This is a genomic window from Psychromarinibacter sp. S121 (assembly GCF_049801035.1).
Classification (GTDB): Bacteria; Pseudomonadota; Alphaproteobacteria; order Rhodobacterales; family Rhodobacteraceae; genus Psychromarinibacter.
In genome coordinates, this window is the sequence record NZ_JBNAGE010000002.1 from 929997 (window position 1) to 985926 (window position 55930).

The 55930-nt window shown below is 66.5% G+C and carries 55 protein-coding genes and 1 riboswitch (2 of these 56 only partly in view); of the genes, 38 read left to right on the forward strand and 17 right to left on the reverse strand.

Annotated features, from left to right (window positions below; translation table 11 throughout):
- The 6 genes in view from ACP156_RS12990 to ACP156_RS13015 are tightly spaced (at most 4 nt apart) and all read left to right on the forward strand, a layout consistent with a single transcriptional unit that may run on beyond the window.
- Window positions 1-661 carry the 3' portion of an ABC transporter permease gene (locus ACP156_RS12990; protein WP_425051755.1) on the forward strand. 308 nt of this gene lie to the left of the window's left edge, so only the last 661 of its 969 coding nucleotides appear in the window; its start codon lies beyond the left edge, outside the window; it ends in the stop codon at window positions 659-661.
- Window positions 658-3114 (forward strand): ATP-binding cassette domain-containing protein, encoded by a 2457-nt coding sequence (locus ACP156_RS12995; protein WP_425051756.1) that lies wholly within the window; start codon window positions 658-660, stop codon window positions 3112-3114. The genes ACP156_RS12990 and ACP156_RS12995 overlap by 4 nt, the downstream gene beginning before the upstream one ends.
- The gene (locus tag ACP156_RS13000) at window positions 3111-4331 is read left to right on the forward strand and encodes a HupE/UreJ family protein (protein WP_425051757.1); all 1221 of its coding nucleotides are present in this window, start codon (window positions 3111-3113) and stop codon (window positions 4329-4331) included. Before ACP156_RS12995 ends, ACP156_RS13000 begins: the two co-directional genes overlap by 4 nt.
- Window positions 4331-4933: a hypothetical protein gene (locus ACP156_RS13005; RefSeq protein ID WP_425051758.1), complete on the forward strand. Its 603-nt coding sequence runs from the start codon at window positions 4331-4333 to the stop codon at window positions 4931-4933. Before ACP156_RS13000 ends, ACP156_RS13005 begins: the two co-directional genes overlap by 1 nt.
- Window positions 4930-5535, forward strand: a complete 606-nt coding sequence (locus ACP156_RS13010; protein WP_425051759.1) for a hypothetical protein — start codon at window positions 4930-4932, stop codon at window positions 5533-5535. Before ACP156_RS13005 ends, ACP156_RS13010 begins: the two co-directional genes overlap by 4 nt.
- Before the next feature lie 4 nt (window positions 5536-5539).
- Window positions 5540-6052, forward strand: a complete 513-nt coding sequence (locus ACP156_RS13015) for a hypothetical protein (RefSeq protein WP_425051760.1) — start codon at window positions 5540-5542, stop codon at window positions 6050-6052.
- Between the two features lie 25 nt (window positions 6053-6077).
- On the opposite strand, the gene ACP156_RS13020 is transcribed toward ACP156_RS13015, so the two are convergent.
- The 3 genes from ACP156_RS13020 to ACP156_RS13030 all read right to left on the reverse strand — a co-directional run bounded on the left by ACP156_RS13020 (window position 6078) and on the right by ACP156_RS13030 (window position 8290).
- Window positions 6078-6806 carry an anti-sigma factor gene (locus ACP156_RS13020; RefSeq protein ID WP_425051761.1) on the reverse strand — a complete coding sequence of 243 codons (729 nt, stop codon included), beginning with the start codon at window positions 6804-6806 and terminating at the stop codon, window positions 6078-6080.
- Window positions 6803-7330 carry a sigma-70 family RNA polymerase sigma factor gene (locus ACP156_RS13025; protein WP_425051762.1) on the reverse strand — a complete coding sequence of 176 codons (528 nt, stop codon included), beginning with the start codon at window positions 7328-7330 and terminating at the stop codon, window positions 6803-6805. The genes ACP156_RS13020 and ACP156_RS13025 overlap by 4 nt, the downstream gene beginning before the upstream one ends.
- A 195-nt stretch (window positions 7331-7525) precedes the next feature.
- Window positions 7526-8290, reverse strand: a complete 765-nt coding sequence (locus tag ACP156_RS13030; RefSeq protein ID WP_425051909.1) for a DUF4394 domain-containing protein — start codon at window positions 8288-8290, stop codon at window positions 7526-7528.
- 208 nt (window positions 8291-8498) lie between these two features.
- Window positions 8499-8713: riboswitch (cobalamin riboswitch) on the forward strand.
- Between the two features lie 104 nt (window positions 8714-8817).
- On the opposite strand from ACP156_RS13030, the gene ACP156_RS13035 reads away from it, so the two are divergent.
- From ACP156_RS13035 to ACP156_RS13090, 12 genes are all read left to right on the forward strand, one after another.
- Window positions 8818-9624, forward strand: a complete 807-nt coding sequence (locus ACP156_RS13035; protein WP_425051763.1) for a (2Fe-2S) ferredoxin domain-containing protein — start codon at window positions 8818-8820, stop codon at window positions 9622-9624.
- A 13-nt stretch (window positions 9625-9637) separates the two neighbouring features.
- Window positions 9638-11176: an ABC transporter substrate-binding protein gene (locus tag ACP156_RS13040; protein ID WP_425051764.1), complete on the forward strand. Its 1539-nt coding sequence runs from the start codon at window positions 9638-9640 to the stop codon at window positions 11174-11176.
- Window positions 11177-11180: 4 nt separating this feature from the next.
- Entirely contained in the window at window positions 11181-12122 is a 942-nt protein-coding gene (locus ACP156_RS13045) for an ABC transporter permease (protein WP_425051765.1), read from the forward strand.
- Window positions 12119-13009 (forward strand): ABC transporter permease, encoded by an 891-nt coding sequence (locus ACP156_RS13050; RefSeq protein WP_425051766.1) that lies wholly within the window; start codon window positions 12119-12121, stop codon window positions 13007-13009. Before ACP156_RS13045 ends, ACP156_RS13050 begins: the two co-directional genes overlap by 4 nt.
- Window positions 13006-14436 (forward strand): ABC transporter ATP-binding protein, encoded by a 1431-nt coding sequence (locus ACP156_RS13055; RefSeq protein WP_425051767.1) that lies wholly within the window; start codon window positions 13006-13008, stop codon window positions 14434-14436. The genes ACP156_RS13050 and ACP156_RS13055 overlap by 4 nt, the downstream gene beginning before the upstream one ends.
- A 111-nt stretch (window positions 14437-14547) precedes the next feature.
- Window positions 14548-16071, forward strand: a complete 1524-nt coding sequence (locus ACP156_RS13060; RefSeq protein WP_425051768.1) for an ABC transporter substrate-binding protein — start codon at window positions 14548-14550, stop codon at window positions 16069-16071.
- A gap of 2 nt (window positions 16072-16073) precedes the next feature.
- Window positions 16074-16757: an ATP-binding cassette domain-containing protein gene (locus tag ACP156_RS13065; RefSeq protein ID WP_425051769.1), complete on the forward strand. Its 684-nt coding sequence runs from the start codon at window positions 16074-16076 to the stop codon at window positions 16755-16757.
- Entirely contained in the window at window positions 16751-17482 is a 732-nt protein-coding gene (locus tag ACP156_RS13070) for an ABC transporter ATP-binding protein (RefSeq protein WP_425051770.1), read from the forward strand. Before ACP156_RS13065 ends, ACP156_RS13070 begins: the two co-directional genes overlap by 7 nt.
- A complete protein-coding gene (locus ACP156_RS13075; protein WP_425051771.1) occupies window positions 17479-18414 on the forward strand; it encodes an ABC transporter permease in 936 nt (311 codons plus the stop codon). Before ACP156_RS13070 ends, ACP156_RS13075 begins: the two co-directional genes overlap by 4 nt.
- Window positions 18407-19210, forward strand: coding sequence for an ABC transporter permease (locus ACP156_RS13080; RefSeq protein ID WP_425051772.1), 804 nt, complete (start codon window positions 18407-18409; stop codon window positions 19208-19210). The genes ACP156_RS13075 and ACP156_RS13080 overlap by 8 nt, the downstream gene beginning before the upstream one ends.
- Window positions 19207-20118 (forward strand): DMT family transporter, encoded by a 912-nt coding sequence (locus tag ACP156_RS13085; RefSeq protein WP_425051773.1) that lies wholly within the window; start codon window positions 19207-19209, stop codon window positions 20116-20118. Before ACP156_RS13080 ends, ACP156_RS13085 begins: the two co-directional genes overlap by 4 nt.
- Window positions 20115-20876: a class I SAM-dependent methyltransferase gene (locus ACP156_RS13090; RefSeq protein ID WP_425051774.1), complete on the forward strand. Its 762-nt coding sequence runs from the start codon at window positions 20115-20117 to the stop codon at window positions 20874-20876. The genes ACP156_RS13085 and ACP156_RS13090 overlap by 4 nt, the downstream gene beginning before the upstream one ends.
- 43 nt (window positions 20877-20919) lie before the next feature.
- On the opposite strand, the gene ACP156_RS13095 is transcribed toward ACP156_RS13090, so the two are convergent.
- Both ACP156_RS13095 and ACP156_RS13100 read right to left on the reverse strand, forming a co-directional pair.
- Window positions 20920-21429 carry a DUF3299 domain-containing protein gene (locus ACP156_RS13095; protein WP_425051775.1) on the reverse strand — a complete coding sequence of 170 codons (510 nt, stop codon included), beginning with the start codon at window positions 21427-21429 and terminating at the stop codon, window positions 20920-20922.
- 34 nt (window positions 21430-21463) lie between these two features.
- Entirely contained in the window at window positions 21464-22510 is a 1047-nt protein-coding gene (locus ACP156_RS13100; protein ID WP_425051776.1) for a hypothetical protein, read from the reverse strand.
- 260 nt (window positions 22511-22770) lie between these two features.
- Here ACP156_RS13100 and ACP156_RS13105 point away from each other — a divergent pair, with 260 nt between their 5' ends.
- The 10 genes from ACP156_RS13105 (at window position 22771) to metH (ending at window position 33576) form a co-directional block, all read left to right on the forward strand.
- Window positions 22771-23172 (forward strand): Fur family transcriptional regulator, encoded by a 402-nt coding sequence (locus ACP156_RS13105; protein ID WP_425051777.1) that lies wholly within the window; start codon window positions 22771-22773, stop codon window positions 23170-23172.
- Window positions 23173-23299: 127 nt separating this feature from the next.
- Window positions 23300-24040 (forward strand): zinc ABC transporter ATP-binding protein AztA, encoded by a 741-nt coding sequence (aztA, locus tag ACP156_RS13110; protein WP_425051778.1) that lies wholly within the window; start codon window positions 23300-23302, stop codon window positions 24038-24040.
- Window positions 24037-24906 (forward strand): metal ABC transporter permease, encoded by an 870-nt coding sequence (locus ACP156_RS13115; RefSeq protein ID WP_425051779.1) that lies wholly within the window; start codon window positions 24037-24039, stop codon window positions 24904-24906. Before aztA ends, ACP156_RS13115 begins: the two co-directional genes overlap by 4 nt.
- An 11-nt stretch (window positions 24907-24917) precedes the next feature.
- Window positions 24918-26063, forward strand: coding sequence for a metal ABC transporter solute-binding protein, Zn/Mn family (locus ACP156_RS13120; protein ID WP_425051780.1), 1146 nt, complete (start codon window positions 24918-24920; stop codon window positions 26061-26063).
- 36 nt (window positions 26064-26099) lie between these two features.
- On the forward strand, window positions 26100-27200 hold the full coding sequence (locus ACP156_RS13125) for a CobW family GTP-binding protein (protein WP_425051781.1): 1101 nt from the start codon (window positions 26100-26102) through the stop codon (window positions 27198-27200).
- Window positions 27197-27838, forward strand: a complete 642-nt coding sequence (locus ACP156_RS13130) for a DUF1826 domain-containing protein (protein ID WP_425051782.1) — start codon at window positions 27197-27199, stop codon at window positions 27836-27838. The genes ACP156_RS13125 and ACP156_RS13130 overlap by 4 nt, the downstream gene beginning before the upstream one ends.
- A gap of 41 nt (window positions 27839-27879) precedes the next feature.
- Window positions 27880-28500, forward strand: coding sequence for a DUF1007 family protein (locus tag ACP156_RS13135; RefSeq protein ID WP_425051783.1), 621 nt, complete (start codon window positions 27880-27882; stop codon window positions 28498-28500).
- Entirely contained in the window at window positions 28491-29420 is a 930-nt protein-coding gene (locus ACP156_RS13140; protein WP_425051784.1) for a nickel/cobalt transporter, read from the forward strand. Before ACP156_RS13135 ends, ACP156_RS13140 begins: the two co-directional genes overlap by 10 nt.
- A gap of 384 nt (window positions 29421-29804) precedes the next feature.
- A complete protein-coding gene (locus ACP156_RS13145; protein WP_425051785.1) occupies window positions 29805-30866 on the forward strand; it encodes a homocysteine S-methyltransferase family protein in 1062 nt (353 codons plus the stop codon).
- The gene (gene metH / locus ACP156_RS13150; protein ID WP_425051786.1) at window positions 30859-33576 is read left to right on the forward strand and encodes a methionine synthase; all 2718 of its coding nucleotides are present in this window, start codon (window positions 30859-30861) and stop codon (window positions 33574-33576) included. Before ACP156_RS13145 ends, metH begins: the two co-directional genes overlap by 8 nt.
- Before the next feature lie 79 nt (window positions 33577-33655).
- Here the strand turns inward: metH and ACP156_RS13155 are convergent, their stop codons facing one another.
- The 4 genes from ACP156_RS13155 to ACP156_RS13170 form a co-directional block, all read right to left on the reverse strand.
- On the reverse strand, window positions 33656-34840 hold the full coding sequence (locus ACP156_RS13155; RefSeq protein WP_425051787.1) for a PQQ-dependent sugar dehydrogenase: 1185 nt from the start codon (window positions 34838-34840) through the stop codon (window positions 33656-33658).
- A 123-nt stretch (window positions 34841-34963) separates the two neighbouring features.
- On the reverse strand, window positions 34964-36661 hold the full coding sequence (locus tag ACP156_RS13160) for an alpha/beta hydrolase (protein WP_425051788.1): 1698 nt from the start codon (window positions 36659-36661) through the stop codon (window positions 34964-34966).
- Window positions 36658-39762 carry an efflux RND transporter permease subunit gene (locus tag ACP156_RS13165; protein WP_425051789.1) on the reverse strand — a complete coding sequence of 1035 codons (3105 nt, stop codon included), beginning with the start codon at window positions 39760-39762 and terminating at the stop codon, window positions 36658-36660. Before ACP156_RS13165 ends, ACP156_RS13160 begins: the two co-directional genes overlap by 4 nt.
- Entirely contained in the window at window positions 39759-40883 is a 1125-nt protein-coding gene (locus ACP156_RS13170; protein ID WP_425051790.1) for an efflux RND transporter periplasmic adaptor subunit, read from the reverse strand. Before ACP156_RS13170 ends, ACP156_RS13165 begins: the two co-directional genes overlap by 4 nt.
- Window positions 40884-41374: 491 nt before the next feature.
- Here ACP156_RS13170 and ACP156_RS13175 point away from each other — a divergent pair, with 491 nt between their 5' ends.
- The 6 genes from ACP156_RS13175 to ACP156_RS13200 all read left to right on the forward strand — a co-directional run bounded on the left by ACP156_RS13175 (window position 41375) and on the right by ACP156_RS13200 (window position 48546).
- On the forward strand, window positions 41375-42865 hold the full coding sequence (locus ACP156_RS13175; protein ID WP_425051791.1) for a glucan biosynthesis protein: 1491 nt from the start codon (window positions 41375-41377) through the stop codon (window positions 42863-42865).
- On the forward strand, window positions 42862-43020 hold the full coding sequence (locus ACP156_RS13180; protein ID WP_425051792.1) for a hypothetical protein: 159 nt from the start codon (window positions 42862-42864) through the stop codon (window positions 43018-43020). The genes ACP156_RS13175 and ACP156_RS13180 overlap by 4 nt, the downstream gene beginning before the upstream one ends.
- A 5-nt stretch (window positions 43021-43025) precedes the next feature.
- Window positions 43026-44867, forward strand: coding sequence for a glucans biosynthesis glucosyltransferase MdoH (gene mdoH, locus ACP156_RS13185; RefSeq protein ID WP_425051793.1), 1842 nt, complete (start codon window positions 43026-43028; stop codon window positions 44865-44867).
- Window positions 44854-46113 carry an OpgC family protein gene (locus ACP156_RS13190; RefSeq protein ID WP_425051794.1) on the forward strand — a complete coding sequence of 420 codons (1260 nt, stop codon included), beginning with the start codon at window positions 44854-44856 and terminating at the stop codon, window positions 46111-46113. The genes mdoH and ACP156_RS13190 overlap by 14 nt, the downstream gene beginning before the upstream one ends.
- Window positions 46114-46172: 59 nt before the next feature.
- Window positions 46173-47195 carry an AraC family transcriptional regulator ligand-binding domain-containing protein gene (locus ACP156_RS13195; RefSeq protein ID WP_425051795.1) on the forward strand — a complete coding sequence of 341 codons (1023 nt, stop codon included), beginning with the start codon at window positions 46173-46175 and terminating at the stop codon, window positions 47193-47195.
- 199 nt (window positions 47196-47394) lie between these two features.
- A complete protein-coding gene (locus ACP156_RS13200; protein WP_425051796.1) occupies window positions 47395-48546 on the forward strand; it encodes an SH3 domain-containing protein in 1152 nt (383 codons plus the stop codon).
- A 19-nt stretch (window positions 48547-48565) separates the two neighbouring features.
- On the opposite strand, the gene ACP156_RS13205 is transcribed toward ACP156_RS13200, so the two are convergent.
- The 6 genes from ACP156_RS13205 to ACP156_RS13230 form a co-directional block, all read right to left on the reverse strand.
- Complete coding sequence (locus tag ACP156_RS13205) at window positions 48566-49408, reverse strand: amidohydrolase family protein (RefSeq protein ID WP_425051797.1); 843 nt, start codon at window positions 49406-49408, stop codon at window positions 48566-48568.
- Between the two features lies 1 nt (window position 49409).
- Window positions 49410-50447, reverse strand: a complete 1038-nt coding sequence (locus ACP156_RS13210) for an aldo/keto reductase (RefSeq protein WP_425051798.1) — start codon at window positions 50445-50447, stop codon at window positions 49410-49412.
- Between the two features lie 109 nt (window positions 50448-50556).
- Window positions 50557-50838, reverse strand: a complete 282-nt coding sequence (locus ACP156_RS13215) for a hypothetical protein (protein ID WP_425051799.1) — start codon at window positions 50836-50838, stop codon at window positions 50557-50559.
- A 9-nt stretch (window positions 50839-50847) separates the two neighbouring features.
- Complete coding sequence (locus ACP156_RS13220) at window positions 50848-51138, reverse strand: hypothetical protein (protein WP_425051800.1); 291 nt, start codon at window positions 51136-51138, stop codon at window positions 50848-50850.
- A 114-nt stretch (window positions 51139-51252) separates the two neighbouring features.
- Window positions 51253-51570: a DUF1244 domain-containing protein gene (locus tag ACP156_RS13225; protein ID WP_425051801.1), complete on the reverse strand. Its 318-nt coding sequence runs from the start codon at window positions 51568-51570 to the stop codon at window positions 51253-51255.
- A 15-nt stretch (window positions 51571-51585) separates the two neighbouring features.
- Entirely contained in the window at window positions 51586-52326 is a 741-nt protein-coding gene (locus ACP156_RS13230; RefSeq protein WP_425051802.1) for an N-formylglutamate amidohydrolase, read from the reverse strand.
- A 135-nt stretch (window positions 52327-52461) separates the two neighbouring features.
- Here ACP156_RS13230 and pyk point away from each other — a divergent pair, with 135 nt between their 5' ends.
- Both pyk and ACP156_RS13240 read left to right on the forward strand, forming a co-directional pair.
- A complete protein-coding gene (gene pyk, locus ACP156_RS13235; protein ID WP_425051803.1) occupies window positions 52462-53907 on the forward strand; it encodes a pyruvate kinase in 1446 nt (481 codons plus the stop codon).
- Window positions 53908-53925: 18 nt separating this feature from the next.
- Complete coding sequence (locus ACP156_RS13240) at window positions 53926-54147, forward strand: hypothetical protein (RefSeq protein ID WP_425051804.1); 222 nt, start codon at window positions 53926-53928, stop codon at window positions 54145-54147.
- A gap of 11 nt (window positions 54148-54158) precedes the next feature.
- Here ACP156_RS13240 and ACP156_RS13245 read toward each other — a convergent pair whose 3' ends face one another.
- Entirely contained in the window at window positions 54159-54794 is a 636-nt protein-coding gene (locus ACP156_RS13245; protein ID WP_425051805.1) for a lytic transglycosylase, read from the reverse strand.
- A gap of 223 nt (window positions 54795-55017) precedes the next feature.
- Here ACP156_RS13245 and rpmI point away from each other — a divergent pair, with 223 nt between their 5' ends.
- Together rpmI and rplT are read left to right on the forward strand one after the other, a co-directional pair.
- Window positions 55018-55218, forward strand: coding sequence for a 50S ribosomal protein L35 (gene rpmI / locus ACP156_RS13250; protein WP_425051806.1), 201 nt, complete (start codon window positions 55018-55020; stop codon window positions 55216-55218).
- 15 nt (window positions 55219-55233) lie between these two features.
- Entirely contained in the window at window positions 55234-55599 is a 366-nt protein-coding gene (rplT, locus tag ACP156_RS13255) for a 50S ribosomal protein L20 (RefSeq protein ID WP_425051807.1), read from the forward strand.
- Window positions 55600-55675: 76 nt separating this feature from the next.
- Here rplT and ACP156_RS13260 read toward each other — a convergent pair whose 3' ends face one another.
- Window positions 55676-55930 carry the final stretch of a hypothetical protein gene (locus tag ACP156_RS13260; RefSeq protein ID WP_425051808.1) on the reverse strand. 792 nt of this gene lie beyond the right edge of the window, so 255 of the gene's 1047 nt are visible here — the last part of the coding sequence; its start codon lies beyond the right edge, outside the window; its stop codon occupies window positions 55676-55678.

The window sequence follows — 55930 nt, forward strand, 5'->3', positions numbered from 1 at the left end:
GATGGGCTGGGCGCTGGCGATCAGCGCCTTCCTCGGATCGGCGCTGGGCGTCATGGCGGCGCGCTGGCGCGGCGGGGCCTTTGACGTCGGTTCGCTGGTGGCAATCATTTTCGTGGGCTCGGCGCCGCCGTTCTGGGTTGCGATGCTGCTGATCACGCTGTTCGCCGCCAATCTCGGCTGGCTGCCGTCTTTCGGCGCGGCGCCGCTGGCGGCGATCCCGGGAAGCTGGGAATGGATCAAGGGCGTCGGCATCCGGCTGATCATGCCGGTCACCGCGCTGGCGCTGGTGCAGACGGCGAATATCCTGCTGACCGCGCGTTCGGCGATGCAGATCGCGATGGGGCAGGACTATGTCACCTTCGCGCGGGCCAAGGGCGCGGGCGAGGGGCGGGTGTTCCGCAAGCACGCGTTCCGTAACGCGCTGCTGCCGATCTACACCAACGTGATGATCGGGATCGGCAACCTCGTTGGCGGTGCGCTGGTGATCGAGACGGTGTTCGCCTACCCGGGCATCGGCTCGCTGATCGTCGAAGGCGTCGGGGCGCGGGACTACAACCTTCTGCAGGGCGTGTTCCTTCTGGCGACGCTTGGCGTGGTGATCGCCAACCTGATCGCGGATCTTGGGTATCCGTTGCTGGATCCGAGGGCCCGTCGCGCATGACCGAGGCGACGCTAGAAATCGGCGCGGAACAACTGCGCCCCCGCCGCCGGATCGAGTTCCAGCCGGTGCAATGGGCCGGGATCGCGATCATCGCGATCATGCTGCTGGTCGTGATCTTCGGTCCGTTCCTGCTGCCGTGGACGGCGCAGGAAATCTCGTGCCAGCCGTTCGAGACACCGTCGCCCGCGCATCCACTGGGCTGCAACGACGCGGGTCAGGACCTTGTGGCCGGGGTGCTGACCGGCGGCCGGGTGTCGCTGGGCGTGGGCATCGCGACGGCGCTGGTCACCACCTTGTTCGCCACGGCGGTTGCGATTGCCGCGGCCTATCGCGGAGGTCTGACGGACCAGATCCTGATGCGGCTGGTCGACGTGGTGATGTCGCTGCCGTTCCTGCCGCTGGTGATCGTGCTGGGCGCCTTCCTTGGCGCGTCGCTGCCGGTGCAGGTGCTGGTGATCAGCCTCGTCATGTGGGCGCAGCCGGTGCGCGAACTCCGGTCGCAGGCGCTAAGCCTTCGCGCCTCGGACTACGTGAAGGCATCGCGCGCGATGGGTGGCGGGTTCCTGTGGGTGACACGCCGGCACATCCTGCCCGACCTTGCGCCGCTGATCGTGCCGCAATTCGTCCGGGTGGCCCATAACGCGATCCTGATCGAAAGCTCGCTGTCTTTCCTTGGCCTTGGCGACCCGCTGCGGAAAAGCTGGGGCACGATCCTATTCCACGCCAATGCGCGCACGGCCTTCCTGACCGACAGCTGGGTCTGGTGGATTCTGCCGCCCGGCGTCGCGATTGCACTGGCCGTTACCGCCTTCGCACTGATCGGCTATGGCGTCGGCGAGCGGCGACTGGGGAAGGTGCCGGCCAACACGCCTGCGGCTGGCGTCGCGCCCGAGGATGCCGGGGCGCTGTGCCTGCGCAAGGTGTCCGTCACCTATCACGGCGACCACCCGGTTCCGGCGGTCCAGAGTGTTTCTTTGGATCTGAAGCCGGGCGAACTGGTCGGGCTGGTCGGAGAGTCCGGGTCCGGCAAGTCGACGCTGGGCATGGCGCTGATGCGGCTGTTGGCCCCGGCGGCGCAGATCTCGGGCGGTGCGGCGTGGCTGGGGGGAAGGAACCTGCTGGCGCTGGCGCAAGAAGACCTGCGCGCCCTGCGCGGCCAACGGATCGCGCTGGTGCCGCAGTCGGCGATGAACGCGCTGAACCCGGTGCGCCCGATCGGCTGGCAGATCGCCGAGGCGCTGAAGCTGCACGGCAACCCCGCCACACCGAAGCGGGTGGCAGAGTTGCTGGAGCTGGTTCAGATCCCGCCGGCCCGCGCCGCCGCCTATCCGCACGAACTGTCAGGCGGGATGCGGCAGCGGGTGGTCATCGCCATCGCGCTTGCGAACGACCCCGAGGTGCTGATCGCGGACGAGCCGACAACGGGTCTGGACGTACTGGTGCAGGCCGGGATCATGGACCTGCTCGCCGACCTGCGCCGGCAACGCGGCATCGCGATGCTGTTCATCACGCATGACCTGCCGCTGATCACCGGGGCTGCGGACCGGCTGGCCTTCATGGAGGCCGGGCGCATCGTGGAAACCGGGACGCCTGCCCAGTTGCGCACCGGCGCGACCCATCCGCATACCCGCGCCCTGTTCGCCGCCATCCCGGCTCTGGACGCAGCGAAGCTGTGGCAGCGGGACGCCCCGCAGGGGGCGCCCGTGCTGGAGCTTCAGGACGTGTCGCAGACCTTCAACGCCGGGTGGCTTGCACGGCTGCGCGGAGGCCGTCCGGTGGCGGCGGTGCAGGACGTGTCGCTGTCGCTGAAACCGGGCGAGGTTCTGGGGCTTGTGGGCGGATCGGGATCCGGCAAGACCTCGACCGCGCGGCTGGCGCTGGGCATGACGGCGCCGGATGCGGGTACGGTACGCGTGGACGGCATGCCTTTGGGCCATGGCCGGAACGAAGCGGCGCATATGATTTTCCAGGACCCGTACCAATCGCTGCGCCCCCGGATGCGGGTGGCGGACGCGGTGGCCGAGCCGTTGCGCATCGCGGGCAAACCCGTCGACCCCGCCCGGATCCGCGAGGCTCTGTCCTCGGTCAGGCTGCCCAGCGATCCGGCCTTTCTCGATCGCGAGGTCGGTGCGCTTTCGGGCGGCCAGCGTCAGCGGGTGGCTTTCGCCCGCGCCTGGGTCACGCGGCCGCGCATCGTGCTGGCGGACGAACCGACCTCGATGCTGGACCAGTCGATCCGGCTGGACGTGCTGGGGCTGCTGGAAGAGATGCGTCAAAGCCTTGGCACCGCGATCCTGTTCATCACCCACGACCTTGTCCTGGCGCGGCACTTCTGCGACCGCATCGCGGTGATGCAGGAGGGGCGTATCGTCGAGGAAGGCCCCGCAGACGAGGTCGCGCTGCACCCGCGCGAACCCTACACCAAGCGGCTGATCGACGCGGTGGCGCAATGAGACGGCTGTTCCTTGCATTGGTGCTTGTGTGCCTCGCGCAGGCGGCGACCGCGCATTTTTCCCAGAACGGGCAGGCGCGGATCATCGTGCTGGATCGCGAGAGCGACACGCTGTTCCTGCGCATTCCGGCTCCGCTGGTCTTTGCCGAGGAGCTGTCGCGCCGCGACGGCGCTTCCGGCCGGGTCGAGGCCGAGTTCATCGAGCCGGTGATGGTCGGCGGTCGCTGGGGCCACAGGCTGGACCTGCCGGCCATCGCGGCGCGCCCCGATGCCTTCATGGCGAAGGTGGCGAACGGTTACCGGCTAAGCGGTGAGGGTGGCGTGCTGTCGCCCGAGCCGGTCGGCTGGGCCATCCACCGTCTGAACGAGCTGCAACCCTTCGTCACTCCGGACGATGCCCGCGCCTCGGTCAGCGGGCAAGGTGCGGATGCGCCCTGGGTCTCGGAAGCGGTGATCGAGATCGCCCTGCGCCTTCCGCAAACCCCGGCGCGGCTGAGCGTACAAAGCGTGCTGCCAGAGATCGTGCTGCCGCCCACTGTGTTTATCGACAATCACCTGCTGGATTGGCAGGGCGGCGGGGTGCAGCGCTATGACGTGCTTGGACAACTGACCGACCCGGTGACGATGAAACGCGATCTGCCGGCCGCTTTGGGCCGGATGATCGGCGAGGGCGTGCGGCATATCATCGAGGGGCTGGACCATGTGCTGTTCGTCGTCTGCCTTACGCTGGCCGCGACCGGGCTGCGGTCGCTGCTGCTGGCGATCACCGGCTTCACGCTTGGCCACTCGGTCACCCTGATCGCGGGGTTCTTCGGGCTGACGCCGGGCGGCGCATGGTTCCCGCCGGTGGTCGAGGCGGCCATCGCGGCCTCTATCGTCTGGGCCGGGCTGCTGGCGGTGCTGGGCCGGGGCAGGGGGCCGGGGCTGGCGGTGACCTCGGCGCTGGGGCTGCTGCACGGTTTCGGCTTTGCCTTCGTGCTGAACGACGTGTTGGGACGACAGGCGCCGGACCTTGTCGTGTCGCTGGTGACTTTCAACATCGGCGTCGAGATCGGACAGCTGATGATCGTCGGCGTTGTGCTGGCGCTGCTTTGGCCGCTGCGCCGCGACCGCCCCCGCTGGGCCCGTGCGGCGACCCTTGTGGTCGCAGGCGGCGCGGTGCTGATCGCGGGCGCGCTTCTGATCGAACGGATAGACCTGTTAGCGGAGATGGTGTGATGGGACGTTTCCTTTGGCTGATGAATACGCCGGGCGCTCCGCCTGACTTCCTGCACAAGTTGACAGAGCATCGCTTCGATGTGGTGCAGCAGTACGAGATGGACCGTGCCGAGTTCGGTGACTACGACGGCATCATCACCGGCATGCATTCGGACCAGCGCCACCTTGCCTCGCTGGGCGACCGGCTGGGCGCATACATTGATGCGGGCGGCGCGCTGATCTTCAGCGGTCATGTTTCGCACCCGTTCCTTCCCGGCCTGACACCGTTCCGCCCGGTCGAGCAGAAGGGACTGGAAAGCTTGCGCATCCACCTTGAGACGCCGCATCCGCTGACCGAGGGACTGACCAGCGATCACCTGACCTTCCAGCGCACGGTGGCCGGGTTCTATGGCCGGGGCGGCAACCCGCCGCCGCCCGGCGCGACGGTTCTTGCCAGCGTCGGGTTCGACCGGGTGCCGGTCGACTGGATCGAGCGGCGTGGCAAGGGCTGGCTTTACGTGCATTGCGGCAACGACCTTTGGGCGCACTACCGCCGCGCCGACCCCGAGGGTCTCGGCCACCTGCGCCGGGTCTTCGATTTCTTTGCGGGAGCAACCGTATGACACGCATCGCGGCCGTCGATGGCGGCACCTACTTTCACCACCACACCCTGTGCGAAGAGCCCTTCGCAGGGTGCTTCGACGACATCATCTACATCCGCGATGTGGCCTTTACCGACCTGTCGCCCTACGACGTGGTGTTCCTGCCGTGCCGCCTGAACACGCACCAGATCGCACCGCTGGCGGATCAGCTGACGCATTACATGACCGGCGGCGGCACGCTGGTGGTGATGGGAGAGACCTTCCCCGAGCGCTGGCTGAAGGACATCGACTTCACTCCCTGCGAAACGAACTTCTGGTGGTGGGTCGAGGGCCTGCCCGGCCCTGCGCCCCGGATCGCACGGCCCGAGCATCCGCTGATGGCCGATGTCACGGCGAAGGACTGTATCTGGCACCTGCACGGGCACTTTCACCCGAAGGGCCCGCAGGTACCTGTGATCGAGGACGACGAGGGCGCGCTGCTGATCGAGGATGCCGAAACCTACGCACCGGGCCGCCTGATCGCGACGACGCTGGACCCGTGTTATCACCACGGCTCGCATTTCATGCCGGCCACCACCGCCTTCCTGAAGCGCTTTCTGCCCGCGCTTCGCAAACTGGGATAAGATCATGGACGCCATCACCGTCTTCGACGCCGGCCGGCCGGTCACTTTCACCTTCGCCGATATCATGCGCTACCACGGCCCCGGGTTTCCCGGTGGCGTGGTTCACGGGCTGAAGGCGATGCAAGCGGCGTTTCCGTTGCTGTCCGACACGCCGCCCGAGCGCCGCGAGATCAACCTGCTGACGGCCTTCACCGGGCCGGGCGGGCGCGACGCGATCGAACTGGTCACACGCGCCGTCACCGATGGACGGATGTCGGTGGATCGGTCGCTTGGCGGAAAGAACGTCATCGACGAACTGCCGGGACCTTACCTATGGCGCTTTACCTATCGTGGGCGGACGGTGCAGGCGACGATCCGTCCGGGCCATGTGCGGGAGGAGTTCGTCCGGCTTGGCGCGACGCCCGACCGAAGCGCCGAGCAGGAAGAACGGCTGACCGCCCTGAAGTCCGAGATGGCCGAGCGGCTGCTGCCGCTTCCGGCGCCAGAGGTCTACGCGTGCGAGGTGGTCGAGGCTTAGGCCCCGGCCGCGGGTTCGGCGTGGCTTAGATCACGGGCGCCTTCGCTAGCCCTTTTCCAAGGATCGGGCCGGTGGGCAGGTTCGTTGGCGAACCGCCCTCGGGTTCGACCGTGATCTCGTAAAGCTGCTGCGCGTGCGGTGCTGGCAGGCCCTCGATGGTCAGCGTGTCCGACAGCCCGCGTGCCAGCAGGCCAAGCGAAACGGGCGGGCCGTCGTCCTCGGGCTTGGTCCAGACCTGCATCACACGGTCGGGCGGCACGTCGGCCTGTTCCAACAGCGTGACGCGGGTGGTGTTGTCGGGGCGGCTTTCGACCAGCGCGACGGCCTCGCCCTGCTCGTTCAGAAGCACCGCGATCACCGCCGGCTGGGCCGGGTTCATGAGGGTCCAGCCCAGCGACACCGCCAGCAGCAGCGCAGCGGCGAGACCGCCGATCGCGGCGCCGCGCCAGCGTGTCATCGCACGGCGAACGCCGGACAGGTCGATCACTTCCGCCGGTGCGCGTGCCTCGGCGGGGGTGTCCGCCAAACTGTCCGTGCCGTCGAGATCGCGTTCCACCCGCGCCCAGAAGCCTTCCGGCAGCTCAAGTTCGTCGGCGGTGTCATCAAGGGGGGCAAACCGCGCGCGGGCGCGGTCCAGCCGGGCGGCTATGTCGGGGTCGTCCGCGGCCATCGCCTCGACCCGCGCGACATCCGCCGGGTCCGCAAGGCCCAGCACGATCTCGTCGATCAGCATATCCAGAGAACGGTCTGTCATGACAGACACTCCCTCAGCTTCAGCAGTCCGCGGCGGACCCACGATTTCACCGACCCCAGAGGCGCCTCCATTCGCCCCGCGATTTCCCCATGGCTATGGCCCAGAACGTAAGACGACAGGATCGCCCGCCGCGTCTGAACATCAAGCCCTTCAAGGCAGCGGCGCAGGTCGGTCGTGTCCGCAAGCCTGTCGAAGGCCGTGTCGATCACCTGCGCGTCTTCCGAAGCCGACAGGCGCTCGGGCGAGGTGGCGACCTCGCGATCCTCGGACCGCAGCAAGGTCAGGCAGCGGTTGCGCAGGATGGTGTAGATCCAGCCCTTCGCGCTGCCGCGTTGTGCGTCGAACTGGTGCGCCTTGCGCCAGACCAGAACCAGCGCTTCCTGCACCGCGTCCTGCGCCAGGTCGTCACGGCGCAGCATCCGGCGCGCGACCCCAAGCATCCGGCCACCCTCGGCGTCCATCAGCTTTTGCAGGGCCAGCCGGTCGCCGCCCGCGCAGGATTTCAGCAAGGCTGCATGGTCCATGAAGGGCTGACCCGTATCCTCCCGGCGGTCACCCTCTGTCACCGCCCACATCTCCGAGGTTAGCGGCGGAGGTGAGACTGTCAAACCTCTGGCTGGCGGCGGCTGCCCGGTTTCGATGAAGAAGGTATCCCGCATGGTGCTCGGCAAGGCCGGCGCGGGTCGCTATGCCCGCGCCGGCCGGTCTCGTTCCGCCGATTACATCGCGGTCATGAAGGTGATGTCGCGCAGCACGGCGTCGCCGGCGTCCTGGATTTCCCAGCTTTCCTGAACCGAGCCGTCTTCCAGCGACACGGTGTGCAGCATGCCGCCCGCCGCAAGCCATGCGGTGTTGTTGCCGTCGGCGTCGGTGGCGATGTCGAAGGCATAGGTGTCGGCAGCGTCGATCCCCAGTTTGCCGATGGCGGCCAGCGTGCCGTCATTGGGCGAAATCTGCTGGATCACGGCGACGATGGTCGAATCGATGTCGTACATCGCGGTGCTCTCGGGCATGCCGTACGAGTTGATGTAGGCGGCAGCGACGATGGCCGGTGCCTCGCCCGCGTGCATGTCGGCCTCTTCGAAGGCAAGCGAGCCGTCAACGGTCACCGCACCGCTTTCGATGTCGACGCGGTGGTTGGTGGTGCCCGACATGAAGCGCAGCTTGTTGGCCATCGGGTTGAAGTCGACGATCACCGGGGCGTCGTCCATGATCGGAAGCTCCGTGTCCATCGTCGAGATGACGGTGGCCATGCCGGTTTCCGGGTCGATCTCGACGATCTCAAATGCGTCGGTCACGCCGATCAGCTGGCCGGTGGCGGGGCGAAGGTCGATGCCCAGCAGCTTGTCAACGCCCTCGACTTCCATCGAGGCGGTCACGGTGGCGGTCGTCGCGTCGATCTTGTGCAGCATCTTGTCGCCCGACAGGCCAACGGCCATCAGGCCGCCGTGGCCCGCGGCGAACGCGCCGGTCGCGGAAGTCATCAGGGCGAAAGCGGTCAGTGCGGAGAACTTGTTGAGCATGGAACTCGTCCTTTCCTCGTATCCGGCCGCAGAGGATCCGCGGCCTTGATACCCCTAGGACTCGGGCAAGGGCGCGTTTGGATGCAGACCACCGGAAAAAAATTTCCCCGCACCCGTTCGCCGCCTGCCGCGATGGGGGCACATCTGCCTTGACGCCCGGTCCCCGGACCAGTCTAGTGCGCGCGATGGTTCCCGGTGCGCCTTGGCGATCCGGGATGAAAAGGGAACACGGTGCGGTGTAGCCATCAGGCGCCAATTCCGTGACTGCCCCCGCAACTGTGAGCGGAGAGCGACCCCGAGAAACCCACTGGCCGACAAGGCCGGGAAGGCTTGGGCAAGCGTCGACCCGCAAGTCAGGAGACCTGCCATCGTGACAGAAACTCAACCCGGGCGGGGTGTCCCGGCAGGAGGCCTGACATGATACGACGGCGTACGCCGATCCTTTGCTTGTGGTTCCTGCCCCTCCCCGCAGATGCGCGGAGGGCGCAATGGCGAATCCAATTCCCGATGAACGTCCCGGACCTTCGGAAACGAAGGCCGGCGAAGACTGCATAAGACCCGAGGACAGGCCGGACGCGGTCCTGTTCCTGTGCTCGGCCCATAATCTCAGCCGCCGAAGCCTTGAACGGCTTGAAGCGGCCTGCGCGGCGGCGACCTATCTGCCGCACCGCATGATCCGGCTGGAAGAACGCGGCGACGGGCTGTTCGCCGCGCTGGACGGGCTGCGCGACGCTGGCCACAGCGTTGTCAGGGTGCAGCCGGTGGGCATGCCGTTTCCAGAGAGCCTGACCTCGTGGCTGCCGGGCGTGCTGGCGCATTGGTCCGCGCAGCCGGGCAATGGCGATGTGCGCCTGTTCCTGGGCCCCGAACCAAGCCGGACAGGCAACGGCATGGCGCGCCTTCTGTCAGAGACGCTGTCACTGGCGCCGCGTGCCGTCGAAGGGACGGCGCCTCGGCTGGGCAAGCCCGGCTGGGACATGCCGCCGGATTTCGATTTTCACCTGCTGGTCTGCACCGGCCCGCGCTGTCACATGCGCGACGCCGCCAGCCTGACGCATATCCTCAAGGAGGAGTGCGCCGAAGCGGGGATCGCCGACCGCTGCCTGACGACCCGTACCGGCTGTATCTTCCCCTGCAACAAGGGGCCCGTCGTCGCGCTGTATCCGATGGGCCATTGGTTCCAGCTTCCCGACCGCGCGGCCGTGCGCCGCTTTGTCCGCGAGGTGCTGCTTGGCGGCGGCACCCTGCGTGACTTCCAGTTTCACACCGCGCGCCTTGCGCAGTCCCACTCCTGAAAGAGAAATCCCGATGACCAAACGCCTTTTCGCGCCTGCTCTCCTGTCCGCCGCGCTGGTGGGACTGCCCCTTGTCGCTGACGCGCAGGATCAGCTGATCCGCATTCTGACCTCGTTCAAGATCGACAGCATGGACCCCGACAGCGAAGGGTTCTGGATGCAGGAATTCGGTGTCGCCGAACTGCTTATGGAATTCCAGCCGGACGGCAGCATTGCCCCGTGGCTTGCGAAAAGCCTGACGCAGGTGGACGACCTGACGTGGGTGATCGCATTGAACGAGGGCGTCACCTTCCATAACGGCCGCGCGCTGGATGCCGCCGCGGTGATGGAGGTGATCGACTACCGCCGCGCCAATTCGAGCGGCGTGCAGGGCGTCGTGCCCGAGGCCACAGTGTTCGAGGCGACCGGACCTTTGGAAATCACCGTGCGCAGCGCAGCCCCGCTGCCCGAACTGCCGAACATTCTGGCGCACGAGTCCTATTTCCTGATCTACGATCTTCCGACCGTCACCGCGGCCGGGGGCGACTGGGAAACGCTGGAAGGCGCCGGCATCTATACCGGCCCCTACGAGGTCGAGGACCTGAACGACGAGCAGCTGGTCGCGACCCGCAATGACGACTACTGGCGCGGCGCGCCCGCGATGCCGGGTGTCACCGTGGGCTTCGTCGGCGACATCAACGCCCGCGCGCTGGCGATCCAGAATGACGAAGCGGACATTGCGCTGTATCCGCAGGTCTCGGCCAAGCCGGTCTATGACGCCACGCCGAACGTGAACCTTGCGCTGGGCCCGATCTCGGCGGGCGGCTTCGTCGGCTACATGAACACCGCAGAGGGTCCGCTGACCGATGTCGCGGTACGGCAGGCTGTCATGAAGGCGCAGAACTATGCCGAGATTGCCGGAGCGGTATTCCGGGGAGCGACTGCCGAGGCGGTCGGGCTTTACACCGAGACCTTCCCTTGGGCCGTCGCCAACTACGAGTTCGACGCGGCAGAGGCGGCGTCGCTTCTGGATGCCGCCGGCTGGACGCTGGAGGGCGACACGCGGATGAAGGACGGCGAGCCGCTGTCCCTGACCCTTGTGATCTATCCGCAGCAACCCGATCTCGTGCCGCTGTCCAACGCGATGCAGGCGTATCTGCGCGACATCGGTGTCGCCTCGGACATCGTGTCGGTCGACTCGGTCAACGACGCTTTGAAAGCGGGATCGCTCGACTGGGACATCGCGCTGCTGTCCAACGGCACGGCGACGGTGGGCGCGGTGCAGGGCTTCCTTGCGCGCTACGTCCTGACCGGCGGCGACCGGAACTATGCGAGCTATTCCAATGCAGAGATCGACGCGCTGGCAGAGGAACTGAACGCCACCGCCGATACCGGCCGCCGCTACGAGATACTGGCCGAGATCCAGCGCATTCTTGTCGAGGACGATCCCTACGTCTTCAACCTGACGATGCACCGCGAACGCGCGCTGGCGTCGGACGCATGGTCGACCTACGTGCCCGGCGTCGCATGGCGTCACATCGGCTGGCAGACCCGGCCCGATGCGCTGAAATAGCGCGATGCTGGCTGCGGCCCTGCAACGTATCGCCCAGGCCGTGCTGACGGCCTTGGCCGCCAGCCTTCTGGTCTGGGCGATGCTTCCGCTTGCGCCGGGCGACCCGGCGTATCGGATCCTCAAAGCGCGGGCGCCGCAGCATGAACCCCTGCCGGCAGAGATCGAGCAGATGCGCGAAGACATCGGGCTCGACCGTCCCTTGCCGGTGCAATACGCAAGCTGGCTGGGCAAGGTCGTGCAGGGCGATCTGTCGGTGTCTTGGCGCAGCGGTCGCCCGGTGGCCGAGGAGATATCCAAGCGGCTCCCCGCGACGCTGACCTTGCTGGGTCTGGCGCTGGTGATCTCGGTCGGCTGCGCGCTGGCTCTGGCGCTGATCTCGGCCCGGTTCCGCGACCGCTGGCCGGACCGCGCGATCCGCGCCTTTTCCCAGATCGGAGCGGCTTTGCCGACATTCCTGTTCGCCCTGCTGGCGTTGCAGTACATCGTGGTCAACGCCGGGGTCGGCAAGGTTCTGTCGGGGGGCGCGTTGGCTTATGCGGTCCTTCCGGCGCTGATCATCGGAGTGGACCGCGCGGCGGGCTGGACGCAGTTGATGCGCGCGTCGCTGATCGAGGTGATGGACAGCGGCTTTGCCCACGTGGCCCGGGCGCGCGGCGCGGGCGAGACCCGCATACTGCTGCGCCACGGCCTGCCCAACGCGCTGCTGCCTTTCCTGACCGCGATCGGCGTTTCCGTCGGCGCGCTGCTTGGCGGCGCACCGATCATCGAGGCGGTCTTCACATGGCCGGGTCTTGGCAGCTACGCGCTCGAGGCGCTGTCGGCCCGGGACTTTCCCGTGGTGCAGGCTTTCGTGCTGGTGTCGGCGCTGATGTATGTGGCGGCGGCCTTGCTGGTCGACCTTGCGGCGATGGCCATCGATCCGCGACTGCGGGAGCCACGCCGATGACGGTGGCAGAAACGCTTCTCAGTCCCGGTCGCCCGCGCGATCCGGTCACCGCCACGGACCGCCGGTTCCTGCGACGGCTCTGGCGACATCGCAGCGGGCGCGCCGGGCTTTGCCTTGGCGCGGTCCTGCTGCTGTTTACGCTGCTTGGCGCCATCTGGACCCCGTTTGAGCCGGACTGGCCCGACTATGGCGCTGCGCTGCAAGGTCCGGGCTGGCCGCATCTGCTGGGCACCGACGTCACCGGGCGGGACCTGCTGTCACGGCTGATGGACGGAGCGTGGCGTTCGCTTGGTGCGGCGTTGGCCGTGCTGGTGTCGATCTTCGCGATCGGGCTTGTCTACGGGACCCTGGCCGGGTTGGCAGGCGGAGTGGCCGACGCGGTGATGATGCGCTTCGCCGATGTGATGATGAGCCTGCCGGGACTGGTGCTGGCCTTCGCCGTCATCGGCATCCTCGGTCCGGGTTTCGGCAACCTGCTGATCGCGCTGATTATCGCCGACTGGGCGTGGTATGCGCGGCTGGCGCGGTCGCTGGCGCTGTCGGCACGCGACCGGCCCGATGTGATCGCGGCCCGCATGGCCGGTGTGCCGCACCGGCGCATCGTGGCCGGGCATGTCCTGCCGGGCATCGCGCTGCATCTGGGCGTGGTCGCCTCGCTGGCTCTGGGTGGCATGATCGGTGCGATCTCGGGGCTGTCCTTCCTTGGGCTGGGCGTTCAGCCGCCGCATGCAGAGTGGGGCGCGATGCTGTCCGAAGCGCGGCTGTATTTCGTGGTCGCCCCGTGGCTGCTGTTGGGGCCGGCGGCGATGATCCTGCTGTCTGTGCTGTCGGCCAATCTGATCAGCCACGGTCTGCGCGACGTGCTGGCCGTCGAGGGCCGCAGATGAACGCGCTGCTGGACGTGCAGGATCTCACGGTTGCCTACGGTGCCGACACGGTGGTCGACGGGGTGTCCTTCGCGATCGGGCCGGGGGAATGCGTGGCGCTGGTCGGCGCGTCCGGGTCGGGCAAGACGACAATCGCCCGGGTGCTGACCGGGATGCACGACACATCGGCACGCGTGGCGGGGCGTGCGATGTTCGACGGCACGGACCTTGTGACCGCAGACGTTTCGCACTGGCGCGCGCTACGCAGTGCGGGCATCGGCTATGTGGCGCAGGACCCCTTCGCCGCCTGCGATCCGCTGCGCCAGGTCCAAGACCACGTGGCCGAGGCGTGGCGCGCGCGGGGGCTTCGGGTCGACCAGACCACGATCCTTGACCGGCTGTCCGCCGTCGGTATCGCCGAACCGGGCCGCCAGTCGCGGCTGGCGCCGCACTGCTGGAGCGGTGGAATGCTGCAACGCGCTTCCATCGCGGCTGCGTCCGCCCATCGCCCGCCGCTGATCGTGGCGGACGAGCCGACCAGCGCGCTGGATACAGACCGTGCCGACGGGGTTCTGTCCACACTGCGGGACAGCGGCTCTGCCATCCTGCTGATCAGTCACGACCTTGGCCTGGTGCGTCGCCACGCCGACCGGATCGCTGTGCTGGACAATGGCCGGATCGTCGAAACCTGCGCCGCGAACCGTCTGGACGGCGCGGGCCATCCGGCCACGCGCGCGCTGCTGCGGTCTCAGGACGTCGCCGTGCCCAACCGCAGATCGCCGGGCCATACACTTCTGTCGGCGCGCGACGTGACGCGCAGCTATGGACCTGACCGCCCGGCGCTTCACCCGGTCTCGGTCGAGATCGGGAAGGGGGCGGCGGTCGGTGTGATCGGACCGTCCGGCGCGGGCAAGTCGACGTTGCTGCGCCTGCTGGCGGGGATCGAAACGCCCGACAGCGGCGCCATCGACCGGCATCCCGATCTGTCGCGTCCGGGCGCCATCATGCCGATCTTCCAGAACGCCTCGGCCAGTCTCGATGCCCGCTGGCCTGTCTGGCGCTCTGTGACCGAGCCTGCGGCAGCGCGCCGTCGCCTGCAACGGAAGGTCCGCAGGGAACTGGCGCGTGAATTGCTGGCGCGGGTCGGACTGGACGGCATCGACGCCGACGCCCGGCCGCAGGAATTGTCGACCGGTCAGTGCCAGCGCGTCGCCATTGCGCGCGCCCTGTCGGCAGAACCGCTCTTGCTGGTTGCCGACGAGCCCACAAGCGCGCTTGATACCTTGTCGCGCCGTCGCATCGCGGACTTGCTGCTAGAGGCGCTGGAACAGGGCATCGGCGTGATCGTCGCGACCCATGATACCTGGCTGAGCGCTGTTCTTGGCTGCACCGAGGTTCGCGTTCGCGCGCAAGGGGCTGGTTTCACTGAGCCGATGAAGCGGCCATGACCGGGGTGCGGTATCCGGGATCGGGAAATATCGTATGAAAAGGGTCGGGAATGTTGACGCCCCTTCGCGGTACACCTAACAGGAATGTTATAACATAACGGAGAGAATCGCGTGCTTCGAACTGTAGCCTTCGCCGCCTTGACGGCGCTCACCCTGCCTCTGGCGCAGCCTGTGGCCGCGCAGGATGGCAACCTGACGATCGCCTATCTCAGCGGCCCGACCGCCGATGTCCCCGATCCGCGCATCCGCTACAACGGCTGGATGTCGAACCAGATGGGCGTGACAGAAACGCTGATGGGGCTGACGACCGGGATGGAGCTGTATCCGCGCCTTGCGGAGAGCCTCGATCAGGTTGACGACACGACGTGGCGGGTGACGCTGAAAGAGGGCCTGCAGTTCCACGACGGGTCGCCCGTGACCGCGCAGTCGGTGATCGACAGCTTCGGCCCGATCATCGATCCCGACTCGGAGTTCTACAATCCGCGCAATGCCGGTCTTCTCGGGATCGAAACCATGCAGGCCGAGGGCGATCTGGTTGTGACCTTCACCACCTCGGAACCGAACGCCGCCTTCCCGTGGATCCTGACCGAGCCGGGCGTCGTCGTCCTTGGCGCGCCGTCCGAGGACTTCCCGATCAACGCGACCGGGCCCTTTGTCTTCCTCGAAGCGGTGGCGGACCAAAGCTATACCGTCGCCGCCAACCCGGATTACCGCGATGGCGTCCCTGCGATGGCAGAGGTCACCGTCCGGGCGGTCACGGACCCGGCGGCGGCCGCGCTGGCCTTCGAAGCCGGCGATATCGACCTTGTCGTCAACTACCCCGAAACCGACTTTGAGCGCATCACGGCGGGCGACGCGCAGGGGCTGACGGTGCCGACGGTTCAGCTGTACTGGCTGGACATCGACGCGACGAACGGACCGATGGCCGATGCCCGCATCCGCCGCGCGGTCTCGCTGGCCATCGACCGGCAGGGCATCGTGGACGCCGCGCTTTCGGGTGTCGGTGGTGAACCGGCGGGCACGCTTTACCCCGCCATGATGCCCTGGGCCGCCGACATCGCGCCGACCTACGACCCCGCCGCCGCCGAGGCGCTGCTGGCAGAGGCCGGTGCCGTGAAGGAAGGCGGACAGTGGATGCTGGACGGCGCGCCTTTGCGGCTGGATATCGTCACCTACTCGTCGCGCGCCGCGCTGCCGCCGACGGCGGAACTGATCCAGGCCTACCTGATGGCGATCGGGATCGACGCGCGCGTGTCGATCGGCGAATGGGGCGCCAACAACGACGCCATCGCCTCGGGCGCCGCCGACATGCACCTGCAGGCATGGGGTGTCGCACCCTCGGGCGATCCGGCCTATTTCCCGGGCGCGGTTCTGGCCAGCGACGCCGACAGCAACATCGGCGGTTATTCCAACCCCGAACTGGATGCGCTTCTGGCCGAGGGCCGGCAGACCTTCGACTTTGACGCACGCCTTGCGATCTACGAGCAGGTTCAGGCGATCATCGCGGAAGACGCTCCGATGATCCCGGTGTTCCACGGCACGCAGGTCACCGTCGCCCGCGCCGGGCTGGAAGGCTTCCTGATGCACCCCGCGATCACCTACTGGCTGTCGCCCGAGGTCCGTTGGGCGGACTGAGCGTGACCCTGCATATCAAGGGCCTGTCCGCGATGCGGGCGGGCCGCACCATTCTTCATCCAACTGACCTGAGCCTGCCGGCCGGCGGCCGCATCGGGCTTGTCGGTCCAAGCGGATCCGGCAAGTCGACCCTGTGCCACGCGCTGATCGACCGCCTGCGGGCGGAGGGCATCGCCGTGGCCCACGTTCCGCAAAGCCCCGAAGAGGCGCTGGATCCGCTGCGGCGGCTGGACTTTCATTGGCGGCAGGCAGAGCGCGCGCTTGGGCTGGCGCCGGACCCCGCCCGGCAAGGGGCGATCCTGCGCGCCCTCGGGCTGGAGGGACGGCCGCTGAATGTCCGGCCCTGGGGCTGGAGCCGGGGCATGCAGCAGCGCTTTGTCATCGCGCTGGCGCTTCTGGCGCGCCCGTCGCTTCTGATCCTCGACGAGCCGACCTCGGCCCTTGATCCGGTGATCGCCGCGGCGACGCTGGAACTGGTCGAGGCGCATGCCGCCGAGACCGGTACGACGCTTCTGATTGTGACGCATGACCTTGGCCTTGCCGCCGCGCGGGCGCATCGGCTGCTGGTGCTGCACGACGGGCGTATCGTCGAGGATGCCGCGACAGGCGACCTGCTCGCCCGCCCCGAAAGCGCCCCGGCGCAGGCGCTGGTGGCGCATCGCAACTGGGCAGAGCTGCCATGCTGAAGGTCGACCGGCTGACGGTGCACCGTGGCGGACGCGCGGTGCTGCAGGACATCTCGCTGACGCTTCAGCCCGGCCGCACGCTTGCGGTGCTGGGAGAAAGCGGGGCGGGGAAATCCACGCTGGTCGCGGCGGTTCTGGGCCTGCTGCGTCCGGAGCGCGGTAGCGTGACATGGAACGGCGCGCCGATCGCGCGGGGCGGCTCGGCGCTGGTGATGCAGGAACCGCGCGCGGCGTTCAATCCGCGCCTGTCGCTTCGGCGGTCCGTTCTGGAGCCGTTGCGCGCCAAGGGTCTGCCGGACGACCCGAAGCGGATCGCGCGACTGTGCCACGGGCTTGAGCTGGACCCGGCCTGCCTTGATAGGCGGCCCTATCAGGTCTCGATCGGGCAGGCGCAACGTCTAGGCGTGCTTCGGGCGCTGATCGCGGCGCCGCCGCTGATCCTTTTCGACGAACCGCTTTCGGCGCTGGATGCCGTGACCCAGAAGCACACCGCGCGGCTGATCTCGGCCCTGCAACGCGAGGAAGGTTTCGCGGCCCTGATCGTCACCCATGACCTTGGCTATGCCGCCGCCCACGCCGATACCGTCGCCGTGCTGCGCGCCGGCGTGATCGAGGAGGCGGCGGAAGCGGCCGCGTTCTTCGGCGCACCGCAAAGCGCCTATGGCCAACGCCTTGTCGGCGCCGCGGTCTCGCTGGGCGCATTGGAGCGGCGCGCGGCGGCATGAAACAGATCGCGGAACTTCTGCTGCGGGCCGCGGTGGTGCTGTCCGGCACGGCCATCGTCACCTTCACGCTGCTGTGGCACGCGCCGGGCGATCCGGCGCTGACCATCGCGGTGGCGCGGTACGACTCGGTCGTCTCGGCGGATATCGTCGACCAGATCCGCGCCGAGGCCGGGCTGGACGCCGGGTTCTGGACCGCCTTCACGCATTGGGTGGCGCCGTTGCTGTCCGGCGACCTTGGCAACTCGTCGGTCTCGGGCCGCCCGATCTGGCCCGAACTGCGGACAGCCATCCTGCTGACCCTGCCGCTGGCGTTCATCGGGCTGGGCATCGGGCTGGCGGTGTCGATCCCGCTGGCGGCGCTGGCCGTCCGCCATCCCGGCGGCTGGGTGGACCGCGGGGCGGTGGCCCTGGCCTCGCTGGGCGCGGCGATGCCCGCCTACTGGCTGGCGCTGCTGCTGATCCTGTGCTTCGCGGTCAAGCTGCTGTGGCTTCCGGCGACCGGGGCGGGAACCGCGCGCCACCTGATCCTGCCCGGCCTGACGCTTGGGCTGGGCGTGGCGGCGTCGCTGACGCGCATTCTGCGCTCGGCCCTGCTGGAAGCGCGCGACGCCCCGTTCCTGCCCGCGCTGGCGCGGCGCGGCGTGGGTCCGCGCGAACGCGCCCTGTCCCACGTGGCGCCGCATGCCGCGATCCCGGTGCTGACGGTGCTGGGGTTGGAACTGGCCTTTCTGCTGGAAGGCGCGGTGATGATCGAGGTGATCTTTGCCCGCCCCGGGCTAGGCGGCTTCCTGATCCACGCGATCCAGGCGCGGGATTTTCCCAAGGTGCAGGCCGTGGTGATGCTGACGGCGCTGGTCTTCGTCGCGGTCAATCTTGCAACCGACCTGCTGTACCGGCTTGTCGACCCGAGGATCGGAGCCCGCGATGCGTGACCTCTGGCCCGTGCTTTGCGTGGCGGCGGTGTTGGCCGCCCTTGCCGTCTTCGGCCCGTTCCTTGCGCCGAATTCGCCCATCGCCATCGACATCCCGAACCGGCTGGCCCCGCCGGGCGGCCAGTACCCGCTGGGCACCGACGCGATGGGGCGCTGTATCCTGTCGCGGCTGCTGTACGGCGCGCGCTGGTCGCTGGGGCTGGCGTTCCTTGTCTCGACCATCGGTCTTCTCGCGGGAAGCCTTGTCGGTCTGCTGGCCGCGATGGGCGGGCGGACGGCGGACTGGGGCGTGATGCGTGTCACCGACATCTTCCTTGCCTTCCCCGATCTTGTCGCCGCCGTGGTGATCGCCGGTGTGCTGGGGGCGGGAACGGGAAGCCTGATCTTCGCACTGACGGTCACCGGCTGGATGCGCTATGCCCGCGTGGCGCGCGGCATCGGCCTTGGGCTGGAGACGCGCGGGCATGTGGTGCAGGCGCGGCTGGCCGGTCTGTCGGCCCCGGCCATTGCCCGCTGGCATTATCTTCCGGCGCTGGTGCCGTCGCTGACGGTGGTCTGGACCGGGATGCTGGCGCGCGCGATCCTTGGCATTTCGGCGCTGGGCTTTCTTGGCTTCGGTGTGCAGCCGCCGACATCGGAGTGGGGCACGATGCTGCTTGACGCCCGGGTGCACATCCGGTCGACCCCATTGCAGATGATCTGGCCCGGCATGGCGGTCGTCCTGTCCGTCCTGGCCATCAACATCGCCGGCGACATGCTGCGCGACGCCTTGACCGAAAAGGAAGCGCCCGCGTGAGTGCAATTGATACCCCTGCCGATATCCCGCTTCGCGGCATCCTGCTGCGTCTGTTTTCGGGGTTCCTGTTCGCAGGGATGGTCGTGATGGTGAAGGCGCTGAGCGAGGACGTGCCGCTGGGCGAGATCGTCTTCTTCCGCTCGGCATTCGCGCTGATCCCGCTGGTTGTCTTCCTGCGGATCCGCGGCGAGTTCCCGGCCGGGCTGCGCAGCAAGAGACCGTGGGGTCACGTGGTGCGTTCGGGCTTCGGTGCGGCGGCGATGTTCACCTCCTTCGCGGCCATCGCCCGGCTGCCGGTCGCCGAGGCGACGCTGATCGGCTACCTGTCGCCGGTGCTGACCGCCGTGGCGGGCGTGGTGCTGCTGGGAGAGCGGGCGACGGTCTACCGGGTCGTCGGCGTCGCGCTTGGTCTTGCCGGGGTCGCGGTGCTGGTCTGGCCCGAGCTTGGCGGCGGTCCGGCGGACGCGCGGCGCCTTACGGGGCTGGCGCTGGGCGTGGCGACGGCGGTGCTGACCGCGATGGCGCTGGCGATGACGCGCAGCCTTGCCCGCAGCGGCGAAAGCCCGGGGGCCATCGCCTTCTACTTCGCGCTCGCCTCGGCGGCGGCGGGGCTGGCGACGCTTCCCGGCGGCTGGATCATGCCGTCCATGCAGACGCTTCTGTTCCTTGTCATGGCCGGGATCATGGGCGGCTTCGCCCACATCGCGATGACGCTGGCCTTCCGCTATGCCGAGGCGTCGCGGCTGGCGCCGTTCGAATACGTGGCGCTGATCTGGGCCGTGCTGTCGGACCTGCTGATCTTCGGCCTGCCGCTGTCGCCGATCTTCTTCCTTGCCCTGCCGCTGCTGCTGGGCGGCGCAGCGGTCGCGGCCATGGAGGGCCGCCGGAGGAAAGGTGTGACCGCATGACGATCCAGAACTTCGATCTCAAGGAACAGGTTCGGGCCTACTGGACAAGCCGCGCCGACGGGTTCGACGCTTCGCCCGGGCACTGCATCCGTACCGAGCGTGAATTCAGGGCCTACGAACAGTTGATCCGCCGCCATGCGCCGGGTCTGGTCGGGGGCGACGTACTGGACGCCGCCAGCGGGACCGGCGAGGTCTCGCGTCTGTTGCGGCGGCTAGGGTGCCGGGTGACAGGGGTGGATCTGTCTGAGCGGATGGTCGAACTGGCCCGCACGAAGCACGAAGGCGACCAGGGCGTGCGTTTCACCGAAGGCGATGCCGAGCGGCTGATGTTTCCTGACGCCAGCTTCGACGGTGTGATCTGCCGCAACCTGCTTTGGACCCTGACCGACCCCGAAGCCGCCTTTGCCGAATGGCGTCGCGTGCTAAAGCCCGGCGGCACGGTCGTCGCGTTCGAGGGGAACTGGATGCAGCCCGATCGTCTGGCGCTTTTCCTGCGAAATCTGTCGCAGCGCCTTGGCCGGAAGGCAGAGGTCGACAAGCCGGATTTCACCTCGATCCTCGAACAACTGCCGTTTCGCGAAAGCCTCGCGCCCGCCGATGTGACGCCGCGCCTGCTGGATGCCGGTTTCAATCAGCCGGAGTTCCATGCCATCGGCCGCGTCACCCGAGCGCAACTTGCGCGCGGCACCTGGGCCGAGCGACTGTCGCTTATGTCCTTCGCAAGGGGCCGCTTCATGCTGGTGGCGCGCCGCCCGTAAGCCATGAACGTCGGTCGCGGGAAAAGCGGCGCTTTTCCAGTTTTCAATCGTAGGGTTCGATCCGTTCCGCTGTCAGCGCATAACCGACTTCGGCAAGCTGCGTGCCCGTGGCCGCCGCTCCGAACATGCCGGTTACATAGACCGCCTCGAACAAGCCGGCGCTTTCATAGGGTGTCTCCGTGGTCACGAAGACAAGCTGGTTTGCGGGCGGTGGCGGCACGTGGATGCAGGCGCCCACGAAGGGCGCGAGGATGAAGGCGGTGATCCCCGTCGCCTCGAAATCAAGCGGAACGATGAACCCCGGCAGGCGGACCATGCGACCGTCGTAGGCGTCGGTGACGCCGACCGCTTCCGGCTGAACGAAGCCGGTCGACAACTGCTCGTGCTGGACCACACCAAGGTCGCGAAGCCTGTCGAGCCCGGTGATCTCTTCGCCTTCGGGGATCAGATCGTTCCACGTGAGATCGATGACATCGCCAGCCGCAAGACCGGCGGCCGGAACGAAGGGCAGGGCGGTCAGGCTGGCGATCAGTCTGCGGCGGGTGACGGTCATGGGGCGGTCCTTGTTGTGTCTTGCAGCCGACGGATCACTGCGACGCGTTTTCCATTTGCATCGAGAGCGCGACATACTGGTTGACCGCGAAGAGGTCGGCGATCTCCTCGAACTTGTGAACACGCGCCGCCCTGGCCATCGCGTCGGCCTGGCTCCAGTCGCCCTGAAACCCGAACTGCCGGGCGACGGCGGGGGCGAGCGTCGGCTCGCCGTCCAGCACGGCCGACGTCGTCATGCGCACGGTCGCGGCGGTTTCGGGGTCTCCGGCGCGCGAGATGATCGCGAAGGCTTCCAGCATCTTTTCGCGCGTTGCCAGCGGCAAGCCTGTGTCGCGAAGGTAGGTGGTCTCGATCCGGCCGACCGCATCCGTGCCCTGCATCTCCAGCAGCGCGATCACGTAGGCGCCCAGATATGGCAGATCGCGGGACGCGTTCGCCGCAAGTTCATCGACGATGACGCGCTGGGCATCCACGTCGCCGGACAGACCCGCAAGCAGGATCAGGATCGGCCGCATCATGTCGTCGGCCGCAGCGACTTCGGCAAGGGAGACGGTGTGCGAAAGATCCAGGGCCCGCAGCACGGAATAGTCAGCGCGGTCAAGTTCCAGCAAGGCCCAGCGCCGCAGTTCCGCAGAGGGGTGATCCAGAAGGTCGGCGAAGAACTGGAACCGCCCCACGTCCCCCTCCCGCGACCACTCAGGAAGCTGCGGAACGATGCGCTGGATCACCTCTTGATAGTCGGCGTCCGCATAGGCCACCCGGAACCACGGCTCGGTTTCGGCAACCCGGACCATCAGCAGCGCGTCGCCCGGGCTGGCAAGAAGCCGTGCCCGCGTCATGGCGTCCGGGACCGGCAGGGCCGGGTCGGTCAGCGCGGGGCCAGCCAGCCTGCGGACGATCCGCAATTCGCCGCCGCTGCCTGGATCGGGTCGGGCGAACACGATGCTTTGGCTGGCAAGCATCTGATCGACCGGCGTCGGATCGGGAATGTAGTTGTGGAACGCGCAGGCCACCGCGTTTGTCGTGGCTAGCGTGCCGACCAGAAGGGCGGCGCACAGGGTCTTGAGGAAGCGTGCGATCATCCGTGACCGGGTCTTCGTTGAAATGGCGTTGGTCTTTGACATCCCTATGCCCTCAATGCGGCGTCGATGCGATGGGCCGGACCACGGTCGTAACCGGATCGGCATCGGCCGCACCTTGCAATACCGTTCAGTATACCGCGAACACGGCGTCCGGATAAGCCCGCGATGGCCACATCCTCGTGTAGTTGGCATCAGTCTGCGGGTTGTGTGATGTTATAACATACACTACAGTGCCGCCAAACGACGAGCGGAGACGACGGATGGCCCGGGCGGGTGAGAAGATGCAGGCGGATGTGCTGGCGATACTGCGGCGACGCGGTGGTCCGGTTTCCGCCTACGAGGTTCTTGCGGAACTGCGCCGGGACAACCCCAAGCTCGCTCCGACCACCATTTATCGTGCGCTGTCCGCGCTGGGCGAGATGCGGAAGGTCCACCGGCTTGAGTCGCTGAATGCCTACATGGCCTGCAAGTGCGACCAGCATCAGCACGCGGCGATCCTGTCGATCTGCGAAGACTGCGGCTCGGTCGAGGAAAGCGTTGCGCCAGAGTTGCTGAAGCGGCTGACCCGGATTGCCGGGAAATCCGGCTTCGCTCCGACGCGGCACGTCATCGAGGTACACGGAACCTGCGCTTCCTGCGGAACGGGGCAGGCGCCGGCATGAAAAGCAACGGTTCTATGCTGCGCCTGCTGCTTCTGGGCGCGGGCCCCCGACTTGCGGGTGCGGCGCTTGTGGTCGCTTTGCTGTGGGCGGCCTTCCTGTGGGCGACCGCGACGCCGGGGGCCCTGTGATGCCGGCGCTTGTGTTTCAGGATCTGACGCTGGGCTACGACCGGCATCCGGCGGTGCATCACCTTCAGGCAGAGATCGCCGAAGGCAGCCTGACCGCCATCGTCGGCCCCAATGGCGCCGGCAAGTCGACGCTTCTGAAAGGCGTGACTGGCGCGCTTGCGCCGCTGGACGGCAAGGTCTCGTTCGGATCGATGCGCCGCGAGGACATCGCCTATCTGCCGCAGCAGTCGGAAATCGACCGAAGCTTTCCGCTGACCGTTGTGGACCTTGTCGCAATGGGACTGTGGCGCGAGACAGGACCGTTTCGGGGGCTGAGGCCACGCCACCGCGACCGGATCGCCGCCGCCATTCAGGCGGTCGGTCTGGAGGGCTTCGAGCGGCGCGCCATCGGGGCCTTGTCGGGCGGACAGATGCAGCGGGCGCTGTTTGCGCGGCTTCTTTTGCAAGACGCGCAACTGGTGCTGCTGGACGAACCCTTCACGGCCATCGACGCCCGCACCATGGCCGACCTGCTTGGCGTCGTCCGCCGCTGGCATGACGAGGGCCGCACGGTGCTTGCCGTCCTGCATGACTTCGATACGGTCCGGGCGCATTTCCCGCGCACGATGATGCTTGCGCGGGAACTGGTCGCCCACGGGCCGACCGAAATGGTGCTGACGGCCGAGAACCAGTTTCGCGCCCGGCAGATGTGCGAAGCCTGCGCCGGACCGCCGCACGTCTGCGGACGCAGCGCCGCATGATCTGGGATGCTGTGATCCAACCCTTCGCTGACTTCGGTTTCATGCGTCGGGCGCTGCTGGGCTGCGTTACCATTTCCGTGGGCGCGACGCCCGTCGGCGTGTTCCTGATGCTGCGGCGGATGAGCCTGACCGGCGACGCGATGGCGCATGCCATCCTGCCGGGCGCCGCGGTGGGCTATCTTGTGGCGGGGTTGTCGCTGGGCGCGATGACCATCGGCGGGCTGATCGCCGGGATGGCGGTCGCGTTGCTTTCGGGGTTCGTCACCCGTGTCACCGCGCTGCGCGAAGACGCGAGCCTTGCTGCCTTCTACCTGATCTCGCTGGCGCTGGGCGTGCTGATCGTCTCGACACGCGGCAGCAACGTCGATCTGATGCACGTGCTGTTCGGCACCGTTCTGGCGCTGGACAACGCCGCGCTGACGCTGCTGTGCTCGATCGCCAGCCTGTCGGTGCTGACGCTGGCGCTGTTGTTCCGGCCGCTGGTGCTAGAATGTGCCGACCCGCAGTTCCTGCGCTCGGTCAGCAGTCTCAGCGCGGTGACCCACTTCACCTTTCTTGCGCTGGTGGTGATGAACCTTGTCGGCGGCTTCCATGCGCTGGGAACGCTGATGGCGGTGGGCATCATGATCCTGCCGGCCGCCGCCGCCCGGTTCTGGGCCGCGGGCATCGGCGGCATGATCGCCGGTGCGGTTGCTATCGCCATGCTGTCCAGCGTCAGCGGACTGCTTCTGTCCTATCACTACAGCCTTCCCTCCGGGCCCGCGATCATTCTCGTGGCCGGCATCTTCTATGCCGTGTCGCTGGTGTTCGGTCCGGTGGGCGGGCTTGTCGCGCAGGCCCTGCCGCGCCGCCATTTCGAAGTCTGAAAGGAAACTCCATGACCACGCGCAGAACACTTCTCAAGTCTGCTACCGCCATCCTCACCCTGTCTCTGGCGATCCCCGGCGCTGCGCTGGCGGATACGCCGAAACGCGTGGTCGCAACCTTCTCGATCCTCGGCGACATGGTCGAGCGTATCGGTGGCGATCATGTCGAGGTAACCACGCTCGTCGGCCCGAACGGCGATACTCACGTCTATCAGCCCACACCGCAGGCCGCCCGCGCCGTCAGCGAGGCCGAGATCCTTGTGGTCAACGGTCTGGAGTTCGAGGGTTGGCTTGACCGGCTGACCGAGGCTTCGGATTTCTCGGGCGTGCGGGTGGTGGCCACCGACGGGATCGAAGCGATTCCGTTCGACGACGACCATCACGACCATGACGAGCATGCCGAGGGCGAGGACCACGACCACGAGCATGAGGAGCATGCCGAGGGCGAGGACCACGACCACGACCATGACGAACATGCCGAGGGCGAGGACCACGACCATGAGCATGAGGAGCATGCCGAGGGCGAGGATCATGAGCACGAGCATGAAGAGCATGCCGAAGGCGAGGACCACGACCACGAGCATGAGGAGCATGCCGAGGGCGAGGGCCATGACCATCACCACCACGGTGCCTTCGATCCGCATGCTTGGCAAAGTCTCGACAACGCTGTGATCTACGTGGACAACATCACCGCCGCGCTGGCAAAGGCAGACCCCGAGAACGCGGCGACCTTCTATGAAAACCGCGCCGCCTACGTCGCCGAGATCGAAGCGCTGGATGCCGAGATCCACGACATCGTCGCGGCCCTGCCGGAAGACCACCGGACGGTTGTCACGTCGCACGACGCCTTCCAGTACTTCGGACGCGACTATGGCCTGACCTTCCTTTCGCCGCAGGGCCTTAGCACGGAATCCGAAGCCTCGGCTCAGGACGTTGCCGGGCTGATCGAGCGCATCCGCGAGGAAGGAATTTCGGCCGTGTTCCTCGAAAACATCTCGGACGGACGGCTGCTGGAGCAGATCGCAAGCGAGACAGGCGCCACGATTGGCGGTACGCTGTATCCGGGCGCGCTGTCGGAAGCCGATGGCCCGGCGCCGACCTATCTGGACATGATGCGATACAACGCGAACACGCTGGCCGAGGCGCTGGGCCACTGAGCCCAGCCGCGGGTTGACCGACCGGAGAACGGAAAAATGAGCATGGACTTCAACGACATGAGGGTTCCGGTCACCCTGCTGACCGGCTTTCTCGGTGCCGGCAAGACAACGCTGCTGAACGCCGTGCTGGCCGATGCGTCGGCCGGCAAGATCGCGGTGATCGTGAACGAGTTCGGCGAGGCCGGGCTTGATCACGACCTGATCGAGACGACCAGCGAAGAGATCGTGCTAATGCAATCGGGCTGCCTGTGCTGCTCGGTGCGGGGCGACCTTGCGCGCACGATGTCCAGCCTCATCGGTCGGCGTGACCGCGGCGAACTGGACTTCGAGCGCGTGGTGATCGAGACAACGGGGCTGGCCGATCCGGGGCCGATCCTGCAGACGCTGCAGGTCGACTATGTCCTGACCCGGACCACCCGGATGGACGGGGTCGTCACCGTGGCCGATGCAAAGAACGGGCCCACGACGCTGGACGCGCAGTTCGAAGCGGTATCTCAGGCGGCGATGGCCGACCTGATCGTGCTCAGCAAAACCGATCTGGTGTCGCCGGAAGACCTGCGCAGCTTCGAGGCGCGGCTGCGCGCAATCAACCCGTCCGCTCCGATCGTCACCGCGATCCGCGGCAAGGGTGCCTCCGCGCGGCTGTTCGGACTCAGCGGCCTGCGCCGGGGCGTTGCCCCCTCTGACGCGGTGGCATGGACCTCGGTCGCGGCGCCGGCCCCCGATCCGTTGGCGAACCTGTCAGGGCTGGGCGGCGCAAAATCCGAGCCCGCGCCGGTGTCACCGCACGATGCGCGGATCGGCAGCGCGTCGATCACTCTGGACCACCCGATCCCGGATGTCGTGTTCGACCGTTGGCTCGACACCCTTGTCTCTCTCCGCGGAGAAGACATTCTGCGGGTGAAGGGCATCGTCTTTCTGGAGGGGATGAACGCGCCCTTCGTGTTCCATGGCGTGCAGCAGGTCTTCGACCCGCCGGTTCCGGTGCTGAACTGGACCGGGGGAGATCGTCGTTCGCGGATCGTTGTCATCGCGCGCGATATGTCGCGACCGGAACTGCAGCGTAGCCTCGACATGCTGCGGGCGCATATTCCACAGACCGATGCCGAGCCGGTCGACGGTGCAGGTCCGCCGTGAACGCACCCGGACTGTCCCTTGCCGCGCGGACCGGGCTGCGGGGCGTTTCCATCGTCGACACGCCGGACGCGCTGGCGGCGATCCACCGCCCGGACTGCGCCGCCGCGATCTGGCGCCGTCAGCCGGTTGCCGGTTTCAGCGACTGGATCGACGGTCTCGAGCCCGAGCAATTGCCCCGCGCGCGGATGATCCTTAGGCCGGAAGGGGTGCGCGCCGCGCTGTGGCAGTTGTGCGAGTCCGCCGGGACCCCCGACTGCGATTTCCGCCAGATGCTGGTCGAGGACGCGGCGGCGCTGGCCGCCATCTTCTCTGGGCTGATGGATGCGCGGTATTTGCGGGTGCGGCTGGACGTGGTGACGACGAACGCGTGCCGCAGGTTCCACGTCGACGCGATCACCGCGCGTCTGGTCTGTACGTACCGTGGTTCCGGCACCCAATACGGGCGGGGCGGGCAGGGCCGGGACCCTGAGCGCATCTTCGCCGTACCCGCTTGCACACCGATCCTGTTGCGTGGCACCCACTGGCCGGAATTCCCACGGGCCGGACTTCTGCACCGTTCGCCCCCGATCGAGGGCAGCGGAGAGACGCGTCTTCTGCTGGTGCTCGACCCCGTGGACGACCCGGAGGACAAGGTTTGACGCCACGGTTCCGCAGGCAGACCCTTCGTGCGGCGACGGGTTTGATCTGCCTTCTTCTGGCGGGGCAGGCGTCCGCGCACCCGCATGTGTTCATCGACGGCGGCGTCGATTTCCGCTTCGGCCCCGACGCGAAGCTCGAGGCGCTGGAGGTCTCGTGGCGCTACGATGAATTCGAGACGCTTTACACGCTGTCGGCGCAGGGCCTCGAATTGAACGACGCAGGCGGGCTGGACGAGGAAGACCGGTTGGCCCTGGTGCGGCAGCTTAGCGAATGGCCCGAGGATTTCGACGGCTCGGCGCACCCGGTCGTGGATGGCGTGGCGATCCCGCTTGAATGGCCCAGCGATCTGGACGCGCACCTGGTGGACGGTCGCCTGCAACTGACCTTTGTTCGCAGGCTCTCGACGCCGCTGGACATGCAGGGCCGCGAGATCGACGTCTCGTTCCACGAATCCACGTATTTCTTCGCCTTCTCCGTCACGGACCAGCCCGACCTTTTCGGTGACCCGGGACCGTGCTCCGCGCGGGTCGTGGATTTCGACCCCGACAGCAACTCTGACGAACTTGCAAAGACGCTTGCCAAACTCGGCCGCGAAGAAACGCCCGAGATCGCGAACGTCGGCGCGCTGTTCGCGGACCGGATCGTGGTGCGATGCGACTAGCCGTTGTCATCGGTGTCTGCGTTCTGGGCGTCTTGGCTGTGCTGCTGGTGCCGGACCTGTCGTGGCTGGCGCGTTGGGCGGTCGAACAGCAAAGGGCCTTTCAGAACGAGATGGCCGGGGCGGTGCGTGCGCTTCGCACCGGCAGTCCGGGCGCAACCGCCGCGCTGCTGCTGGCCGCCGGGGCCTATGGCTTCGTCCACGCGGTGGGGCCGGGCCATGGCAAGTACCTGATCGGGGGCGTGGGTGTCGGCTCGGGCGTTTCGATGGCGCGTCTGCTGGGCATTGCCATCGTGTCGAGCCTCGCGCAGGCGGCGTGGGCCATCCTTCTGGTGTATGGCGGCTTTGCGGTGCTGGAGGTGTCGGCGCGCAGCGTGACCACGCTTGCGGAAGACTATCTTGCCCCAGCAAGCTATCTCGTGATCGCCTTGATCGGCGTCGTTCTGGTGTGGCGCGGTCTGCGCGGATTTGCCCGGCAGGCGAACGCAGGCCACGCGCACACGACCAGCGACGGCGGCCACGACCACCACCATCACGCCGAAGGCGAGGCGTCCTGTGCCTGCTGCGGTCACGCCCATGGTCCGACGCCGGAAGAGGTCGCCGCGCTGGGCTCGATGCGCGACACGCTCGTCCTTGTCGGCAGTATCGCCGTGCGCCCCTGCACCGGCGCGATCTTCCTGCTGGTCATCGCATGGCAGATGGACATCCGCGCCGCGGGTGCGGCTGCCGTGATCGTCATGGGACTTGGCACCGCGACGCTGACCAGCCTTGTCGCCGTCTCCAGCATCGTCGCGCGCGGTCTTGGCCATGCCTCGGTCAGCCGCTTTGGCGCGGCTTCTCGGATTGGGCCCGCGTTGCAGATCCTCGCAGGCGGTTTCGTGGTTTGGATGAGTCTTGTCATGCTGGGTTACGCGGTGGGGTAGGCGCACGGTCGGGTCACCCGGTGGCCGGGTCGGGCAGGTTGTATCACCTTTACTTGAGCGAGGAACAAAGCCGCGCGGCCGGTCCCATTGTCATCGGTTTACCGCGGCGACTTCGGGTTTGCTGGACGAAGACCCGCCCGACAACGTCTGTTGGCGTCGTCTGGAAAGGGCCGGACCTTGCAACACAGGCGCTTGCGCACGCCGGGCGTTCCGGGCCAGCGACATTATTTTAAGGGATTTCACAGGCGCGTCCGCGCCTCGTAGGGCCGGGAAGGCAGACAGGTTCTTGATTATGAAGAATGCTCATAATGATACGGAATATAATGAAGTTGATGGTGAGGCGGGGCCTCGGCTATCGGATCCTCTTGAACCGGCAGGATCCAAATGATCAATTTCTCACTACCGACCTCCGACAGCTTCAAGGCGCTTGAAGCGGCGGCTCGCGAACGCATCCTCATCCTCGACGGGGCGATGGGGACAATGATCCAGACGCTGAACATGTCCGAAGAGGACTTCACCGCGGGCGGGCATATTCATGGTCCCGGCTGCCGGCACCATCCGTCGGATCACCCGCAGAAGGGCAACAACGACCTTCTGGTTCTGACCCAGCCGAAGGCGGTCGAGGACATCCAGCTGCAATTCGCGCTGGCCGGGGCCGACATTCTGGAAACCAACACCTTCTCGTCCACGACCATCGCGCAGGCGGATTACGGGCTTGAGGGCGCGGTGCATGACCTGAACGTCGCCGGTGCGCAGGTTGCGCGGCGTGCGGCCGATTGGGCGCAGGCCAAGGATGGCCGCCCGCGCTTTGTCGCGGGGGCAGTCGGGCCGACCAACCGGACCGCATCCATCAGCCCGGACGTGAACGATCCGGGCTATCGTGCCGTGACCTTCGACGATCTGCGGCTTGCCTATGGCCAACAGATCGACGGACTGATCGAGGGCGGGTCCGACCTGATCCTGATCGAGACGATCTTCGACACGCTCAACGCCAAGGCCGCGATCTTCGCCGCCTTCGAAAGCTTCGCGAAGGTCGGCCGCCGCCTGCCGATCATGATCTCGGGCACCATCACCGATGCCTCGGGCCGGACGCTGTCGGGCCAGACCCCTACCGCCTTCTGGCACTCTGTCCGCCACGCCCGTCCGTTCACGGTGGGGCTGAACTGCGCGCTGGGCGCCGACGCGATGCGGCCGCACCTGTCCGAACTGGCCGGGGTCGCGGAAACGCGCATCTGCGCCTATCCCAATGCCGGCCTGCCCAACGCCTTCGGTCAGTACGATGAACAGCCCGAGGACACCGCCAGCAAGGTCGAGGTCTTTGCGAAGGAAGGGCTGGTAAATGTCGTCGGGGGCTGCTGCGGCACCACGCCCGAGCATATCCGCGCCATCGCAGACCACGTCGCCGCCTATGCGCCGCGCAAGCCCCGGGGGGCCGCCAATGTCTGACCCCTTGCTGCGTCTGTCGGGCCTTGAACCCTTTGTCCTGACCAAGGACATCCCCTTCGTGAACGTGGGCGAGCGGACCAACGTGACCGGTTCGGCCAAGTTCCGGAAGCTGATCACCAACCGTGACTATGCAACCGCCCTCGACGTTGCGCGCGATCAGGTCGAAAACGGCGCCCAGATCATCGACATCAACATGGACGAGGGGCTTATCGACTCGAAGCAGGCGATGATCGACTTCCTGAACCTCGTCGCCGCCGAGCCTGACATCGCCCGCGTGCCGGTGATGATCGACAGCTCCAAATGGGAGGTGATCGAAGCGGGCTTGCAATGCGTGCAGGGCAAGCCGGTGGTCAACTCGATCTCGTTGAAGGAAGGCGAAGAGGCGTTCGTGCACCATGCCAGCCTTTGCCTTGCCTACGGCGCCGCCGTCGTCGTCATGGCCTTCGACGAGCAGGGTCAGGCCGACAGTTTCGAGCGCAAGACAGAGATCTGCGCGCGGGCCTACAAGATCCTGACCGAGCAGGTCGGCTTCCCGCCCGAAGACATCATCTTCGACCCCAACGTGTTCGCCGTCGCGACCGGCATCGAGGAACACGACAACTACGGCGTGGATTTCATCGAGGCCACGCGCTGGATTCGTCAGAACCTGCCGCACTGTCATATCTCGGGCGGCGTTTCGAACCTGTCGTTCAGCTTTCGCGGAAACGAACCGGTGCGCGAGGCGATGCACGCGGTCTTCCTGTACCACGCCATCAAGGTTGGCATGGACATGGGAATCGTCAACGCGGGTCAGCTGGCGGTGTACGACCAGATCGACCCGGACCTGCGCGAAGCCTGCGAGGATGTCGTCCTGAACCGCACGCCCGCCAACGGCGGCAACGCGACCGAGAACCTTCTGGACATCGCCGAGCGCTACAAGGGCGACAAGCGGGAAGAGAAGAAACGCGACCTTGCATGGCGCGAGTGGCCGGTCGAGAAGCGGCTGGAACACGCGCTGGTCAACGGCATCACCGAGTTCGTCGAGGAAGACACCGAAGCCGCGCGCGTCGCCGCCGAGAAGCCGCTCGATGTGATCGAGGGGCCGCTGATGGCAGGCATGAACGTCGTGGGCGACCTGTTCGGCGCCGGCAAGATGTTCCTGCCGCAGGTGGTGAAATCGGCCCGCGTGATGAAGCAGGCGGTCGGCGTCCTTTTGCCCTACATGGAGGCCGAGAAGGAAGGGCGGCGCGAAAGCGCGGGCCGTGTTCTTATGGCCACCGTGAAGGGCGACGTGCACGACATCGGCAAGAACATCGTCGGCGTCGTTCTGGCCTGCAACAACTACGAGATCATCGACCTTGGCGTCATGGTGCCGCCGCAGAAGATCCTGGAAGAGGCAAAGGCCCACAACGTCGACATCATCGGTCTATCGGGGCTGATCACGCCGTCGCTCGACGAAATGGTACACCTTGCCACCGAGCTGGAGCGCGAAGGCTTTGATGTGCCGCTGCTGATCGGCGGCGCGACGACCTCGAAGGTGCATACCGCCGTCAAGATCTCTCCCCAATACAGCAAGAGCCAGGCGATCTACGTCACCGACGCCAGCCGCGCCGTGGGGGTCGTGTCTTCGCTGCTCAGCAAGACGCAGAAACAGCCCTATATCGACGGCATCCGCGCCGAGTATTCCGAGGTCGCCGAACGTCACGAGCGTGCGGAACGGGCCAAGCAACGCCTGCCTCTGGCCGCCGCGCGGGACAATGCGATGAAGATCGACTGGTCCGGCTACACCGCGACCGCGCCGTCCTTTACGGGCGCGAAGGTGATCGAGGGCTGGGATCTTGCAGAGATCGCCCGCTACATCGACTGGACGCCGTTCTTCCAGACGTGGGAGCTGAAGGGTGTCTATCCCCGCATCCTTGAACACGAGAAATACGGCGAGGCCGCGCGCAGCCTGTTCAACGACGCGCAAGCCATGCTGCAACGGATCATCGGCGAAGAGTGGTTCCGGCCGCGCGCCGTTGTCGGCTTCTGGCCCGCGAATGCGGTCGGCGACGATATCCGTCTGTTCAAGGACGACAGCCGGTCTGAACCGCTTGCGACGCTGCACACGCTGCGCCAGCAGACCTCCAAGCGCCGCGACAGCCCCAACGTGGCCCTGTCCGATTTCGTCGCGCCCGAGGGCACGCCGGACTGGGTCGGCGGCTTCGTCGTGACCGCCGGGCCGGAAGAGGTCGCGATTGCCGAGCGGTTCGAGAAGGACGGCGACGACTATGGTGCGATCATGGTCAAGGCGCTGGCCGACCGCTACGCCGAGGCGATGGCCGAGATGCTGCACCAGCGGGTGCGCCGCGAGCACTGGGGCTATGCGAAGGACGAGACCTTCGAGCCGCAGGAACTGATCGGCGAACCCTATGACGGTATCCGTCCCGCACCGGGTTATCCCGCCCAGCCGGACCACACCGAGAAGCGGACGCTGTTCGACCTGCTGAACGCGGAACAGACCACCGGGGTCGAATTGACCGAGAGCATGGCGATGTGGCCCGGTTCTTCGGTGTCGGGGCTGTATATCGGGCACCCGCAGGCCTATTACTTCGGCGTCGCCAAGGTCGAGCGGGATCAGGTCGAGGATTATGCCGCCCGCAAGGGAATGGACGTCGAAGAGGTGGAACGCTGGCTGTCACCGATCCTGAACTACCGCCCCGGCGCCGCCGCCGCCATCGCGGCGGAGTAGGGGGCCGGGGACGTCAGGCCGGGGGCAAACCACGCCCAAGCGCAACGGACGTGTTGCCGGTCGCGAACGGCTGACGACGTCAACTGCCGGGCGTCAGCCGGATCAGCGCGCCGTTGCCGCTGTCGGTAAGGATCATGATCGCGCCGTCTTCGGCGACGTCCACGTCGCGGACGCGGCCCTGTCCCTGAAGATAGCGGCCCTCGCCAGTGACCTTGCCGTCTTCGAGCGTCAGGCGGACGAGAGATTGTGAAGCAAGCCCGCCGATCAGCGCGTCGCCTTGCCAGTCGGGGAACATTCCGCCGTCATAGAAGACCATCCCCGACGGCGCGATGACCGGGTCCCAGTAATAGACCGGCTGCTCGACATCGTCCCGCGCGGTTACCCCTTCGCCGACGGTCCCGCCGGAATACTCGACGCCATAGGTGACCTCGGGCCAGCCATAATTGAGCCCGGCCTCGGGCCGGTTGAGTTCGTCACCGCCGCGCGGGCCATGTTCGACCGTCCAAAGCGCGCCGTCGGGGCCAAGAGCGGCGGATTGCAGGTTGCGGTGGCCGTAGGACCATATCTCGGGCAGGCCGCCGTCGATCTCGGGGTTGCCCTCTGCCGCGCCGCCCATCGGGTCTATGCGGATGACCTTGCCAAGGTGGGTGTCCACGTCCTGCGCCAGTTGCCGCGGTTCGGGCATCGAGCGTTCGCCGGTCGTCACGAAAAGCGCGCCCGTCTCGTCGAACACCAGACGCGAGCCGAAATGGCGGGTCGAGGCCCATGCGGGCTGCTGTTGGAAGACGACCTCGACGTCTTCCATCGTGCTGCCGTCCTCGGACAGCACGCCGGTTGCGACGGCCGTCGCGTTCTCGCCGCCACCACGCGGTTCCGAAAAGCTCCACCAAACGCGGCGGGTCTCGGCGAAGTCATCGGCGACGGTCACGTCCAGAAGCCCGCCCTGCCCTCGACCGTCGACCTCGGGCAGGCCGTCGATGGGGGCAGAGATATCGCCGCCCGCTGTTACGATCCGCATCCGGCCCGGGCGTTCGGTGACGATCCAGCTTCCATCCGGCAGCTGATCCATGCCCCACGGATTTTGCAGCCCGCCCGCGATCACCTCTCGTTCCAGCGTCACGCCGTCGTCGATGACGGGCGCGCGGGTCTGGTTCTCGAAGGCGGGTTCCTGTCCGGGCGCGTTGGCCGGGGCGGCGTTGAAATCCTGCGCCGAAGCGGCGTGGGCGGACAGTACGAGGGCGGTGGCGGAAACGATCATGCGCATGGTGCGGCCTCTCTGGGCGGAAGGACTGGGGCAGAAGGACTGGGGCGGGCGGTCTGGACAGAAGGCTAGGGGGCGGTGCCGCTACGTCCACCGGTGATGCCGCGCCTGTCGCATTCGTGAACGTCAGTTGCCGCCCTTGGGCCGCGCATCGTTCATCAGATCCGCCAGCCGCGCGTTGTCCTCGGCAGTCCAGTCCTCGGGTTGCGTGACGCCCATCCAGCCGGTGCCATAGTCGACCATGCGATAGTTGTGCCCGTGGCCCGCCGGCGTGTTAAACGCGCCAAGCATGTCGACGGCGACCTGCCACATGGTGACGACAGGCGTCCACTCGAACTCGGGCGACACATCGGGCCCGCGCGGTTCGTCCAGCCAGTCTGGCCTGCGGTACCACATGCTTTCCTGGAAGAAGACAATCGCGTCGGTCGGATAGGCAAGGTAGGCGATGCGCACCGGACCCCAGTCCGGCCCGGCGTCGTCCAGACTGTTGGAGCGGGTAAGAGTGCGGAACACCGTGCCGTCCTCGAACACCGGCTGCCAGTCCGGCGAGTCCGGGTCGCGGTTCGCGCGGATGCTGCGCCAGACCGGATTGCGGAACGGCGGCCCGACCCAAAGCGCGCCGCTGATCCGGTCCTTCACCAGCGACTGCAGCGTGATCGACCCTTCGGAGCCGAGCGAACCGAGGCTGAGCCCGAACAGGTACAGTTCCGGCCGGTCGTCTTCGGGCAGCGAGGCCCAGTGGTCGTAGATTTCTCTGAACACCACCGTCGCCGACTCTTGCACCAGCCCCGGCTGAAGGATCAGCGACAGAGGGCTGGAAAGGTACGAATACTGCACGGCGACAACCGCCGTGTCGCCATCGTGCATGAATTCCAGCGGCGTGATTCCGTTGTCGTCGATCCAGCCGGTGCCGGTGGGTGTCGCGATGACAAGGATCTTCCGGTCGAAGGCGCCGCTGCGTTTCAGTTCCTCCAGCGCGAGCGCGGCGCGCTCTTCGTGGTCGTCGCCTGCACGAAGGCCGACGTACAGCCGGATCGGGTCCAGCGCCGCGCGTCCGGTGAAGTCCGAGATCTCTTCGGCCACGTGTCCCTCGGTCATGTACAGCTTGCCGGAATAGCCCAGCAGATCCCACGGGACGAGAGAGTCGGGGCTGCCCGAGAAGTTGGCCGTTGTCGGCGGCACGGCGCCCTCGGGGTCGCGGGTGTCGGCGGCGGCCAGCGTGTTGTCGATCACCATGATGACACCGCGTACAAGGGTGCCGTTCACCACCAGCACCAGCAGGACGGCGAACACGGCGATGCCGAGAACCGACGCGATGCGACGTTGCGACACGCGTTTGGGCAGGCGCGCGGCCCAGCCCACGCCCAGCACCAGCAACCGGCCGATCAGCAGAAGCAGCCCCGCGACGATCAGCATGATCGCGATGATCCGGAGGTAGTACTCGTGATCCACCTGCGGCATTTCAAGGAGTTCGCGGGCGGGCACCTGCCAGTCCCGCGTCTGCATGAAATACCAGCCCAGACGCGCCACCGTGACCGCGATCAGGACCCAATACAGGGGACGCCGGTAGCGTTGCGGAATCACCGGGAGTTCGAGGAACTCCCAAAGCGCGGCCAACGCCGCGCCAAAGCCGTAACCGACGGCCAGAACAACCCCCGACAGAAGGCCCTGGAACAGCCAGTCACGCGGCACCAGCGAGGGCGTGAAGGTCGACGCGCACCACAGCCCGCCGAAATACAGGCCGGTCAGCGACAGGCGGCCGATCCAGCGGCGCCTGGGTTCGGGTTTCGGCGTTCGGTGCGGTCTTGCAAGTTCATGTCTCATGCCCGCCGCACCTCCTTCCGTTCCCCCAGCAGCAGCATGGCAGGCGTCACGACCAAAGTCAGCACCGTAGCAAACATCAGGCCGCCTGCGATGGCCGTGGAAAGCTCGATCCACCACTGTGTCGACGGGGCGCCGAACTGAAGCGTGCGCGTGAAGAAGTTGATGTTGACCGCCAGCACCATCGGCATCAGGCCAAGCGCCGTGGTCGCCGTTGTCAGCAGGACGGGGCGCAGGCGCTGGGCCCCGGTTCTCAGCGCCGCCTCGCGGGGCGGGACGCCGTCGCGGCGCAGGTCGTTGTAGCAGTCGATCAGCACGATGTTGTTGTTCACGACGATCCCGGCCAGCGCGATCACACCGATACCGCCCATCACGATGCCGAACGGACGGCCCGCAATCAGGGTGCCCAGCAGCACGCCGACGATCGAGAATACGATCGCGCTGAGGACCACGAAGGCCTGATAGAAATTGTTGAACTGGGTGACGAGGATGATCAGCATCAGGAAGATCGCCGAGATGAACGCCAATACAAGGAAGCTGGCGGCTTCCTCCTGATCCTGCGCCTCGCCCGAAAAGCTCCAGCTGACGCCGTCCGGCAATTCGGTGGACTCCAGCGCGGTGCGCAAGGCGATCACCTGATCGTTGACCAAGAGGCCGGGCGCGACGTTGGAACTGACGGTCAGCACCCGCCGCTCGTCGACGCGCCGCAGGGTGCCGACCCGTTCGGCGGCCTCGAAGGTCACGAAGTTCGACACCGGGGACAGGCCGGCACTGACCGGCACCCGAAGGTTCGCCAGCGACGACAGGGTGCGCTCGTCGGGCGGAAAGCGCATGCGGATGTCCAGCGAGTCGTTCTCGCCCGGCGCGCGGTAGGTCGAGATGTTCACGCCCTGCGTCAGCAGTTGCAGGGCGCGGCCCAGAAGCGTGATGTCGGCCCCGAACCGCGCCGCTTCCTCGCGTTGCACGTTCACCGCGACTTCGATGCCGGGCAGGCTGCGGTCGTCCTCGACATCGGTGAAGCCGCCCAACTGGTCCATCAACTCGCGCACCTGCACCACCGCCGCGTCGGCGGCTTCGGGGTCGTCGGCGCTAAGCCGCAAGCTGACTGGCTTCCCCTGCGTCGGCCCGGCAGAGGCGGTTTCGACCTGCACCTCGACCCCGGCGATGTCGTCGACGACCGCGCGGATGTCCGCGCCGATCTCTGCCGCCGTGCGCCGCGTGTCCCAATCGGTCAGATCGGCCTGAATGGTGCCGATGATCTCTTCGTCCTGCAGCACCGATCCCAGACTGGACCGGGCATAAAGATGCTCGATCTCGTCGAACCCGTGCAGGCGCTCTTCGACCAGACGCAGCAACCGGTCCCTCTCGGACAGCGAAAAGATGTCGCGCGCCCGCAGTTCGATCGCCATCGTCTCGGGCTCTTGCTCGGGGAAGAACTCCACGCCTTTGCCGAACTGGCCATAGATCGCGAACGTCCCCAGCAGCATCGCGACCGCCAGAAGAACGGTCGTTGCGGGGCGAAGGACGGCCCAGTTCAACAGCCAGACATAGGTACGCGTGGCGCCGGACGAGTCGCGGCGCGGGTCGCCTTTCTCGGTCGCCTGCAACGCGGCCTTGGCCTTGGCGGTGCGGGGCTGGCGGCGTCCGATCATGCCGCCCAGCACCGGCACGAAGATCAGTGCCATCAAAAGCGACGCAATCAGCGTGACGATCACCGTCACCGGCAGAAACCGCATGAACTGTCCGACGATCCCACCCCAGAACAGCAGCGGGAAGAACACCGACAGGGTCGTCGCGGTCGAGGCGATGATCGGCCATGCCATCCGGCGCGCGGCAAAGCGGTAGGCGGCGCGCGGGTCGTCGCCTTCCTGCAACCGCCGGTCGGCCAGATCGGTGATCACGATTGCGCCGTCGACCAGCATGCCCACAACGAGGATCAGCGCGAAAAGCACGATGCTGTTCAGTGTGTAGCCGATCAACCAGATGACCGCGACGCCGGTCAGGAACGATCCGGGGATCGCCACGCCGACCAGAAGCGCCGAGCGCAGGCCAAGCGCCCAGACCACCACGATCATCACCAGAAGGATCGCGGCGATGACGCTGGCCTCCAGATCTGACAGCAGCGTCTCGATCTGCTCGCTCTGGTCCGAGAGATAGACGATCTCGACGCTTTCGGGCCAATCCGCCGAAACCCGTTCGACCGCCGCTTTCACCAGCTCCACCGTCGCGATGAGGTTCGCGCCCGCGCGTTTCTTGACTTCGAGCGACAGCGCGGGCTGACCGTCAAGACGAACGCGGCCTGTCGGGTCTTCGAACGCGCGGCGCACGGTCGCGACGTCGCGAAGCGATACAACGGTGCCGTCGCGAACCTTCACCGGCATCGATTCAAGATCGGCCAGCGACTGGATGGTGCCCGGGACTTTCAACACCAGCCGCCCGCGCCCGGTGTCCAGCGCGCCCGCAGCGACCAGCCGGTTGTTCGCCTGCACCTGTCCCAGCACTTCGTCGAAAGACAACTGGTAGGTCTCGAACACTGTTGGCAGAACCTGGATCTCGATGAACTGCTCGCGCATGCCGCCGATGTCGGCTTCGAGCACGCCGGAAAGCGCCTCGATCTCGGTTTGCAGCGCTTCGGCCATCGCGTTAAGCGCCCGTTCGGGAACCGGCCCGCTGAGGATCAGTGTGATGATCGGGAACAGCGACACGTCCAGTTCGGTGACCGTGATGTCATAGGCGTCGTCCGGCAGGTCGGCTTCCGCCCGGTCGGCTGCCTCGCGGGTGCGCGTCAAAGCGGTGTCGACATCGCTTCCCGCCTCGAACTCAAGCCGAAGGGTGACGTACCCCTCTGCCGCCGTGCCGGTCATCTGCTTCAGCCCGTCGACCGACGAGAACTCGCGCTCCATCGGCTTCAGCAGCAGTTCTTCCGCGTCGCCGGGTGCGATCCCGTCGGCGCCGGTGGTGACAAAGGCGTAGGGGATCGTGACCTCGGGGCTCGCCTCTTTCGGGATCATCGCATAGGAATAGGCCCCCACGGCCAGCAGCAGAACCAGCGCCATCACCACAACGCGGGTGCGCGCGAAGGCCGCTTCGATCAGCGCCTTCACGACGGGTCGTCCTCGAACGGCGCCGTGCGCACCCGTTCGCCCGCAGCGACATAGCCCTGCCCGGTCGCGATGATGTTGGCGGTCTCGGGCAGCCCGGCGACCCAGACGCCCTCAAGATCCGCCGAGACAAGCGTGACCGCGTGAAACTCGACGGTGTTGTCCGGGGTCACGGTCTTGATCCCCATCTCGCCCGCGTCATTCAGCGTCAGTTCGGAGGACGAGACGAAATGACCCTCGGTCGTTTCCGTGGGGATGCGCACGCGCACCGACAGGCCGGCGGGGATCGAGACGCCCTCGTTCTTGACCTCGATCTCGGCGTCGAAGGTGCGGGTCGCGGCATTCGCTGTCGTCGAAACGAACGTGACCTCGCCCTCGCGGGACTGGCCGGTCAGGAACTCGACGGTCGCGACCTGTCCGGCCCGGACGCGGCCGGCGGATTGCTGCGGCACGTCGATGGACACGGTCAGCGGGTCATGATCGACGATGCGCGCCACTTCGGTCCCGGCGGCGATGAATTCTCCGAGTTCCATCGGCAGGGCCTCGATCCTGCCATCGAACGGTGCGGTGATCGTTCCGTCCGCAAGCGCCTCTTGTGCGCTGACCAGTTGCGATTCCGCCGACGCCAGCGCGGTGCGCGCCTCGGCCACGCGGTCGACCGTCGCCACGCCCCGCTCCAGCAGTGCGGTGGCGTTGTCGAATTCGCGTTGGGCCCGGTCCCGCGTTTCCTCGGCGGATCGCACCGCCGCTTCCAGCCGCTCGGGCGCGTTGCGGGCGATTACGTCGCCTTCGGACACGTCGCTGCCGACGCGCACCAGCAATTCGCGCACCGTGCCCGAGGTCTCTGCCCGGACCGAGGTGTCGCGATCGGGAAGGGCGACGCCCTCGGCTTCGAAAAAGACCGTAACCGGCTCGGCGACGGAATGGCGTACGGCGACCAGAACCGGCAGCGCCTCGGCGCTTTCCTGCGGGCCGTCGTCGGTCTCGCTTGGAAACACCACGCCGCTGGCCATCCAGAGGACCAGCGCCACGGATATGCCAGCGGCGAGCCATGCAGAGCGGCTTGCGCCCGGATCGTCCTTGAAGCCGAGTGTTTCGCGCTGGGCCGGATCGGTAGATGTCATGGCGTCTGAATTCCGCATGTCCGAACGCCGGGCGGCGTCGATTCTGAGATCGAGTATGCAGGCGCACCCAAGCCGCACAACCCTGAGCAAAGTCGAAGATGCGCTGGTGTGCCGTCGTGTCGCGCGCTTTCGTGAATGTTGTTAAGGTGCTGCGCCCCGTATCGGCTTGGCCGCAACGGCGACAGCGACCTGACGCTACGTCCGTCGACCGGGGCCCGACCCGGCGGGCGGTCCCCCGATATCTGCCGATGGCGATTCCCCGCTTTCGCGATTGCCGCCCTAGGCGGACAGTCGCGCGTGTTTTTCGTAGCCAATTGATTTCCGGCCAAACCAATTCACTTATTGCGACAGGGAGGACATCGACGGAGTGAAACGTGACCAAGCCATTGGCCCCGAACGAATGCAATCGTGACCGATTTTTTCCCCGACCCTCCCGCCGCTCCTTCCTGTCCGGACTTGCCGGATCGGTTGCGCTGCCGGCCATTCCGGGCATGGCGTGGGCACAGGAGGCACCCGAGGCCGCGCCATTCTCGTTCGACTGGCTGACAGACCGGATGCGCGCCGCCGCGCGGGAAGAGCCGGCTGCGCCCGAACCGATCGCCGACTTCCTCGCCGAACTGGATTACGACGCGTACCAGCGGATCAACTTCAACCGCGAACGCAGCCGCTGGGCCGACATGGACGGCAGCCGCTTCCAGTTCGAGACGTTCCACCTTGGCTGGCTGTTCAAGGAACCGGTCCACATCTACGAGGTGGACGACGGACAGTCGGTTCCGATGAACTTCTCAAGCGACGATTTCGTCTATTACGAGCCCGTCGAGGGCGCCGAGGGGCACTTTGATCTGCCGGGAGTCGCGGGCTTCCGCCTGTTGTCGCAGCTTAACCGCGCGGACGTCTACGACGAGCTTGTAGCTTTCCTTGGGGCGAGCTATTTCCGCGCCTTGGGCAAGGACTGCCTGTACGGCCTCAGCGCACGCGGACTGGCTGTGAATACAGGGGTTTCCGGGGGCGAGGAGTTCCCGCGATTCACCGATTTCTGGGTCGAGCGGCCGACCCCCGACAGTGACACAATGGTGTTCTACGCAGCGCTGCGCAGTCCTTCCGTAACCGGTGCCTACCGGTTCGCAATCACGCCGGGTCCGACGACCACGATGGAAGTCACCGCGCGCCTGTTCCTGCGCGAGGACATTCAGCAACTGGGCATCGCGCCGCTGACCTCGATGTTCCTCTACGGCGGCGCCGATCCGGGCGAGTTCGATGACTTCCGTCCCGCGGTTCACGACAGCGAGGCGCTGGTCATGACCATGCACTCGGGCGAGACCTTCTTCCGCCCGCTGAACAACCCGCCGCGCCTGTCGGGCAGCTTCCTTGGCGCGAACGGTCTGGCAAGCTTCGGGCTGGTGCAGCGCGACCGCGACTTCGACACCTATCTCGATGCGCAGGCGCATTACGAACGGCGCCCGACGCTGACGGTCGAACCGATCGGCGATTGGGGGCAGGGCACCGTCCGCCTGCTGGAGATTCCGTCGGATCTGGAAGTGAACGACAACATCGTCGCCTACTGGATTCCCGAGGGTGAAACGAAGGCCGGGGACGAACTGGAGTTCAGTTATCGCCTGAACTGGGGACTCGACCCGCAGGGCAGCGGATCTTCTGAACGTGCCCGAGTTTTGCGCACGCGAGTCGGTAAAGGAGGCGTTGCAGGCGTCGAGGAAGAGACGGATCGGCGGAAATTCGTCGTGGATTTCCAAGGAGGACTTTTGTCGGAACTTCCACCGGACCGTGAAGTTACAGCTAACGTTAGCGTTCTGCGGGGCGAGGTCGAAGAGACCGTCCTCTCGCGTGTTTCCGGTACCGACATCTGGCGGCTGGTTATCGAGGCGACCGCCGAGCCCGGCACAACGGCCGAGCTGAAGGCCTCGCTCGAAGGATACGGAAGGCCCCTGACTGAAACGTGGCTCTACCAATGGGTGAAAGAATGACCGAAGAGCAATCCGCAATCGCCGAGCGCGCCGAGGGGTGGACCCCTCCGGAAGCGCCGCTCGACATGCCCAGCCAGGTGCTGGAAAGCCGTGCCCGCCGCGTGCGGGCGCCGGGCTTCCTGCTTCGCCTGCTGCCGATGCGCCGGACCGCCTGACCTAAATGCACGACCCAAGTCCTTCGTCCCGCAACGAGGCCACGACCGATGGCCGGCCGCCCGTCGATACGGCGACCGCCGGCTTTCGCGTCACCGCCATTTCTTGCGCGCTGCTTGCGGCGACCGTCGCGTCCGGTCTTCTGGCCGAAGCGTCGATCCAGGACGGGGTCGAGGTCTTGGACATCGTGCGTGTCGTGCTGATCTTCGTGACGACCGCGTGGTTGTCGTGGGGCGCGATGCTTGCCTTCCTCGGGCTGGCACGCACCCGCGTGTCGGCAGAACCCGAACTTCAGATGCCGCAGCCACCGACCGTCGTGCTGGTTCCTATCTGCAATGAAGACCCGGTTGCGACTTTTGCGCGGGTCGCCGCGATGGACCGCTCGATCCGAGAGGCGGGCATCCGCGCCGATATCGCAATCCTCTCTGACACCCGCGCCCCCGAAGCGGCCGCCCACGAGCGCCGCGCTTTCGCGCGCCTGATGGCCGAGACGGACGGGGCAAAGCGGATCTTCTACCGCCAGCGCGAAGACGGGCGCGGCCGCAAGGCGGGCAATGTCGAGGATTTCATCCGCCGGTCTGGCGGGGCCTATGACTTTGCCGTGATTCTTGACGCCGACAGTCTGATGGAAGGCTCTGCGATCCGGGGCATGATCGCCCGGATGCGGGCCGATCCGAAGCTTGGCCTTCTACAGACCTTGCCGCGCATCGTCGCGGGGCATTCCTTTTTCGGGCGCGCGATGCAGTTCGCCGCCGCCTTCCATGGCCCGGTCTTCACGCGCGGCCTTGCCCGCATGCAGGGCGTCACCGGCCCGTTCTGGGGTCACAACGCCATCGTGCGCGTCCGCGCCTTCGCCGAAAGCTGCGGGCTTCCCGAGCTTTCCGGCAAACCGCCCTTCGGCGGCCACATCCTGAGCCACGACTATGTCGAGGCCGCGCTTCTGGCCCGCGCCGGCTGGAGCGTGAAGGTCGATGCCAGCATCGACGGATCCTATGAAGAGGGCCCCGAGAACGTCCTGTCCTACGCCAAACGCGACCGCCGCTGGTGTCAGGGCAACCTGCAGCACATCCGCCTGCTGTTCGCACCGGGCCTTGCCGGGTGGAGCCGTTTCGTCTTTCTGCAGGGCATCTTCTCGTATCTCGTATCGCTTCTGTGGGCCGGTTTCCTTATCGCGTCGGTCGCGGCGACCGTGACTGCGCCCGCGCCCGACTATTTCCCCGACCGCTACCAGTTGTTCCCCGTGTTCCCGACCGACCGCTCGCGCGAAATCATGGCGCTCGCGCTGGGCATCCTTGGTTTGCTGGTCCTGCCGAAGTTCGCGATCTGGGCGCAATCGCTGGCCGAGGGCCGCGTGCGCGGCTTCGGGGGCGCGGTGGGATCCTTCATCTCGGTCGTGACCGAGATCCTGCTGACCTCGCTGCTGGCGCCGGTGATGCTGATGTACCAGTCCCGCGCCGTGCTGCAGGTGCTGAGCGGGCGTGACGGCGGCTGGCCCGCGAACGCGCGGGGCGAGGGCAAGCTGTCCATCGCGCAGGCAACGCGGGCGAGTTTCTGGATCGTGCTGGCGGGCGGCGCCATCTACTTCGCGACGGCATGGCTGGCGCCGGACCTTGCGCCGTGGCTGCTGCCGGTCTGCGTTCCGATGCTGCTGGCCCCGCTGCTGATCGCCTGGACGTCGCGCCCTCTGACCCACGCGCTGTTCCGCGCGCCGGAAGAGCGGGCCGTGCCGCCGGTGCTTGAGCGTTTCCGCGAGATCCACGGCGACTGGCTGGACGAACTTCAGTCGTCGCAGGACACCCGCGCCGTGGCCTCGTCCGCGTCCGGGGCTGGCGCGCATGTCCCAGCCTGACGCCAAATTGCTTCCGTTCCCGAAAGCCCCGCGCGAGCGTCGGCCGCGGGATCCGCGCATCGACGCCTTCCGCGGCCTTGCGCTGGCGATGATCTTCATCGACCACATGCCGGGGAACCCCTACGAGCATTTCACCCTGCGCAACTGGGGTTTCTCGGACGCCGCCGAGGCGTTCTTCGTGATGTCCGGGATCGCGGCGGGCTTGGCCTATGCCGGGCGGTTCCTGCCCGAGTCGCGGGCCGAGAAGGGCATCTGGCCCGCAGTCGCCCCGGTCTGGAGCCGGGCCTGGACGCTGTACCTTGTCCACCTGTTCCTGACTCTGGCGGTGATCACGATGTTCGCAGCCGGGGCCGAGTATTTCGGAATGGCGTCGCTTTTGCAAAAGCACAACCTCGGCGCGGTCTGGGACGACCCGCAAGAGACGCTGTTCGGCCTGACGCTGCTGGGCCACCAGATTGGCTATGTGAACATCCTGCCGGTCTACACCGTCCTGCTGCTGGCTGCGCCGGCGGCGATCCTGCTGGCGTTGAAGCGTCCATGGCTGCTGTTCGCGCTATCGGCGGGTCTTTGGTTCGCTGCCGGTCTGTGGCGGCTGAACCTTCCCAACTTCCCGAAGCAGGGGTCTTGGTTCTTCAGCCCCGCCTCGTGGCAGTTCATCTTCGTGACGGGCTTGCTGATCGGCATCTACATGCGGCGCGGCGAGCGGTTCGTCGCCCGGTCCAAGTGGCTGTTCGGCATCGCGGCGGCGTTCCTGATCTTCACGCTGGTCTGGAAATACGTGCCCGGCGTCGGTCCGTTCATGAACAACCAGATGTGGAAGCTGTCGGAACTGGGCCTGCCGTTCCACATCACCTCGCACAACAAGACCTTCCTTGCCACGCCCCGGCTGCTGCATGCGCTGGCGCTTGTTTACGTCATCTCGTGCATTCCGTGGGTCACCCGCCTGTGTGCCCACCGCCTTGCCGCGCCGCTGCGTCTGATGGGGCGGCAGGGGCTGCTGGTCTTCGCCGCCGGGACCGTGCTGGCGCTGGGCTTTCAGGTGATCCTGTTCGGCACCGACAAGGCGCCGCCGCTGGCCTGGGGCCTGCCGCCCGTCGGGCTTGCCCTGCTGCTGTCGCTGGCGTGGGCCGCCGACTGGCGTCGCCGCCGCGAAAGCGTGCGTCTGCCCGATCAGCCTTTGAGGCGCGAAGAGTTGCGCGCGCGCGCCGCGCCGATGACGGCCCCGAAACTGGGCGGTACAAGCTAGGCTCTCCCGCCCTGCCGATGCAGTCTTGAGGCTTCTGCCGCTTCGGTGCATTGGAAAGCATGACCCGCGTCCGCTCTTCAACCGCTCCCCGGCATAGTCCCGCATGGGCGATCCAGCTTGCCGCTTATCTGCGCGAGCATGGCACAGAGCCGGAACCGCTGATGCGGGCGGCGGGCTTTCCATCTGGAAAGCAGACCACGGCCGATGACCGGGTGCCGTTCCACTGGATCACGGCGTTCTTCGAGATCGCCGCGCGTGAAACCAACGATGACCTGCTTGGGTTTCACTTCGGCCAGACCGCCGACGTCCGCGATTCCGGGTTGGTCGGGTTCCTCGGCGCCTATGCCGAGACGTTGCGCGACGCGATCCACAACTCGGCCTTCTACGCCCGTGTGTTCGGCGATGGTGTAGCTTTCGACACAACGCGCCTTGATGCCGAGGGTCGGTTGGGATGGGATTACAACCTTCCGGCGTCAGTCGACACGCGGCAGTACGCGGAATGGTACGCCGCGACGTGTGTCTCTGTCTGCCGGACCGCCGCCGGTTCGCACATACGGCCCCGGCGCGTCTGCCTGCGCCATCCCCATCGCAACGCGTCCGACGAGATGGCGCGCTTTTTCGGGTGCGAAGTGGAATTCGGGGCGGACGAGAACGCGGTGTATTTCGAGCCCGGTGCGCTTGACCGGCGCATCCCCGCGTCGGACCGCAAACTGTTGGCCTATCTCAGGGGCGTCGCGCAGGACATTCTTGACCGGCACGGCGGGAACGTCCCCGATCTTCCCGCGCAGATCGAACGCCTGATCATGGCGCGCCTGTCGTCCGGCCGCGTCGGCCAGGACGAGATCGCCGCCGAACTCGGGATGAGCCAGCGCACCTTGTCGCGGCGGCTTCAGGAGATGGACCTGACCTTTCGCGGGCTGCTGGACGGTCTGCGCGAGGCGCTGGCAACCCGATACCTGTCCGAAAGCGACCTGACGCAGGCGCAGATCGCCTTCATGCTGGGATTCGCCGACCAGAGCAGCTTTATCACCGCCTACCGCCGGTGGACCGGGAAAACCCCCGGTGACGCGCGCCGGCACTAGGCGGTTATTTCGCCAGCAAGCCTCTGAGTTTAATTGCAGATCACGGCTCTGCATCAGCCTGTCTTACGTTTGGTAAATTAGTTGCCGCATCGTTACCGCGACGGGCTATTCTGACCCTGCGTCACCCGGCTTCCGGGCCGGTGTCGCAAGGTCTTCGCGTATTCCCGCGGGATGGGATTTCAGATGGGAGTTGCCCGACATGAACAGGATAAGAACCGCCGCCCTTGCGACTGTGCTGGGGCTGTTCGGCCTTGAGGCCGACGCGCGCCAGATGCGCGAGGAGACGGTGCATTTCGACGAAGGCCAGACGACGGTCGAACTGCTCGACCACATCGTCGGGCGCGAAGCGGTCACGTATCGGGTTTATGTCCGCAAGGATCAGACGCTTCAGGTCCGGCTCGACCCGTCCAATCCGGGTACGTATTTCAACGTCTACGAACCGGACAAGGGGCCGGGCGATATCGCAATAGGGTCCAGCGACCGAACGGGCCCGACGGTACCGGACATCAATTCCTTCAGCACCAAAGTCAGCGAGTCCGGGATCTACAAGGTCTCGGTCTACCTTGTCCGCGCCGCCGCACGCGAGGGCGAGCATTCGCGCTATATCCTCGAAGTCACAGCCGGCGACGTGCAGGGCGAAGTCGCCAGCGCCTCGAACGCGCCGGCCTCGGCCGAAATGGCGTTTTCGGGGCCAGAGTTCTACGTCGTCGACGTCAACAGCCGCCTGCGCATACATGCCGCGCCAAGCGCCGAGTCGGAGGTTGTCATGCACGCAGGCAACGGCACCGTGTTCCGCAACCTTGGCTGCCTGCGGGAGGCCGACCGCACGTGGTGCGAGATCGAGCGGCCCTCTGACGGCCTGACCGGTTGGGCCGCGTCAGAGTACCTGCACGGTGAAAGCGGCGCCTTCACGACGCTCGTCGGGCTGGAGGAAACCCCCTATGGCCACGTCGATGGCTGGAACATCCTTGTTCGTCCCGACACCGGAAATGGCTGCATCGCGGAATCCACCCGCGATGGCGTTCAGATCCAGATCGGGTTCGACCCGGTGGACGACAGCACTTTCCTTGCCATCTTCACCGAAAAGCACATGGGCTTCGAGAACGGCGAACACCTTGCCGTGCTGTTCGATCTGGATGGCGACGCGTTCGTTGGCGACATTACCGAAGAAAAGCGGCCCGGGTTCGAGGGTGGGTATGTCCACGTCACGAACCCGGATTTCCTGATGGACCTGTCCGAAAAGGAGACGCTGACGGTCAAACCGGCGGGCATTCCGCCGTTCGCGGTGAGTCTCGACGGATCGAAAGCCGCGATCGGCAAGATGATCGAATGCCAGCTGGCCCAGATGTGACCGGCCGGCGCGGGCCGGATCAGACGTCCAGCCCGTAGAACTCGACGGCCGTGCCCCCGAACACGCGGGCGCGGTCGGCATCGGACAGACCGGCGGTCAGGTCCTCGGCGGCTGCGCGCCAGCGGTCGTATTCGCAGCGCAAGCGGACCACGGGCCAGTCGGACCCCCACATGATCCGCGACGGGCCGAACACCTCGAAGATATGGTCGGCGTAGGGCTTCAGGTCCGCGACCGTCCAGTCCTCCGTCGCCTCGGTCACCAGCGCCGAGAACTTGCAGTACGCGCCGGTCTCTGTCGCGATCTTCGTCATGCCATCGGCCCAGAACCGGAAATGATCGTCGGACTTGCCGGCGATGTCGGGCTTCATGCAGTGATCGACGACGGTGCGCATCTCGGGATAGCGGGTCAGGATCGTCAGAAAGTTGGCAAGGTGCCGGGGAAAGCCGAGCGCGTCGAAGCACAGGCCAAGCTCGGCCACCTTGGCGAAACCCCACTGAACGTCGTCGCGCAGCATCCAGTCGTCGTCCGGAATGTCCTGGATCATCGGGCGTACGCCCAGGAACTTCGGATGCCCGGCCAGCCGCTCCATCGCCTCGGCATCGGCGGCATTCTCGAAGTCCACCCAGCCCACGACCCCCGCGATATGCGGCGTCGCGTCGGCAAGGCCCAGCATGTATTCGCTTTCGTTCACGGTCGGCGCGGCCTGCACCAGCACGGTGTAGTCGATGCCATGCGCGGCAAGCGCCGGCGCAAGGTCGGCGGGGCCATAGGGGCGCGACAGCGTCGCGTTGTCCTTGGGCATCCAGCCGTAGTCGCCCCGCGCGGGGTTCCAGAAATGCTGGTGCGCGTCGATCTGTACCATCTTAATTTCCTCCCTCGACCGGCGCGTCGGACCGCATCAGTCCCTGCGCTTTCAGGTCTTCCCAAAGCGCGGCCGGGATCCGCGCCTTGGCCGCCTGCACGTTCGAATTCATCTCGGCCACGCCCTGACCGCCGGGGATCACCGACACCACCGCCGGATGCAGCAGCGGGAAGCGATAGGCCGCATCCACCAGCCGCACCCCGTGATCCTCGCAGACCGACTGGATGCGTCCCACGCGATCGAGGATCTCCTGCGGGGCGGGATCGTAGTTGTAGAACGCGCCGGGCCGGGGGCCGGTGGCGAGAATGCCCGAGTTATATGCGCCGCCAACGACGATGCCGATGCCGCGCTTGGTGCAAAGCGGCAGGAAGCTGTTCAGCGCTTCCTGCTCCAGCAGGGTATAGCGCCCGGCCAGCAGGAACATGTCCGGATCGCCGCGTTCGGCCACCCATTGCGCCGACTGCCATTCGTTTACGCCGGTGCCGAAGGCTTTGATGACGCCTTGCTCGCGCAGTTCCACCAGCGCCTTGTGGCCGCCCTCCATGAACTCTGCAAGCTTGGCATCCAGCGTGTCCTGCGTGCCGTGGTTGAAGATGTCGAGGTCGTGGCCGAACAGGATATCGACCCGGTCGACGCCCAGACGCTCCAGCGAGAATTCAAGCGAGCGCATCGTGCCGTCATAGCCGTAGTCGTAGACCTCCTGCCGAGCGGGCACGTCGAACCACTTGCCAAACCCGTCACGCTGGTCGGGCGGGCAGGGGCGCAGCAGACGGCCGACCTTGGTCGACAGAACGTACTCGTCGCGGGGCTTGTCGCGCAGGAAGCGGTTCAGCCGGGTTTCGGACAGACCCAGACCATACAGAGGCGCGGTGTCGTAATAGCGCAGGCCGCTGTCCCACGCGATCTGAAGAAGCGCGTCGACCTCTTCGTCCGAGACGGCCCGGTAAAGGTTGCCGATCGGCGCGCTGCCAAATCCCATTTCGGTAAAGGTCAGGCCGCCGTTGCCCAGACGGTCCCAGGCGCGTGTATCGATTGTCATGAAATCCTCCAGCTTGCGGCGGAGCCTAGTGCAGGGCGGGAAAGCCCTGCAAGCGGGTTTGCCGAAGTGTCAGCCGAAGGGGCAGGGGGCCGGCAGGCGGCCCACCGCTTCAGTTGAACAGAAGTCCGCGCAAGCTGTACGAGCCGCCAAGGATCGACTTGATCTTCGCCTGCTTGTCGCCCCGGCTTCCGGGGCCGTGCAGCGCGGCCTTGATCTCTGCCAGTTTGGCGTTGGATAGCTGCGACAGGTCCACGCCCTGAACGTACCGCGGAAGCTCGCGCTCGACCGAGCGGATCAGTTGCGCCCGCGCGGCGTCATAGTTCGCATAGGCCGGGGCGGACAGGGACAGCGCCACGGCAGTGGCCACGGCTGCGAGAATGGAACGTTTCATAGCGGTCTCCTAACGGTAATAGGTCGCGTTTGCGATCGCGGTCTTAAGTTTCAGCCGCTTTTTCAGGTAGTCGTCGTTCGAGTTCAGGATGATGAACAACGAACTGACGCTGTGGGTGTCCATCCGGGCGACGTCGGCGCGCAGGTTGTACTTGCGCAGTCCGCTCTCGACCTGCGCCACCAATTGCGCGCTTGGCGCGGCGACGGCGGCAGTGGGGATCGCGACGGTCAGCACCGGAACCACGGCCAGCGGGGCGGCCAGGGGCAGGATCATAAATGCGGCGGCAATAATGCGTTTCATGGAAACCTCCTTCAGAATGGTTGCTGCCTAAAGCGCGGACGGCCCGCAGGGCAAATGAACTCTGCCCTGCACGGGACGATGCGCCGGAAACCGCCAGTCCGCCGGATGCGCCGGTCAGCCCTTGGCGTTGCCCACGTTTTCCTGAAACGCCTTCTCGAAAGCGGCCTGTTTCTCGGGGCCGGCTTCGGTCTGGTTCAGCGTCTTCCAGTCGTCGTAGGGCATGCCATAGAACGCCTCGCGCCCATCCTCCTTCGACATCTCGATGCCGCGCTCGTTCGCGGCTTCATGATACCAGCGCGACAGGCAGTTGCGGCAGAAGCCCGCAAGATTCATCAGGTCGATGTTCTGCACGTCGGGCCGGTCCTGCATCAGGTGCTGTTGCAGGCGGCGGAAGGCGGCGGCCTCGAGTTCAAGCTTGGTCTGGTCGTCCATGACGGTCCTCCTGCATCAAAGTTGGGTGCGGCGCAGCGCGTCTTCAAGCATCGGCGCAAGCCTGTCGGCCCATGCGTGCTGGTCGTGCTCGGTCTCGATCAGGTCGTGACGGACCTCGATCAGCGCGTTGGGCCGCCCGTGGTGCAGCGCGTGCCGGTCGACGCTGTCGCCTTTCAGCGCCCCCGAATAGGGCTCGTTCTCGCCCACGAACAGATCCGGCTCTTCGCGCAGACGGTCGATCAGCGCCCGGCCAAGCCGCGCGTCGTAGCCGTACAGCACGCCCACCTGCCACGGCCGCATCGCGCGCCCGTTCAGCCGGGGCGTGAAGCTGTGGATCGCGACGTACACGGTGTCGTCGCGCCGGGCCGCAAGCGTCTCGAGCGCGTCGTGATAGGGGCGGTAGCACAGGTTCAGCCGCTTCTCGCGTTCGGCGGCGTCCATCCGGCGGTTACCGGGGATCACGGTGCCGTCGTACAACTGCATCAGAAGCGTCGGGTCGTCCTCGCCCCGGTTCGGGTCGATCACGAGCCGCGAGAAAGTCGACAGGATCGCGGGGCTGTCCAGCCGCTCTGCCAGCCTGCGCGTCAGTTCCGCCGCGCCAAGGTCATAGGCGATGTGGCGGCCCATTTCGCGCTCGGGCAGGCCAAGGTCGCCATTCGCGATCATTGGCGGCACCGCGTTCGAGGCATGGTCGCACGTGATCAGAAAACGTCCCGGCCTGTCGGCCCCGTGAACTTGATAAGCGTCAAAGCCCATGAATGTGGCATCCCTTGTATCGGTCGGATGAATAAGACGCCGGATCGGGAAGCGCCAGTTGTCAGTTCACGGGAATTCCGCCATAGGTGGGCCAAACGTCGCCGAGAACGCTAACAATTTCAACAGGACGGGTCGATGAGACGTCTTCGCAATATCAAGATCGTGGCCACCCTCGGCCCGTCGAGCACGGGTTACGACATGATCCGGGCTCTGTTTCGCAACGGGGCCGACGTGTTCCGGCTCAACATGAGCCACGGCACGCACGAGGAAATCGCGACCCGCCACGCCAACATCCGCAAGGTCGAGGAAGACACCGGCCGCCCGATCGCCATCCTCGCCGACCTTCAGGGCCCGAAGCTGCGTGTGGGCGTTTTCAAGAACGGGTCCGAGGACCTGTCCGACGGGCAGATGTTCCGGCTGGACCTCGACAAGGCCGAAGGCGACAAGACCCGTGTCTGCCTGCCGCACAAGGAAATTTTCGAGGCGCTCGAGCCCGGCACCACCGTTCTTGTGAACGACGGCAAGATCCGCCTGCGGGTCACCGAATGCGGCAGCGACTTTGCCGATTGCGAAGTGATCGCCGGCGGCGAGATCTCGAACCGCAAGGGCGTGAACGTGCCGGACGTGGTGCTGCCGCTGGCCGCGCTGTCCGAGAAGGACAAGAAGGACCTCGAGTTCGTGGCCGAGCTGGGCGTGGACTGGATCGCGCTGAGCTTCGTGCAGCGCAAAGAGGACATGCTTGAGGCGCGCGAACTGGTAAAGGGCCGCGCCGCGGTTCTGGCCAAGATCGAAAAGCCCGCCGCCGTGAAAAGCTTCGAAGAAATCCTCGAAGTGTCCGACGGCATCATGGTCGCTCGCGGCGACCTTGGCGTGGAGCTTCCGGTGCAGAACGTGCCGCCGATCCAGAAGCGCCTGATCCGCAAATGCCGCGCCGTCGCCAAGCCGGTGATCGTCGCGACCCAGATGCTGGAATCGATGATCGACAGCCCGATGCCCACCCGGGCCGAGGTGTCGGACGTTGCGAACGCGATCTACGAGGGCGCCGACGCAGTCATGCTGTCCGCCGAGTCCGCTGCGGGCCGCTTCCCGATCGAGGCGGTGCAGACCATGCACAACGTCGCCATCGAGGTCGAAAGTGACCCGACCTATCGCGCCGTCATCGGAGCCTCGCGCGGGGCCGAGAAGATGACCGTCGCCGACGGCATCGTGTCCGCCGCACGAGAGATCGCGGAAACGGCGGACATCAAGGCCATCGCCTGTTTCAGCCAGTCCGGCACCACCGTTGGGCTTGTGGCCCGTGAACGTCCCTCGGTGCCGATCATCGCGATGGCGGCGACGATCCATACCGCGCGTCGTCTGTGCCTGACGTGGGGCGCGCATTGCGTGAAGACCGACGAGATGGGCCGCTTCAAAGAGGCCGTCGTTCGCGCTGTCCGTGCCGCGACACAGGAGGGATTCGCCACCAAGGAGGACGACATCGTCGTTACCGCGGGCGTGCCCTTCAACGTGCCGGGGACCACGAACATCCTGCGTGTCGCGCCCTGCGACGAGCGCAAGATCTACTCTGCGGAACCGGAATAGGGCCGCGTCCGCGTGCCGATGTCCTCTGCCGATCTGTACCTCGTTCTGGGGCTGATTCTCGCGACCTTTTCAGTGCCGTCCCTTCTTGGGGCCTTCGCCGACCGGCGGCGGCCCTGGGTGGCCGCGCTGGTCTTCGCGATCGGTGCGGGTCTGGTCGGGGTGGCGCTGTCGCGGCAGTCCTACACGTTGCACGGCGTGCCGGAAGCCTTCGTGCGCGTGGTGGCGTATTTCGTCCGCTAGGGCGGCGGAACCTAGAGACCGCAGAACAGCAGGTGCTCGAAATACCGGTCGGCGCGGCTTGCCACGCCGTCCGATACGCGCAGAAGCCACGTCTTCTTGAGATGGTTGCCGCGTTGGAAACCGGCCCGGCCCTCGTGATAGGCGAGGTAAGAGTTCTTGGCGTCGCTCAGCGAGATCCCCAGCGCGCGGTTCGACTCGCTGATGTACCAGCCCATGAAATCCGTCGCGTCGTAGATGTTGTTGCGCTGGGCGCCGTTGCGGGCCGGGCCTTTCAGGTAGTCGCCCCAGGTCCCGTCCAGCACCTGCGCATAGCCGTAAGCCGACGAGACCCGGTCGCGCGAGCCTTTCTTGCGCGGGGGGCGTGCGTCCGAGCGGAAGGTCGATTCCTGAAACAGGATCGCCATCTGTACATGCACCGGCACGCCCCATTTCCGTTCCGACGCCCGAAGCGCTTCGTAATACTGCGGACGCTCGGTGATGACCGCGCAGGCGTCTTCCGGGTTGCGGGGCGGTTCACCCATGCTGTCCCCGCCGCCGCAGCCGGCCAGCGCCAGCACAGGCAGAAGCGCCGCCAGCGGAAGGACGCGACGGATCAGGGGCGCACGGGTCGAACCGGCGCATCCTGCGCCGGAAGCGGTCGTGATCATGGGAACTGCTCGTTGGTCTTGTCTTGTTTTGTGGATAACCTAGCGCATCCCGCGGAAATTCTCAAACCCGCGAATTCCGGATCGTGTCGCCGTGGCAACCCTGTGCCGCTTGGGAAATCGGGGCTTGCCAGCCGCGTCCGGCCCCCTTATACGGCGCCTCTCGAATAACTGCGTGGCCGGCTTATGGCATGCCGAGTCGCGCTTTTACCGCAAGGAGACGGAAATGCCGAAGATGAAGACCAAGTCGAGCGCGAAAAAGCGCTTCAAGGTGACGGCGACCGGAAAGGTCATTTCCGGCCAGGCCGGCAAGCGTCACGGGATGATCAAACGTCACAAGAAGTTCATCCGCGACGCACGTGGCACCACCACCCTGTCCGCCCCTGACGCCAAGATCGTCAAGGGCTACATGCCCTACGACCGCTGATAGGAGTGATCTGATATGTCCCGCGTTAAAGGTGGAACCGTAACCCACGCCCGTCACAAGAAGGTTCTGAAGGCTGCGAAAGGCTACTACGCCGCGCGCTCCACGAACTTCAAGACCGCCAAGCAGGCCGTCGACAAAGCCAACCAGTACGCGACCCGCGACCGCCGTGCGCGCAAGCGGAACTTCCGCGCTCTGTGGATCCAGCGGATCAACGCTGCCGTCCGCGCCCACGACGAATCGCTGACGTACTCGCGTTTCATCAACGGTCTGTCGCTGGCTGGCATCGAAGTCGACCGCAAGGTTCTGGCCGACCTGGCCGTGAACGAGCCGACCGCGTTCAACTCGATCGTGGACCAGGCCAAGGCCGCTCTGGCCGCCTGATCCGGCGAACATCGACATTTACGAAGGGCCGTGCCGAAAGGTGCGGCCCTTTCGCGTTTCCGAAGCTTGGTCGAGGCTATCGCGACGGATTGGTGAACTCGGTGCCGGTCCAGACCCAGTCTACAGGGCCGATCCGGCTGGAACTGGTGCGGATAGATACGGTTTCGCCCGGAAAGAAGCTGATACCCGCGTGCAGGATCGAGATCGTGGGCCGGTCAGGCGGTAACGCGGGCCAGACATAGACATCGGCCGAGCACATCGCGGCGCCGCAATAACCCGCACCGCGCGTGACCGCGGGCCCGACGCCATGGCATGTCACCCGCCCCCAGTT

Excerpts from the sequence above, each read along its gene's own strand:
- ACP156_RS12995 (WP_425051756.1), top strand. The coding sequence starts at position 658 with ATGACCGAGGCGACGCTAGAAATCGGCGCGGAACAACTGCGCCCCCGC.
- ACP156_RS13000 (WP_425051757.1), top strand. The coding sequence starts at position 3,111 with ATGAGACGGCTGTTCCTTGCATTGGTGCTTGTGTGCCTCGCGCAGGCG.
- ACP156_RS13005 (WP_425051758.1), top strand. The coding sequence starts at position 4,331 with ATGGGACGTTTCCTTTGGCTGATGAATACGCCGGGCGCTCCGCCTGAC.
- ACP156_RS13010 (WP_425051759.1), top strand. The coding sequence starts at position 4,930 with ATGACACGCATCGCGGCCGTCGATGGCGGCACCTACTTTCACCACCAC.
- ACP156_RS13015 (WP_425051760.1), top strand. The coding sequence starts at position 5,540 with ATGGACGCCATCACCGTCTTCGACGCCGGCCGGCCGGTCACTTTCACC.
- ACP156_RS13020 (WP_425051761.1), bottom strand. The coding sequence starts at position 6,806 with ATGACAGACCGTTCTCTGGATATGCTGATCGACGAGATCGTGCTGGGC.
- ACP156_RS13025 (WP_425051762.1), bottom strand. The coding sequence starts at position 7,330 with ATGGACCATGCAGCCTTGCTGAAATCCTGCGCGGGCGGCGACCGGCTG.
- ACP156_RS13030 (WP_425051909.1), bottom strand. The coding sequence starts at position 8,290 with ATGACTTCCGCGACCGGCGCGTTCGCCGCGGGCCACGGCGGCCTGATG.
- ACP156_RS13035 (WP_425051763.1), top strand. The coding sequence starts at position 8,818 with ATGGCGAATCCAATTCCCGATGAACGTCCCGGACCTTCGGAAACGAAG.
- ACP156_RS13040 (WP_425051764.1), top strand. The coding sequence starts at position 9,638 with ATGACCAAACGCCTTTTCGCGCCTGCTCTCCTGTCCGCCGCGCTGGTG.
- ACP156_RS13045 (WP_425051765.1), top strand. The coding sequence starts at position 11,181 with ATGCTGGCTGCGGCCCTGCAACGTATCGCCCAGGCCGTGCTGACGGCC.
- ACP156_RS13050 (WP_425051766.1), top strand. The coding sequence starts at position 12,119 with ATGACGGTGGCAGAAACGCTTCTCAGTCCCGGTCGCCCGCGCGATCCG.
- ACP156_RS13055 (WP_425051767.1), top strand. The coding sequence starts at position 13,006 with ATGAACGCGCTGCTGGACGTGCAGGATCTCACGGTTGCCTACGGTGCC.
- ACP156_RS13070 (WP_425051770.1), top strand. The coding sequence starts at position 16,751 with ATGCTGAAGGTCGACCGGCTGACGGTGCACCGTGGCGGACGCGCGGTG.
- ACP156_RS13075 (WP_425051771.1), top strand. The coding sequence starts at position 17,479 with ATGAAACAGATCGCGGAACTTCTGCTGCGGGCCGCGGTGGTGCTGTCC.
- ACP156_RS13080 (WP_425051772.1), top strand. The coding sequence starts at position 18,407 with ATGCGTGACCTCTGGCCCGTGCTTTGCGTGGCGGCGGTGTTGGCCGCC.
- ACP156_RS13090 (WP_425051774.1), top strand. The coding sequence starts at position 20,115 with ATGACGATCCAGAACTTCGATCTCAAGGAACAGGTTCGGGCCTACTGG.
- ACP156_RS13095 (WP_425051775.1), bottom strand. The coding sequence starts at position 21,429 with ATGACCGTCACCCGCCGCAGACTGATCGCCAGCCTGACCGCCCTGCCC.
- ACP156_RS13100 (WP_425051776.1), bottom strand. The coding sequence starts at position 22,510 with ATGATCGCACGCTTCCTCAAGACCCTGTGCGCCGCCCTTCTGGTCGGC.
- ACP156_RS13105 (WP_425051777.1), top strand. The coding sequence starts at position 22,771 with ATGGCCCGGGCGGGTGAGAAGATGCAGGCGGATGTGCTGGCGATACTG.
- aztA (WP_425051778.1), top strand. The coding sequence starts at position 23,300 with ATGCCGGCGCTTGTGTTTCAGGATCTGACGCTGGGCTACGACCGGCAT.
- ACP156_RS13115 (WP_425051779.1), top strand. The coding sequence starts at position 24,037 with ATGATCTGGGATGCTGTGATCCAACCCTTCGCTGACTTCGGTTTCATG.
- ACP156_RS13120 (WP_425051780.1), top strand. The coding sequence starts at position 24,918 with ATGACCACGCGCAGAACACTTCTCAAGTCTGCTACCGCCATCCTCACC.
- ACP156_RS13125 (WP_425051781.1), top strand. The coding sequence starts at position 26,100 with ATGAGCATGGACTTCAACGACATGAGGGTTCCGGTCACCCTGCTGACC.
- ACP156_RS13140 (WP_425051784.1), top strand. The coding sequence starts at position 28,491 with ATGCGACTAGCCGTTGTCATCGGTGTCTGCGTTCTGGGCGTCTTGGCT.
- ACP156_RS13145 (WP_425051785.1), top strand. The coding sequence starts at position 29,805 with ATGATCAATTTCTCACTACCGACCTCCGACAGCTTCAAGGCGCTTGAA.
- metH (WP_425051786.1), top strand. The coding sequence starts at position 30,859 with ATGTCTGACCCCTTGCTGCGTCTGTCGGGCCTTGAACCCTTTGTCCTG.
- ACP156_RS13155 (WP_425051787.1), bottom strand. The coding sequence starts at position 34,840 with ATGCGCATGATCGTTTCCGCCACCGCCCTCGTACTGTCCGCCCACGCC.
- ACP156_RS13160 (WP_425051788.1), bottom strand. The coding sequence starts at position 36,661 with ATGAGACATGAACTTGCAAGACCGCACCGAACGCCGAAACCCGAACCC.
- ACP156_RS13170 (WP_425051790.1), bottom strand. The coding sequence starts at position 40,883 with ATGACATCTACCGATCCGGCCCAGCGCGAAACACTCGGCTTCAAGGAC.
- ACP156_RS13175 (WP_425051791.1), top strand. The coding sequence starts at position 41,375 with ATGGCGTGGGCACAGGAGGCACCCGAGGCCGCGCCATTCTCGTTCGAC.
- ACP156_RS13180 (WP_425051792.1), top strand. The coding sequence starts at position 42,862 with ATGACCGAAGAGCAATCCGCAATCGCCGAGCGCGCCGAGGGGTGGACC.
- mdoH (WP_425051793.1), top strand. The coding sequence starts at position 43,026 with ATGCACGACCCAAGTCCTTCGTCCCGCAACGAGGCCACGACCGATGGC.
- ACP156_RS13190 (WP_425051794.1), top strand. The coding sequence starts at position 44,854 with ATGTCCCAGCCTGACGCCAAATTGCTTCCGTTCCCGAAAGCCCCGCGC.
- ACP156_RS13195 (WP_425051795.1), top strand. The coding sequence starts at position 46,173 with ATGACCCGCGTCCGCTCTTCAACCGCTCCCCGGCATAGTCCCGCATGG.
- ACP156_RS13200 (WP_425051796.1), top strand. The coding sequence starts at position 47,395 with ATGAACAGGATAAGAACCGCCGCCCTTGCGACTGTGCTGGGGCTGTTC.
- ACP156_RS13205 (WP_425051797.1), bottom strand. The coding sequence starts at position 49,408 with ATGGTACAGATCGACGCGCACCAGCATTTCTGGAACCCCGCGCGGGGC.
- ACP156_RS13210 (WP_425051798.1), bottom strand. The coding sequence starts at position 50,447 with ATGACAATCGATACACGCGCCTGGGACCGTCTGGGCAACGGCGGCCTG.
- ACP156_RS13215 (WP_425051799.1), bottom strand. The coding sequence starts at position 50,838 with ATGAAACGTTCCATTCTCGCAGCCGTGGCCACTGCCGTGGCGCTGTCC.
- ACP156_RS13220 (WP_425051800.1), bottom strand. The coding sequence starts at position 51,138 with ATGAAACGCATTATTGCCGCCGCATTTATGATCCTGCCCCTGGCCGCC.
- ACP156_RS13225 (WP_425051801.1), bottom strand. The coding sequence starts at position 51,570 with ATGGACGACCAGACCAAGCTTGAACTCGAGGCCGCCGCCTTCCGCCGC.
- ACP156_RS13230 (WP_425051802.1), bottom strand. The coding sequence starts at position 52,326 with ATGGGCTTTGACGCTTATCAAGTTCACGGGGCCGACAGGCCGGGACGT.
- pyk (WP_425051803.1), top strand. The coding sequence starts at position 52,462 with ATGAGACGTCTTCGCAATATCAAGATCGTGGCCACCCTCGGCCCGTCG.
- ACP156_RS13240 (WP_425051804.1), top strand. The coding sequence starts at position 53,926 with ATGTCCTCTGCCGATCTGTACCTCGTTCTGGGGCTGATTCTCGCGACC.
- ACP156_RS13245 (WP_425051805.1), bottom strand. The coding sequence starts at position 54,794 with ATGATCACGACCGCTTCCGGCGCAGGATGCGCCGGTTCGACCCGTGCG.
- rpmI (WP_425051806.1), top strand. The coding sequence starts at position 55,018 with ATGCCGAAGATGAAGACCAAGTCGAGCGCGAAAAAGCGCTTCAAGGTG.
- rplT (WP_425051807.1), top strand. The coding sequence starts at position 55,234 with ATGTCCCGCGTTAAAGGTGGAACCGTAACCCACGCCCGTCACAAGAAG.